Origin of the sequence: Agathobaculum sp. Marseille-P7918 (assembly GCF_964248325.1) — a bacterium.
In the GTDB taxonomy this organism is placed as follows: domain Bacteria; phylum Bacillota; class Clostridia; order Oscillospirales; family Butyricicoccaceae; genus Agathobaculum.
The window spans coordinates 1-57,671 of the sequence record NZ_CAXTXI010000001.1; the positions used below are offsets into that span (position 1 = coordinate 1).

At 48.4% G+C, this 57,671-nt stretch carries 54 protein-coding genes, 3 pseudogenes and 1 riboswitch (1 of these 58 running past the window's edge); of the genes and pseudogenes, 13 read left to right on the top strand and 44 right to left on the bottom strand.

Annotation, left to right across the window (positions count from 1 at the left end):
- Window positions 1–196: 196 nt before the first annotated feature.
- Complete coding sequence (locus tag ACESSO_RS00005; RefSeq protein WP_373162890.1) at window positions 197–718, top strand: hypothetical protein; 522 nt, start codon at window positions 197–199, stop codon at window positions 716–718.
- Between the two features lie 123 nt (window positions 719–841).
- Window positions 842–1,054 (top strand): annotated as a pseudogene (locus ACESSO_RS00010) (MobA/MobL family protein); the annotation flags it as partial.
- A gap of 1,162 nt (window positions 1,055–2,216) precedes the next feature.
- Here the strand turns inward: ACESSO_RS00010 and ACESSO_RS00015 are convergent.
- The 15 genes and pseudogenes from ACESSO_RS00015 to ACESSO_RS00085 form a co-directional block, all read right to left on the bottom strand.
- Window positions 2,217–2,651, bottom strand: coding sequence for a transposase (locus tag ACESSO_RS00015; protein ID WP_373162892.1), 435 nt, complete (start codon window positions 2,649–2,651; stop codon window positions 2,217–2,219).
- 33 nt (window positions 2,652–2,684) lie between these two features.
- Window positions 2,685–2,858, bottom strand: a complete 174-nt coding sequence (locus tag ACESSO_RS00020; protein ID WP_373162893.1) for a hypothetical protein — start codon at window positions 2,856–2,858, stop codon at window positions 2,685–2,687.
- A gap of 135 nt (window positions 2,859–2,993) precedes the next feature.
- A pseudogene (locus ACESSO_RS00025) lies at window positions 2,994–3,383 on the bottom strand (ATP-binding protein).
- An 84-nt stretch (window positions 3,384–3,467) separates the two neighbouring features.
- Window positions 3,468–3,662 carry a hypothetical protein gene (locus ACESSO_RS00030; RefSeq protein WP_373162894.1) on the bottom strand — a complete coding sequence of 65 codons (195 nt, stop codon included), beginning with the start codon at window positions 3,660–3,662 and terminating at the stop codon, window positions 3,468–3,470.
- A gap of 83 nt (window positions 3,663–3,745) precedes the next feature.
- The gene (locus ACESSO_RS00035; RefSeq protein ID WP_373162896.1) at window positions 3,746–3,928 is read right to left on the bottom strand and encodes a hypothetical protein; all 183 of its coding nucleotides are present in this window, start codon (window positions 3,926–3,928) and stop codon (window positions 3,746–3,748) included.
- 13 nt (window positions 3,929–3,941) lie between these two features.
- Window positions 3,942–4,115: a PAAR-like protein gene (locus ACESSO_RS00040; RefSeq protein ID WP_373162898.1), complete on the bottom strand. Its 174-nt coding sequence runs from the start codon at window positions 4,113–4,115 to the stop codon at window positions 3,942–3,944.
- 67 nt (window positions 4,116–4,182) lie between these two features.
- A pseudogene (locus tag ACESSO_RS00045) lies at window positions 4,183–4,320 on the bottom strand (PAAR-like protein); the annotation flags it as partial.
- Window positions 4,321–4,338: 18 nt separating this feature from the next.
- Window positions 4,339–4,524 (bottom strand): hypothetical protein, encoded by a 186-nt coding sequence (locus tag ACESSO_RS00050; RefSeq protein WP_373162899.1) that lies wholly within the window; start codon window positions 4,522–4,524, stop codon window positions 4,339–4,341.
- 455 nt (window positions 4,525–4,979) lie between these two features.
- Window positions 4,980–6,605, bottom strand: a complete 1,626-nt coding sequence (gene groL / locus ACESSO_RS00055; protein WP_373162901.1) for a chaperonin GroEL — start codon at window positions 6,603–6,605, stop codon at window positions 4,980–4,982.
- Window positions 6,606–6,633: 28 nt separating this feature from the next.
- Window positions 6,634–6,918: a co-chaperone GroES gene (groES, locus tag ACESSO_RS00060; protein WP_110436870.1), complete on the bottom strand. Its 285-nt coding sequence runs from the start codon at window positions 6,916–6,918 to the stop codon at window positions 6,634–6,636.
- A gap of 186 nt (window positions 6,919–7,104) precedes the next feature.
- Complete coding sequence (locus tag ACESSO_RS00065; RefSeq protein WP_373162903.1) at window positions 7,105–8,229, bottom strand: class I SAM-dependent RNA methyltransferase; 1,125 nt, start codon at window positions 8,227–8,229, stop codon at window positions 7,105–7,107.
- A 110-nt stretch (window positions 8,230–8,339) separates the two neighbouring features.
- Window positions 8,340–9,902 carry an oligosaccharide flippase family protein gene (locus ACESSO_RS00070; protein ID WP_373162904.1) on the bottom strand — a complete coding sequence of 521 codons (1,563 nt, stop codon included), beginning with the start codon at window positions 9,900–9,902 and terminating at the stop codon, window positions 8,340–8,342.
- Window positions 9,903–9,995: 93 nt separating this feature from the next.
- Window positions 9,996–11,138 (bottom strand): tRNA guanosine(34) transglycosylase Tgt, encoded by a 1,143-nt coding sequence (gene tgt, locus ACESSO_RS00075; RefSeq protein ID WP_373162906.1) that lies wholly within the window; start codon window positions 11,136–11,138, stop codon window positions 9,996–9,998.
- Window positions 11,139–11,185: 47 nt separating this feature from the next.
- On the bottom strand, window positions 11,186–12,211 hold the full coding sequence (gene queA, locus ACESSO_RS00080; RefSeq protein WP_373163611.1) for a tRNA preQ1(34) S-adenosylmethionine ribosyltransferase-isomerase QueA: 1,026 nt from the start codon (window positions 12,209–12,211) through the stop codon (window positions 11,186–11,188).
- Window positions 12,212–12,273: 62 nt separating this feature from the next.
- Window positions 12,274–13,968 carry a SpoIID/LytB domain-containing protein gene (locus ACESSO_RS00085; RefSeq protein ID WP_373162908.1) on the bottom strand — a complete coding sequence of 565 codons (1,695 nt, stop codon included), beginning with the start codon at window positions 13,966–13,968 and terminating at the stop codon, window positions 12,274–12,276.
- Window positions 13,969–14,049: 81 nt separating this feature from the next.
- A riboswitch (Lysine riboswitch) is annotated at window positions 14,050–14,231 on the top strand.
- Between the two features lie 135 nt (window positions 14,232–14,366).
- Here ACESSO_RS00085 and asd point away from each other — a divergent pair.
- The 3 genes from asd to dapB are packed head-to-tail and all read left to right on the top strand — an operon-like array spanning window position 14,367 to window position 17,153.
- Window positions 14,367–15,449 (top strand): aspartate-semialdehyde dehydrogenase, encoded by a 1,083-nt coding sequence (gene asd, locus ACESSO_RS00090; RefSeq protein WP_373162909.1) that lies wholly within the window; start codon window positions 14,367–14,369, stop codon window positions 15,447–15,449.
- A 14-nt stretch (window positions 15,450–15,463) separates the two neighbouring features.
- A complete protein-coding gene (gene dapA, locus ACESSO_RS00095) occupies window positions 15,464–16,354 on the top strand; it encodes a 4-hydroxy-tetrahydrodipicolinate synthase (protein WP_373162910.1) in 891 nt (296 codons plus the stop codon).
- Between the two features lie 31 nt (window positions 16,355–16,385).
- Window positions 16,386–17,153, top strand: a complete 768-nt coding sequence (gene dapB, locus ACESSO_RS00100; RefSeq protein ID WP_373162912.1) for a 4-hydroxy-tetrahydrodipicolinate reductase — start codon at window positions 16,386–16,388, stop codon at window positions 17,151–17,153.
- Window positions 17,154–17,210: 57 nt separating this feature from the next.
- Here dapB and ACESSO_RS00105 read toward each other — a convergent pair whose 3' ends face one another.
- On the bottom strand, window positions 17,211–18,233 hold the full coding sequence (locus ACESSO_RS00105; protein ID WP_373162914.1) for a tyrosine recombinase XerC: 1,023 nt from the start codon (window positions 18,231–18,233) through the stop codon (window positions 17,211–17,213).
- A 135-nt stretch (window positions 18,234–18,368) separates the two neighbouring features.
- Between ACESSO_RS00105 and ACESSO_RS00110 the strand changes: the two genes are divergently transcribed.
- From ACESSO_RS00110 to ACESSO_RS00130, 5 genes are read left to right on the top strand one after another with little or no spacing between them, the layout of a single operon-like run.
- Window positions 18,369–18,893 carry an O-acetyl-ADP-ribose deacetylase gene (locus tag ACESSO_RS00110; RefSeq protein WP_373162916.1) on the top strand — a complete coding sequence of 175 codons (525 nt, stop codon included), beginning with the start codon at window positions 18,369–18,371 and terminating at the stop codon, window positions 18,891–18,893.
- On the top strand, window positions 18,886–19,902 hold the full coding sequence (locus ACESSO_RS00115) for a helix-turn-helix transcriptional regulator (protein WP_373162918.1): 1,017 nt from the start codon (window positions 18,886–18,888) through the stop codon (window positions 19,900–19,902). The genes ACESSO_RS00110 and ACESSO_RS00115 overlap by 8 nt, the downstream gene beginning before the upstream one ends.
- Window positions 19,903–19,955: 53 nt before the next feature.
- Window positions 19,956–20,189, top strand: coding sequence for a transposase (locus ACESSO_RS00120; RefSeq protein WP_373162920.1), 234 nt, complete (start codon window positions 19,956–19,958; stop codon window positions 20,187–20,189).
- Window positions 20,176–20,406, top strand: a complete 231-nt coding sequence (locus tag ACESSO_RS00125; RefSeq protein WP_373162922.1) for a helix-turn-helix domain-containing protein — start codon at window positions 20,176–20,178, stop codon at window positions 20,404–20,406. The genes ACESSO_RS00120 and ACESSO_RS00125 overlap by 14 nt, the downstream gene beginning before the upstream one ends.
- Window positions 20,379–21,251, top strand: coding sequence for an IS3 family transposase (locus tag ACESSO_RS00130; protein WP_373162923.1), 873 nt, complete (start codon window positions 20,379–20,381; stop codon window positions 21,249–21,251). Before ACESSO_RS00125 ends, ACESSO_RS00130 begins: the two co-directional genes overlap by 28 nt.
- Window positions 21,252–21,528: 277 nt before the next feature.
- Here ACESSO_RS00130 and ACESSO_RS00135 read toward each other — a convergent pair whose 3' ends face one another.
- From ACESSO_RS00135 to metF, 3 genes are read right to left on the bottom strand one after another with little or no spacing between them, the layout of a single operon-like run.
- Window positions 21,529–23,901 carry a homocysteine S-methyltransferase family protein gene (locus ACESSO_RS00135; RefSeq protein ID WP_373162924.1) on the bottom strand — a complete coding sequence of 791 codons (2,373 nt, stop codon included), beginning with the start codon at window positions 23,899–23,901 and terminating at the stop codon, window positions 21,529–21,531.
- A 2-nt stretch (window positions 23,902–23,903) separates the two neighbouring features.
- Window positions 23,904–24,551, bottom strand: coding sequence for a Vitamin B12 dependent methionine synthase activation subunit (locus ACESSO_RS00140; RefSeq protein ID WP_373162926.1), 648 nt, complete (start codon window positions 24,549–24,551; stop codon window positions 23,904–23,906).
- Complete coding sequence (gene metF / locus ACESSO_RS00145; RefSeq protein WP_373162927.1) at window positions 24,548–25,408, bottom strand: methylenetetrahydrofolate reductase [NAD(P)H]; 861 nt, start codon at window positions 25,406–25,408, stop codon at window positions 24,548–24,550. The genes ACESSO_RS00140 and metF overlap by 4 nt, the downstream gene beginning before the upstream one ends.
- 102 nt (window positions 25,409–25,510) lie before the next feature.
- Here metF and ACESSO_RS00150 point away from each other — a divergent pair, with 102 nt between their 5' ends.
- Both ACESSO_RS00150 and thiD read left to right on the top strand, forming a co-directional pair.
- Window positions 25,511–26,419 (top strand): radical SAM protein, encoded by a 909-nt coding sequence (locus tag ACESSO_RS00150; protein ID WP_373162928.1) that lies wholly within the window; start codon window positions 25,511–25,513, stop codon window positions 26,417–26,419.
- Complete coding sequence (gene thiD / locus ACESSO_RS00155; protein ID WP_373162929.1) at window positions 26,416–27,198, top strand: bifunctional hydroxymethylpyrimidine kinase/phosphomethylpyrimidine kinase; 783 nt, start codon at window positions 26,416–26,418, stop codon at window positions 27,196–27,198. The genes ACESSO_RS00150 and thiD overlap by 4 nt, the downstream gene beginning before the upstream one ends.
- Window positions 27,199–27,380: 182 nt before the next feature.
- On the opposite strand, the gene ACESSO_RS00160 is transcribed toward thiD, so the two are convergent.
- From ACESSO_RS00160 to proS, 14 genes are all read right to left on the bottom strand, one after another.
- On the bottom strand, window positions 27,381–29,654 hold the full coding sequence (locus ACESSO_RS00160) for an S-layer homology domain-containing protein (protein ID WP_373162930.1): 2,274 nt from the start codon (window positions 29,652–29,654) through the stop codon (window positions 27,381–27,383).
- A 16-nt stretch (window positions 29,655–29,670) separates the two neighbouring features.
- The gene (locus ACESSO_RS00165) at window positions 29,671–30,921 is read right to left on the bottom strand and encodes an ABC transporter permease (RefSeq protein WP_373162931.1); all 1,251 of its coding nucleotides are present in this window, start codon (window positions 30,919–30,921) and stop codon (window positions 29,671–29,673) included.
- Window positions 30,918–31,676 (bottom strand): ABC transporter ATP-binding protein, encoded by a 759-nt coding sequence (locus tag ACESSO_RS00170; RefSeq protein ID WP_373162932.1) that lies wholly within the window; start codon window positions 31,674–31,676, stop codon window positions 30,918–30,920. The genes ACESSO_RS00165 and ACESSO_RS00170 overlap by 4 nt, the downstream gene beginning before the upstream one ends.
- Window positions 31,677–31,686: 10 nt before the next feature.
- Window positions 31,687–33,621 carry an HlyD family efflux transporter periplasmic adaptor subunit gene (locus ACESSO_RS00175; RefSeq protein ID WP_373162933.1) on the bottom strand — a complete coding sequence of 645 codons (1,935 nt, stop codon included), beginning with the start codon at window positions 33,619–33,621 and terminating at the stop codon, window positions 31,687–31,689.
- A 92-nt stretch (window positions 33,622–33,713) separates the two neighbouring features.
- On the bottom strand, window positions 33,714–34,226 hold the full coding sequence (locus ACESSO_RS00180; RefSeq protein WP_373162935.1) for a hypothetical protein: 513 nt from the start codon (window positions 34,224–34,226) through the stop codon (window positions 33,714–33,716).
- Window positions 34,227–34,351: 125 nt separating this feature from the next.
- Window positions 34,352–35,263, bottom strand: a complete 912-nt coding sequence (locus tag ACESSO_RS00185; protein WP_373162936.1) for an SPFH domain-containing protein — start codon at window positions 35,261–35,263, stop codon at window positions 34,352–34,354.
- Window positions 35,264–35,289: 26 nt separating this feature from the next.
- A complete protein-coding gene (locus ACESSO_RS00190; protein WP_373162938.1) occupies window positions 35,290–35,733 on the bottom strand; it encodes an NfeD family protein in 444 nt (147 codons plus the stop codon).
- A gap of 378 nt (window positions 35,734–36,111) precedes the next feature.
- Window positions 36,112–36,855 carry a sugar isomerase domain-containing protein gene (locus ACESSO_RS00195; RefSeq protein WP_373162940.1) on the bottom strand — a complete coding sequence of 248 codons (744 nt, stop codon included), beginning with the start codon at window positions 36,853–36,855 and terminating at the stop codon, window positions 36,112–36,114.
- A 46-nt stretch (window positions 36,856–36,901) separates the two neighbouring features.
- Window positions 36,902–38,176, bottom strand: a complete 1,275-nt coding sequence (locus tag ACESSO_RS00200) for a PTS ascorbate transporter subunit IIC (protein WP_373162942.1) — start codon at window positions 38,174–38,176, stop codon at window positions 36,902–36,904.
- A 23-nt stretch (window positions 38,177–38,199) separates the two neighbouring features.
- On the bottom strand, window positions 38,200–38,487 hold the full coding sequence (locus ACESSO_RS00205) for a PTS sugar transporter subunit IIB (RefSeq protein WP_373162944.1): 288 nt from the start codon (window positions 38,485–38,487) through the stop codon (window positions 38,200–38,202).
- A 31-nt stretch (window positions 38,488–38,518) separates the two neighbouring features.
- Window positions 38,519–38,953 (bottom strand): PTS sugar transporter subunit IIA, encoded by a 435-nt coding sequence (locus tag ACESSO_RS00210; protein ID WP_373162946.1) that lies wholly within the window; start codon window positions 38,951–38,953, stop codon window positions 38,519–38,521.
- A gap of 22 nt (window positions 38,954–38,975) precedes the next feature.
- Window positions 38,976–40,889 (bottom strand): transcription antiterminator, encoded by a 1,914-nt coding sequence (locus tag ACESSO_RS00215; RefSeq protein WP_373162948.1) that lies wholly within the window; start codon window positions 40,887–40,889, stop codon window positions 38,976–38,978.
- A 336-nt stretch (window positions 40,890–41,225) separates the two neighbouring features.
- Complete coding sequence (locus ACESSO_RS00220; protein ID WP_373162950.1) at window positions 41,226–42,092, bottom strand: mechanosensitive ion channel family protein; 867 nt, start codon at window positions 42,090–42,092, stop codon at window positions 41,226–41,228.
- 47 nt (window positions 42,093–42,139) lie between these two features.
- On the bottom strand, window positions 42,140–43,579 hold the full coding sequence (gene proS / locus ACESSO_RS00225; protein WP_373162953.1) for a proline--tRNA ligase: 1,440 nt from the start codon (window positions 43,577–43,579) through the stop codon (window positions 42,140–42,142).
- 77 nt (window positions 43,580–43,656) lie between these two features.
- Here proS and ACESSO_RS00230 point away from each other — a divergent pair, with 77 nt between their 5' ends.
- Window positions 43,657–43,950 (top strand): carboxypeptidase-like regulatory domain-containing protein, encoded by a 294-nt coding sequence (locus ACESSO_RS00230; RefSeq protein ID WP_373162954.1) that lies wholly within the window; start codon window positions 43,657–43,659, stop codon window positions 43,948–43,950.
- A 3-nt stretch (window positions 43,951–43,953) separates the two neighbouring features.
- Here the strand turns inward: ACESSO_RS00230 and ACESSO_RS00235 are convergent, their stop codons facing one another.
- The 11 genes from ACESSO_RS00235 to argH form a co-directional block, all read right to left on the bottom strand.
- Window positions 43,954–45,771 carry an S-layer homology domain-containing protein gene (locus tag ACESSO_RS00235; RefSeq protein ID WP_373162956.1) on the bottom strand — a complete coding sequence of 606 codons (1,818 nt, stop codon included), beginning with the start codon at window positions 45,769–45,771 and terminating at the stop codon, window positions 43,954–43,956.
- Window positions 45,772–45,830: 59 nt separating this feature from the next.
- Window positions 45,831–47,585 (bottom strand): threonine--tRNA ligase, encoded by a 1,755-nt coding sequence (gene thrS, locus ACESSO_RS00240; protein ID WP_373162958.1) that lies wholly within the window; start codon window positions 47,583–47,585, stop codon window positions 45,831–45,833.
- Window positions 47,586–47,927: 342 nt separating this feature from the next.
- On the bottom strand, window positions 47,928–49,610 hold the full coding sequence (locus ACESSO_RS00245) for a serpin family protein (protein ID WP_373162959.1): 1,683 nt from the start codon (window positions 49,608–49,610) through the stop codon (window positions 47,928–47,930).
- 100 nt (window positions 49,611–49,710) lie between these two features.
- Entirely contained in the window at window positions 49,711–50,247 is a 537-nt protein-coding gene (locus ACESSO_RS00250) for a YcxB family protein (RefSeq protein ID WP_373162960.1), read from the bottom strand.
- Between the two features lie 144 nt (window positions 50,248–50,391).
- Window positions 50,392–51,747, bottom strand: a complete 1,356-nt coding sequence (locus ACESSO_RS00255) for an MATE family efflux transporter (protein ID WP_373163612.1) — start codon at window positions 51,745–51,747, stop codon at window positions 50,392–50,394.
- Between the two features lie 97 nt (window positions 51,748–51,844).
- The gene (gene argF, locus ACESSO_RS00260) at window positions 51,845–52,759 is read right to left on the bottom strand and encodes an ornithine carbamoyltransferase (RefSeq protein ID WP_373162961.1); all 915 of its coding nucleotides are present in this window, start codon (window positions 52,757–52,759) and stop codon (window positions 51,845–51,847) included.
- The gene (locus ACESSO_RS00265) at window positions 52,760–53,941 is read right to left on the bottom strand and encodes an aspartate aminotransferase family protein (protein ID WP_373162964.1); all 1,182 of its coding nucleotides are present in this window, start codon (window positions 53,939–53,941) and stop codon (window positions 52,760–52,762) included.
- Window positions 53,942–53,957: 16 nt separating this feature from the next.
- Window positions 53,958–54,830: an acetylglutamate kinase gene (gene argB / locus ACESSO_RS00270; protein ID WP_373162966.1), complete on the bottom strand. Its 873-nt coding sequence runs from the start codon at window positions 54,828–54,830 to the stop codon at window positions 53,958–53,960.
- A 30-nt stretch (window positions 54,831–54,860) separates the two neighbouring features.
- The gene (gene argJ / locus ACESSO_RS00275) at window positions 54,861–56,069 is read right to left on the bottom strand and encodes a bifunctional glutamate N-acetyltransferase/amino-acid acetyltransferase ArgJ (RefSeq protein WP_373162967.1); all 1,209 of its coding nucleotides are present in this window, start codon (window positions 56,067–56,069) and stop codon (window positions 54,861–54,863) included.
- Between the two features lie 39 nt (window positions 56,070–56,108).
- The gene (gene argC / locus ACESSO_RS00280) at window positions 56,109–57,029 is read right to left on the bottom strand and encodes an N-acetyl-gamma-glutamyl-phosphate reductase (protein ID WP_373162969.1); all 921 of its coding nucleotides are present in this window, start codon (window positions 57,027–57,029) and stop codon (window positions 56,109–56,111) included.
- A protein-coding gene (argH, locus tag ACESSO_RS00285; protein ID WP_373162971.1) for an argininosuccinate lyase crosses the window boundary here: on the bottom strand, window positions 57,019–57,671 show its 3' portion. Its footprint extends 742 nt past the window's final position; only the last 653 of its 1,395 coding nucleotides appear in the window; its start codon lies off the right edge, out of view — the gene reads right to left on this strand; the stop codon is at window positions 57,019–57,021. Before argH ends, argC begins: the two co-directional genes overlap by 11 nt.

Sequence of the window (57,671 nt, forward strand, 5' to 3'; positions counted from 1 at the left end):
AACTCAACTTTAACCGATAAGGCCCTATCCTTCATCCTTTTTTTATTCAACTGTCCAAGATGTATTGTACTCCTACATTCCCGTCCAACAAGTTTACAAAATCATCCTATACTTACCCAGCTGGATAGAGTATAATAAAAATAACAACAACAAATCGGTATTTGATATATATGCCTATTGCTTGGGGAAGAATAAAATGATCACACAGAAACCAACTCCAGAAATACTGGCTGAATGGAAAAACACATTTGAGCGGCACAAAGCTTTACTTCAACCTAACCGACAAAGTGGCACTGACCTTTTGGAATACTTGCAAAGCAACTATTCTTTAACAGAGATAACGGATAAAAAGGTGCTGACGGTTATTTCTGAAAATGTTTCCCGGAATAAGATTTATGCAGAAAAACTGCCTGCCGGCCAATTACCAATACCGAAAGCTTTTTACCTTGAGAATATTGGAAACGGACATAAGTTTTATCTTTCCGAAAATAAGGATCACCCGGATTTATGGGGCGGTGAGGTTACAAAAATTTTTGTCGGTTTGGATTTGTGCAGTGGTTTTTATTTGGTGGAGGGAAGCACAATGCTTTGGGATGAGCTTCGTGCATTTCAAGGTGTCGATGAAAAGGATTTAGAAAACTATGTTATTGTTGCAGATTATATCCGTGCCTTGAAACGCTTTGGAAAACTGGATAATGCAATCTCACATGCGGAATAGTAGCGGTTACATTCCTATTTATAGGGTTGACAGTCCCACCACAAAAACTGAACATCTGCCGCCCACCAGCGACACCACCGAGCAGGAAATCAGAAACGGTCTCCTGCTTTTCTTTTACCCAAAATCAACCACTGGAAGGAGGAAGCCGCTACGCCCTGTCCCCACCATAATATAAAAATCGTCCAGCGCAGCAACCGCCAGTCAGCCGTAGCCGCCGCAACTTACCAGAGCGGTGAACGGCTGTTTTCCGAGTACGACCAAAAGCAGCAATACTATTCCGAGAAACGAGGAATCGTCCACACAGAAATCATGCTGCCGCCCCACGCCCCGCCGAAGTGAACTGCTACCCGTCAAGAGGACAGAAAAAATATAAAGTTTTGCCGGTCAGCAATCGTGAACTGCCCCAGATTGTTCGGACATCACCCAAAGCCCCCCTGAGGCGACAGCCTTCAGATGCTTCATGTTCATACACTTCTTGTTGCCCGACTGAATACCGGCTACGTAGTGCAGTCAGGCGTATACCAGATGAGAGCAGCGTTTCCGTTCAGGAAACTGTCCGCTACACGAATGCGACGGCGCTCTCGATTCAGCCACTCAATGACATTGTTGCTACGGATGCAAATCCCGTGTTCGATGGACAATCACAATCGGTTAGCGCTTTCTACATTCTCAAACTCACTGCCTCAATTACGGCGCAGATACATTCCATCCACATAGACTTACGAGTAACACCCGCCCTACACAAAGGGCGGTTCGCCAATCTTCAATGTGGACATACCCCTCTTTGTTCAGTTCGCTAATGAACGTGCCCCTGCTGCCCCACATACCCTTTGCAATGTCCTCCACACGCCAGACAGACATCCCGACTAAACACATTTCAACAAAGCCTCTTTCGTGCTACCTTTCCAGCGACGATGGTGCTCAATGCTGGCAGTTGAAAAAAGATTCCTCAAGTTTGGGCACCTTGATGATAACATCTCCGCAAGTAATGATGACATTTCAGTTATAATGACCATATTAGTGCTACTCATTGCTCTCATACTGGGCAGACTGAATCAGTTTCCCCGCTTCCACTTCCAGCAACTCGTTGAAGGTTCTTCTACGCTGCCTTGTACACGTTTCTTAATCTCGCTCTTGATTACCGCCTAATTCAGTTTTACAATTTTATCGGACATGGTTTGCTGCCTCTTTTCGAATGTTTAGTGTCGCAACTTCATTCTACCTGAGAACTGCAAACCTTGTCTCGCTTCATCTTTTTGCAATAGCTCTTTCGTAACTGTCAAATCTCCGGACGAATGAACAGTGCTGCAATCCACTCCCTTTTAGGACACCGGACCGCGGCGCTGCTTATTATGAAATCCTGCATACATTCAGTGCAAGGGCAAATGTCATTTTCTCAGCCCAGAAACTGTCCTGCTGCATTGACTTAAGTGCTGCCCTAAGCACCCAGAGCAGCTAACGATACAGGAATCCCGCTCGTTTTCCTTCGTGGTTACAATCAGACTGTAAAGCACAGCGATGGACTGCGCTCCCACCAGAGAATTGGCAAACAGCCAATTTCTTCACCCCATTCAAACGGTTTGATGCTGCGTTCAACACGATTATTGCTGTTCTCCAATCTGCCATCATCCAGATAGTGCACCAGATACGTCCACTGCTCCAGCAGATAATGCAGCGCCTTGCCCAGCGCAGATTTTAGGTCGGTTTTATTGTTCAGATCATCTTCCCATACAAATAAAGCCTCCAGAACAGGTTTTTCTTGCTCCAGAAGCTTGATATATCGTTCCTCTATGTACATGTGCCAAGCGTGCCAACCAACGCGTTCAGACAATACTGATTGTCCAGCTCGCTGCGCATTCATGTCCGCCATGGTTTCCTCCAGTGAGCGGCCTTGCCGCAGGCGGCTGCGGATCGTGGTCTGTGCTACCACCATATACAGCGCCTCCGCCCAGAGCTGCCTCAGCCATCAGATCGCCGCCAGAGCCCCTGCAGCCGCCATGCATAGCGCCGTCACCCATCCGTCAACCACCGGCAACACATATACAGCCAGCAGGACATCAACAGCGGTCAGCGCCAGCGCCGTCAAGATGCACGGTATGGTCAGACGGCCGCTCAGCGTATTTTCTAGGTGTTGTTTCATCTTATATCCCCTCCGCAGTAGTGCGATCCCTATTCATCCTGTAGCAGATCTGCATATTCCTGCAGTTCCTCGCGCACCACGACGATCTCATTTTTTCAGCTCACCCACGGCTGCACACACCGTCATATTTTCAATCTACTGAAGCAGATACACCACTTCTACATTGGCGTTGCGGTCATGCGCGTCTTTTACCTCGCTCCGCTTGCCAAACAGCGCATCACATTCATCGAAAAACAGGATACAGTTGGAGTTTTTCGGTTCGCGGAAAATCGCCTGTAAATTTTTCTCGGTTTCACCGATATACTTACTGACCACTTGCGAAATGTTGATCTTTCACATCTCCATGTTGAGCTGCCATGCGATCACATGTGCGCACATGGTTTTACCTGTGCCGGGCGCACCTGCAAACAAAATGGAAAGGCCGCTGCCATAGCTGATTTTACTTTCAAAGCCCCACTGGTAGTATACGCGGTAGCGGTCTGCATCAGTCGCTTTTGCACTGCGGGTAGCACAACATCCTCCCATGTGTAGGCTGGCGGCACGCGGTGTGCCAATCCCCCTAGTTTATGCACCACTGCTAATAGCAGGCGGCGTGCCGCGCTTCACTATCTAGAGTGATTTTCCTGTCAAGGCCGGACAGCCAGCCGCCTGACGACAAGCCAATCGAATCTGCTGCGGCGAAAAATGAAATTTCGCCGCCATTTCTTCTTCCGTCACCCCATCACTTAGGGCCACATCCTGTAAGCCAACACTGAACACTTCCAGCCGTTCGCTCTCAGTCAGTTCTTCCAGTTCAATTTCCACAGTCAGCCAATGCAGCCGCGCTGCAAGCGCAGTCCCGGCTCTTTCCGGGACATATCATCCTGCAAATAAGCGAGCAGCTTTTCTTATTTGCGATCCAGCACCGCAGCATACGTCAGAATAACGCAATTCTGCTCAAACGCATCCAAACCGCACCGTTCAAACAGCTGCAGATCCAGCCATACTAACAGATCCTGCATCAGCGCCCACTGGCTGTCATACCCTGTACCGGTTGTCAAGTCCACCGGCCGTATCTCTTCTGCCCGCATTGCGTCCCTCCTTTTATGGTGTCTGCACGGTCACCGCCGGCGTCATAGTCACCTGTATCACGCCGCCATACATGCACATCAATTTGCTGGTATTGTTCAAAAGCGGCTTGCCGCCAACCAATACGGTCGGCGCCCCCGGCGCCCAAGGCGCTACGGTGGCCGGAACGCACGCACTCGGCGTTAGCACGCCTAACGCCGCAGCTGTTCGCCGCAGCTACCGCTGGATTGGCAGGGTTGCAACACATGCCGAAGGTGGGGCATTTATTATCCATGATCGTTGCAGCAAGCATCCCGCCCATCATCACTGTTTGCTGTGAGGAAACCGGCAGCGCCATAGGCACTGTTCCGAACGAGCAGGTGCAAACTGCTGTATTAACCACCGGATTTGCCATCAGATTCCCTTCCTTTCATCAAAAGTGCAGTTCAACACTACTTTCGCCTGTCTGGCATTCTGCATACTGCACTTTATGCTGATAAAACACGGCCAATCGGACCGCACTGCGCAGCAGCACATGAATCTGCCCTTGTGCATTCGTCCGGTATCGCTGTGCGGGCAGCAAGCCGCGTCCCCGTGCATGGGAAACTGTCAACGGCACCGCCAGCGCTCCTTCACCCTGTTCTATTGCTTGCAGCTGAACAGCTCGGACTTTTTGTCATCGACAAGGAATGATTGTGAGCTACATTCCCTACTGCAACGCCCGAAGTGTGCAACGTAACCTGAGTGTGCTGACACTGATGGAGAAGCACAAGTTGTGCTCACTGCATAAAAAGCGGCTGGCAGCACATTGGCTGCCAGCCGAGAAAACTTTACATTTTTCCTCTGTCCTCTTGACGGGTAGCAGTTCACATGTCCTACATCAGGAGGTATTTTATCATTGTCCGTTTTTACTGGTTCAGTTTACTTTTCCATGCTGTACTTTTTTTATTTGGCGTAAGTTTGGCGTAAGTTCCAAATATATCCATTTTTTTCGAAATAATTTTGCGGCTTAAACAGCCTTTTCAATCGTTTTTAGATTGTTTTGGAACAAAATCGCATCTTTTTAGCCAAAACTTAGTACATGCCGCCCATATCCGGAGCCGCCGGAGCAGGTGCAACAGGCTCCTTCTTATCAGCAACCAAGCTTTCCGTGGTCAGAACCATGGAAGCTACCGAAGCCGCGTTCTGCAACGCAGAGCGGTTAACCTTGGTCGGGTCAACGATACCGTTGGAAATCATGTCACCGTAAGTCTCCGTAGCTGCATCAAAACCGTAGCCAACTTTACCGCAGTTCTTAACCTTATCTACAACAATGGCACCCTCGATACCAGCGTTAAAGGCAATCTGGGCCATCGGTGCTTCCAAACCGCGTGCAACAATCTGCATACCGGTCTTTTCATCGCCTTCTGCCGTCTCAGCCAGTGCTTCAACCGCTGCAATTGCGTTGACGTATGCAACACCGCCGCCGGCAACGATGCCTTCTTCCACTGCTGCACGAGTCGCGTTCAGCGCATCCTCAATACGCAGCTTCTTTTCCTTCATTTCAGTCTCAGTCGCTGCGCCAACCTTGATAACTGCAACGCCGCCAGCCAGCTTTGCCAGACGCTCCTGCAACTTCTCGCGGTCAAAATCCGAAGTAGTACGCTCAATTGCGCCGCGGATTTCCGTTACGCGGTTTGCAATGGCCTGCTTGTCACCAGCACCATCCACAATTGTGGTGGTTTCCTTGGTAACCTTGATCTGACGTGCGGAGCCAAGCATATCCATGGTTGCATCCTTCAGTTCGATGCCGACTTCCTCAGAAATAACCGTACCGCCGGTCAGGATAGCGATATCTCGCAGCATATCCTTGCGGCGATCGCCGAAGCCCGGTGCCTTGACTGCAACACAGGTGAAAGTGCCGCGCAGACGGTTGACAATCAAAGTGGACAGTGCCTCACCCTCAATATCCTCAGCGATAATGAGCAGCTTCTTGCCAGACTTAACAACCTGCTCCAAAATCGGCAGCAGTTCCTGAATGTTGGAAAGCTTCTTATCGGTGATCAGCACGAGTGCATCATCCAAGTTTGCTTCCATCTTCTCGGTATCGGTGCACATATAGGGAGTAACATAGCCACGATCAAACTGCATGCCTTCCACAACTTCGGAATAGGTCTCTGCAGTCTTAGACTCCTCAACCGTAATTACACCATCGGTAGAGACCTTCTCCATTGCCTCTGCAATCAGCTTGCCAATCTCATCATCACCGGAAGAAATCGCACCAACACGGGCGATATCATTAGTGCCGTCCACGGTCTTAGAATTCTTAGCGATTGCTTCCACCGCCGCATTAACCGCCTTGGAGATACCACGGCGCATCACCATCGGATTTGCACCAGCTGCAACATTCTTCAATCCCTCACGCACAAATGCCTGCGCCAGAACGGTTGCCGTCGTGGTGCCGTCACCAGCCACATCATTGGTCTTAGTTGCAACTTCCTTGACCAGCTGTGCACCCATGTTCTCGTACGGGTCTTCCAACTCGATCTCCTTGGCGATAGTCACACCGTCGTTCGTAATCAGCGGCGCGCCATACTTCTTATCGAGTACAACATTACGGCCCTTCGGACCAATCGTAACCTTTACCGTATCAGCGAGCTGATCGATGCCGCGCTGCAGTGCCTTGCGCGCATCCTCGCCGTAAATAAGCTGTTTTGCCATGATATATTACCTCCTGAAATACCGGTTCTTACTCAACAATTGCAAGAATATCGCTCTGGCGAACAATAATATATTTTTCGCCGTCCAGTTTTACCTCAGTGCCGGTGTACTTGCCGGTGATGACCTTCTGTCCCTTCTGAACTTCCATCTTAATTTCCTTACCATCTACCACGCCACCCGGGCCGACCTCAATAATCTCAGCAACCTGCGGCTTTTCCTGCGCCGATGCAGTAAGAATAATTCCGCTAGCAGTAGTTTCCTCTGCCTCTACCATCTTGATCACAACACGATCGCAAAGGGGTTTGAGTTTCATAACGGATGCCTCCTATGAAAAATAATATTAACAAAGCCACTGTTTAGCACTCATATAACAAGAGTGCTAACTCGACTATTATATTACATCAACTTTTGCCAATTGGCAAGAGGTTATTTGGAAAATCCGTCAAAAAATTTATGAATTTTTTATGAATTGACTGGATATATTTTTTCAGTTAGCAATTCAGTGTTTCGAGTGCTTAAAATACATATGCAGCTCGCATTTGATCATGCCATTATAGAGTTTTCTGCGTTTATCCGCCTTTCTGCCAAAACAACGTTCAAATAGCGGATCTGAGCTGAGAATATACTGCTTCATTGGAGATTTTTCAACCGCAAGACCAAACTTTTGGTACAATGCCTCTGCTTCCTGTAGGTCAAGCAGGCGTTCACCATAAGGCGGATTTGCGATTAACACTCCATTCCGAGTGTAATCCCTTGCAACGGCATCTGCCTGCTCAAAAAATACCGTATTGGCCACGCCCGCCTTGCGTGCATTCTCAATCGACAGTTGCACACAGGCAGAATCAACATCACTGCCGACAATGTCAAAACGCGCACTGCCATCAGCCATGCCGATAGCATCTTCCCTCGCTTGACGCCAGACGGATGCATCAAAGCAAGTCCATTTTTCCGCATCAAATGCACGCATCAGGCCCGGCGCACGCCGCTGCGCAATCATAGCAGCCTCAATTGCAATCGTACCCGACCCACAGAACGGATCGAGAAACGGTTCTCTTCCTCGCCAACGAGCTACTTTAACCAGTGCCGCTGCCAGCGTTTCCCGCAGCGGTGCCGCGTTGCTGTTGGCACGATAGCCGCGCTTATGCAGACCCGCGCCCGAAGTATCCAAGTATAGTTCCGCCGTATCACGCATAATCGCAAACTGGATCTGATATTTAGCGCCGCTTTCCTCAAACCAGCTTTGATGATAGCATTCTCCCAATCGGGATACCACTGCTTTTTTTATAATCTTCTGGCAGTCCGGTACAGAGTGCAGTGCAGAATTCAAGCTATGTCCTTTAACCGGGAACGCGGCGTCTCTGGGAATAAACTGCTCCCACGGCAACGCGCGTACTCCCTCAAACAGTTGATCGAATGTTTTGGCGGGAAACATGCCCAGCCGAATCAATACACGCTCTGCGCAACGCAAATTGAGATTGGCCCATGCCAGTGTATTTTCGTCTCCCTCAAACACTACGCGACCGTTTTCAGCATGTACATCATTCAATTTACCACCAAAACGCAACTCATCCGCCACAATGCCTTCCAGTCCGAATAGCGTCGGGCAACACATGGTTAATTCCATGTCATGTACTCCCCCTTTTCTCCTACAAAAAGGCTCCTGCCGGAATCGCGGGCAGGAGCCGTCATATTATGTGTTTATCTTATCTGTTTCATGCACATTTGTCAAGCTGTTCACCACATATGAAGTCTAGGCAAATACGGTCTTTCGATTCGTTTGGATAAATAATATAGTAACCGAATTCCCATTAGGCGCAGCACAATGATATATAGAATTCCCACACTGACAACCGTACACACCAGCACTGTGATATCGGAATAACAAATCTGTGAAAACATCCGATAGAAAACACGCGTCCAAAAAAACAACGCTGTTCCACAAAACAACGGAACGCCAAATCGTCGAATTGGTCGCAGTGAAAAACCAACTTTCCGATAAAGAATAATAAAATTCAGCAGAAAAGCTGCGACTCCTGTAAGCAACATAGCAATGAGATAGCCATATATACCCATCCACGGAAAAGCACACCAATGATACATCAAAATCACCTGACACAGCTCCGCTCCCACCGAGATTACTACATTCCAATGTTGCAGGCCAAGTGCATTGAGCAAACTACCGGATGCCATTTGATAATAGCAGACCATTGCTGTGGCGCCCAAAAGCGACACATAGGGCATACTTAGCGATTGTCCAAAAAACAGCACACTGAGTTTGGGTGCAAGCGGAATCAAAACCGCAGTTGCCGGCATTGCAATCAGACCAACCGTTGTTATCGCTCTGCCAACCAACGCCCGTACCCGTTTGCAATTTCCTGTAGCTTGTGCGCCAGTCACAGCCGGCAGCAACGCCGTGCAAACCGAGCTGACCAAGGCAATGGGGAGCAGCAACAGCGGCATTGCCATGCCGGACAGAACTCCCAGCGCGGATAATGCCTGCTCATAGCTCAGCCCAGCAACCATCAGCCGCTTGGGCAACAGAATAGAGCCGGCCGAGCTAATCGCATTACCCAGCAAAGCCGATGCGGAAACAGGAAGTGCAATAAAGAAAAACTGCCGTACCGTTTCTCTTTCCATCGATACTTGTTTAACATCCGGCATTTTCCAATTCCGAAACAGAAAGCTCAAAAAAGCAGCACTGAATATCTCACTGATTACCATACCGGCAAATATTAGCATGGCGATGGTACCATAATCCTTACCCTGATACTGATAAAGCAAAAACCAAACCGTGGCAATACGAATCAACTGTTCGCAAACCTCGGAAGTTGCTGCGTATTGCATCCGCTCCAAACCAATGAACAGTGATTTAAAGATATTCTCTATACCAGTCAACGCAAGGCAAAGCAGCATAAACGGAAACGCACGTGCGCAGCGTCCATCGCCCAGGATATCAGATGCAATCCACTTTCCTCCCAGCAGTAAACATGCTCCACAGAACAAGCAGGCGGAAAAGAAAACCAGAAATGCCAGCCGCAGAATCATGCCAATCTTACCCCGTTCCCCTCGCGCTTCACTTGCTGCGCTTAGCCGAGAGCATGCCATGGTAATGCCGGACAGGCATCCAGCGTTACACACCAAATAGACGGAATGCACCAACCGATAGACACCAAGGCCTTCCGCACCTGCATAATGGCTGAGCAGGACACGATACAGAAACCCGAGCGCCTGCAGCACAATATTTCCGCAAGCCAAAACACCTGCAGCATATAGAATGGTCTTTTTCTGAATTCTCACGGCAAAACCCCATTTCAAAACAAAGTATGCTGTGAAAAGCAGAAATATGAATTAAAAAGCCGGATTCACACAAGGAATCCGGCCTATATATTATTAAATCCGTTTGCTCATTTTCTCACTATACTCTGCACGGAAAGCGGCGAACGTACCATTGTCCAGCGCATCTCGAATCTCCTGCATCAAATGATTATAGAACCAAAGGTTATGCATCACCAGCAAGCGCTGCGCCAACATTTCTCCACTCTTGAGCAAGTGCCTCAGATATGCACGCGAGAACCTACGACAGGTCGGACACTGGCAGCCCTCCTCAATAGGACGGTCATCTGTTTGATATTTGGCATTCATAATATTAAGAATGCCGTTATGCGTAAACAAATGCCCGTGCCGCGCATTTCTCGTCGGCATCACGCAGTCAAAGAAGTCTACTCCTCTGGCAACGCCTTCAATGATATTGGAAGGTGTACCTACTCCCATCAGATAACGCGGTTTGTTTGCCGGCGCATGCGGCAATACCACATCCAGAATGTGATACATCACTTCAGTACTCTCGCCAACTGCCAGACCGCCAATGGCATAACCAGGCAAATCTAACTCAGCAATCTGCTGCATATGCTCGATTCTCAAATCATCATAGGTACCGCCCTGATTGATACCAAACAGTATTTGATGCGGATTAACTGTATCCGGCAAACTGTTCAATCGCTCCAATTCGGTTTTGCAGCGCCGGAGCCATCGCGTTGTGCGGTCAATCGAATTCTTAACATACTCCCGCGGTGCTGGATTTTCAATACATTCATCAAAAGCCATCGCAATATCCGAACCGAGGTTGGATTGAATGCGCATGCTCTCTTCTGGCCCCATGAAGATCTTGCGGCCATCAACATGGGAATGGAAGGTCACACCTTCCTCCTTGATTTTTCGAAGCGTCGCAAGTGAAAACACCTGAAATCCACCGGAATCAGTCAACATCGGCCCATCCCAACGCATAAAGCGATGCAAGCCGCCCATTTGTTTCACAATCTGATCTCCCGGGCGCACGTGCAGATGATACGTGTTGGAAAGTTCAATCTGACAACCCAGTTCTTTCAAATCAAACGCGTCTACGGCACCCTTAATAGCGCCGGCGGTTCCAACATTTTGAAACACCGGCGTTTGCACAATGCCATGCGCCGTACAAAACACGCCTCTTCTAGCATTTCCTTCGGTTTTCAACAACTCAAATGTTCCGATTTGCATAATTCCCTCTTCATATACGGCACAATGCCGCGTATATTTGTTTTATCTCAAAAAATCAGCATAGAATCTCCAAAAGAGAAAAAGCGATACTCTTCCTCGATTGCCTGACGATAAGCCTCCATAATCATTTCACGAGTGGCAAAAGCCGAAATCAGCATCATCAAGGTGCTTTCCGGCAGATGGAAGTTGGTAACCAGATGATCCACCGCTTTGAAATGGTATCCCGGATAGATAAAAATATCCGTCCAGCCCGATTGCGGCCGCACATTTCCTTTTTCGTCAGCAATCGTTTCCAAGGTACGGCAGGCTGTTGTTCCAACCGCCCAGATTTTTCCTCCATTTTCTCGGGTGCTGTTAATCTGTTCGGCGGTCTGCTCGTCCATGATATAGTATTCCGAATGCATCACATGATCCGTGATTTCCTCTTCTTTGACCGGTCGAAACGTACCAAGGCCGACGTGCAGTGTCACGAACGCCAGCTTCACGCCCTTTTCTCGCAAACTCTCAAGCAGTTCAGGTGTAAAATGCAGCCCTGCAGTCGGAGCCGCAGCAGAACCGGGTGTCTTAGAGTATACCGTCTGATATCGCTCCGGATCATCCAATTTCTCCTTGATATAGGGCGGCAACGGCATAGTGCCGAGCTTATCGAGAATTTCCAGAAAAATACCGTCATAATGGAAACGAATCAGTCTATTGCCGTCTGGCTGCACGGATTCGACCGTAGCGGTCAATATTCCATCACCGAAAACCAACTCTACGCCCTCGCGTGTTTTTCGTCCCGGACGAGTCAGACATTCCCACAGACCGTCTCCCTTATCAGTCAGCAGTAAAACCTCAATCGGTGTTGTCTTACCGACCGCATGTCCCATCAAGCGTGCCGGGATAACACGGGAATTGTTAAACACCATGCAATCCCCTGGTTGAACATACTCCAGCAAATCTCGAAAGTGACGGTGTGACACCGAACCATCAGCCCTGTCAAGAACCAACAATCGCGACGCATCCCGCTGCTCCAACGGGTGCTGTGCAATCAAACGCTCCGGCAAATCAAAATAAAAATCGCTTTTTTTCATTGCAAAAGCATGGGCGCTCACGCGGAGCGCCCATGCCATACGCCTCCTTTACGGTAGGTTTGTCAACCGGCAATCGAAATACCGGTATAATAAAATTTCAGAATTTCTTCGTAGGTAAAGCCTTGCTTCGCCATCGCATATGCGCCCCACTGACTCATGCCAACGCTATGCCCCCAGCCCGAACCGGTAAAGGTATAGCTGACAGGCGGAACCGTAGGTTCCGGGGTCGGATCCGGGACAGCCTGACCCTCCGGGTCCTCTGATCCAGACGAATCCGAATCAATCACAACGGTCTGCGTGTCCGTATCATAATCTACGCCAAAACCTAGTGCACTACCTACATCACGCAATTTATAATAATTGTTGCCATTGACCAGATAGCCTGTCAGAGACACCGTTTTCCCATCCAGCACAATCGTCGCACTTGACGGCATGCAGCTTGTAATCTGCGAAGACACTGAATCGGTCATCTCTCCGCCTACTGTCTGATATGCTTTGCCGCTGGTCAGAACGATGCGGCTGTTTTCAGAATCCCATGTTATATTAAACTGACTGTTCGTGCCGTTTAATATGTAAGCAATATCACGCAGCTTATAATAATTGTTGTTCTCAATGTTATAGCCTTGCGGTGCTACTGATTTTCCATCCAACGTCACCTTATGTGTAGACGGGCTGATTTTCAGGCTTGTGCTCTGCGGCAATGCAGCGGAAGCTGACTGAGTCGTATTCGGCTTGATGGTATAGCGAATACTATTCAATCCGAAAACCGTGCGCACGCTGTCACGCTGAATGGTCACCTTTTTGCCATCCGTATCAGTTACTGTAACCTCATTCACATTGTCAGTATCTGTGCGTTTCGTCACCACAACATTTGCAACCGTACCAATCGTATAGCCTGCATTCAGCAGCTTTTGACGCACCTCGTCAGCGGTCAAGGTTACACTCCAGGAGCTGTCATAGGTTTCATAGGGATCGACTTTGCCTTGCAAATAGGGGTAGTCACCTCCCCAAACATTGACCGCATCCTCTGTCGCGCCACCATCCGAAGAGAAGAAATAACCGATAACCAGTTCACCGTCATACGACAAATATTCACCGCGTGTTGCTTCTACCGCAGCATCCGATTCGGCTGTAGCAAGGTTTGTGCCAAGATACATCTGACAATTCGTGGTGTTGCACAAATCATATCCAGCACTCGTATGCTTATGCGTGCCAAGTGCAAAGGAACGTGCACATACCGCCTGTGCCTTCTGCGCTTCTGCCGGCCAATCTGCACTGATTTCGTATGGCAAAACGCCCTTCACATAATCTTCCAGACCGACATAATTTATAACTGTAAGGTTATTGCCGGAAGCGCGGCGATAAACAAAGTCGCCATTCCATTTATAACCCTTAAACCAGGTCAATGCACTGTTCGGTCGGATTGCCAGATGGTCCGCCCCCTGCTGCGATGTATACAGCACTTTTCCGGTTGCAGTATCACTCACCTGAAAAGCATCATTCACCAGCTGTATTGTCAGCTGAGAAGAGGAAATCGACGTACTGCCGGAAAATGCAGTTCCCTGCATTTGTCCGATGGTATAACCAGTCGGCTCTCCGGATACATTTTCCAGTTTTGGGTCTGCAAAGCTGCTTGCACCGCTGATTGTCAAACCAACACGCAGTATCACATTAGTATCAACTGCAGAAGCCGGGACGACGCATAGGCCTCCAAGTGATATGATGATACAAAGCAGCAAGGAAACAATCCTTTTCATTATTTCAACTCCTTCTAAATTTTTGTGCGTTCTATTGACAAATAAATTGCCTTACCTTACAATAAGAACGAAAAGTATATTTTCGCAGATAGAGGCGCGGTTTTCATCAGTATCGTCTGGGAGGGTCCGTAAACCCGTTAAGCAGCCGAGAAAGGGTCTTCCGCCGAAGCCGGTTCTTGTTGCGGCAAGGCTGTGCTGGACGTTCCGGAGAATATCCCTGCGTCTGTCATCAGCAGAAATGCCGGTGGAGAGCTATTCTGTTTAGAAAGCTGTGGCCTGTCCACTCTTTCTATTATAGTATAGATCATACCGGTTTTTCAACCGGTATTTTTCTTTGTTTCCCCCAGTGTGGAAAAAAATCAATTTGTTAGTAAATCTTTTGGAAGGATTTGATGAAAATGAATCACTACAAGGTAGGCATTGTCGGTGCAACAGGCATGGTTGGACAGCGTTTTTCGCTTCTTTTGGAAAACCATCCTTGGTTTGAGGTAGTGGCACTCGCCGCTTCCGCACGCAACCGCGGTAAAACCTATGCCGAAGCCTGCGAAGGCCGTTGGAAGATGGCTGTTCCGATGCCGAAAAAGTACAGAGATATGGTTATGTACGACGCAACAGCCGATGCTGAGGAGATCGCGTCTAAAGTTGACTTCATTTTCTGTGCAGTAGATATGAAAAAGGACGAAATCCGTGCTTTAGAAGAAAAATATGCAAAGCTGGAATGCCCCGTTTGCTCCAACAATTCCGCAAATCGCATGACCCCCGATGTACCTATGATTATTCCCGAGATCAATGCCGATCACGCAAAAATCATCCCGGCACAGCGCAAGCGCCTTGGCACCAAACGCGGATTTATCGCCGTCAAATCCAACTGCTCTATTCAGAGCTATGTGCCGGCACTGTCTGCACTGCTGGACTTTGAACCAACTGAGGTTGCCGTTTGTACCTATCAGGCGATTTCTGGCGCCGGTAAGACCTTCGATACTTGGCCGGAAATGGTCGACAACGTCATTCCCTACATTGGTGGAGAAGAGGAAAAGAGCGAAAAAGAGCCGATGAAGGTTTGGGGCCACATTGAAGGCGACCATATCGAACCGGCTGTCTCCCCTGTCATTACCTCCCAGTGCCTGCGCGTTGCCTGCTCTGACGGCCATATGGCAGCAGCATTTGTGAAATTTAAGAATAAACCGTCTAAGGAAGAGATGATTGCACGTTGGCGCAGCTATAAGGGCCGCGCGCAGGAATTAGATCTTCCCTCAGCTCCCGAGCATTTCCTGACGTATTTTGAAGAAGATAACCGCCCGCAGACCAAGCTCGACCGCGATTTGGAAGGCGGTATGGGCATTTCGATCGGCCGTCTGCGCGAAGATGTTCTGTACGATTATAAGTTTGTCAGTCTGTCGCACAATACTCTGCGCGGCGCGGCCGGCGGTGCCGTCCTGATGGCGGAGTTACTGTGTGCCGAAGGCTATATGGACCGCTAAAGGAGGTAGCTTTTATGAAGAATCCTATTTTTACCGGCGCCGGTATTGCCATTATTACACCGTTCAAATCCACCGGTGAGGTAAACTATGAAGAGTTTGGCCGCATTATTGACTACCAAATTGCACACGGCACAGATGCAATTATTGTTTGCGGCACGACCGGAGAATCCTCTACCCTGCATGACAAAGAGCACCGTGAAGTTGTTGCATGGTGCTGTGAATATGTCAACCATCGTATTCCCGTAATTGCTGGTGTTGGTTCAAACGATACCAACTATGCAATTCAGCTGACAAAATTCGCCAAGGAATGCGGTGCAGACGGCGGCCTTTCGGTAACCCCATATTATAATAAAACCACTCAGCGCGGTCTGATTGCACACTATACCGCTATTGCAGATAGCTGTGATTTACCGATTATCCTGTATAATGTTCCCAGCCGTACCGGGGTGTGCTTTACCGCAGATACGCTGTATGAGTTATCCAAACACCCGAACATCAATGGTCTGAAGGCTGCGTCCGGCAACTTCAGTCTGATTGCCGCCGCTATGGCAAAGTGTGGTGACAACCTCAATGTATGGTCCGGCAACGACGATCAGATCGTACCGCTCATGGCTCTTGGCGGAAAGGGCGTTATCTCCGTACTCTCCAATGTTGCACCGCAGGAAACGCACGACTTGACGCAACTCTGCCTACAGAACCGTTATCCGGAGGCAGCAAAGATGCAGTTTGCCTATCATAATCTGATCGACGCACTGTTCTGTGAAGTGAATCCGATTCCGGTTAAGAAGGCAATGGAAATTCTCGGTTGGGATGTCGGCGCGCTGCGACTGCCGCTCGTTGAACCAACCGAAGAGCATATCGCGCTGATTCGTCAGGAACTGGCTGCTGCAGGCTGCAAAATCTGATCCTGTTTTCCCTAAAAGGAGTTTTAAAAAGATGTTAAAAATTGCACTTTCCGGCTGCAATGGCCGGATGGGCCGCGTCATTAGCGATATTGTAGCAAATAAAAAAGATATGGAAATCGTTGCCGGCTTTGATATCAACACGGAGAAGCATGCTGAGTTTCCGGTTTATGCCGATCCATTCGAGTTCCCGGGCAAATGCGATGTCATCATTGATTTTTCCAATGCTTCAAGCACAGAACATTTATTGGCCTATTGTGAGCAGCACAATACACCGATCGTTATCTGCACAACCGGACACTCATCGGAGCAACTTCAGAATATCCGAACAGCGTCTGCAAAGTTTCCGGTATTCCGTTCAGGTAATATGTCCATTGGTATCAACCTAATGATGGAACTGCTCCGCAAATCTGCATCAGTACTCGGCGAAAATTACGATGTGGAAATTATCGAGAAGCATCATAATCAAAAGCTGGATGCACCATCCGGCACAGCACTGATGCTGGCTGACGCAGTAGCGGAGGCGCTCCCTTACGATGCAGATTATGTCTACGATCGCCATGAGCGCCGCGCAAAGCGCCCGGCACATGAAATCGGTATTTCCGCTATCCGGGGCGGCACAATCGTTGGTGAGCACAGCGTTCTGTTCTGCGGACGTGACGAAATTATCGAAATCAAGCACACTGCACTCTCCCGCGAAGTGTTTGCGGTTGGCGCGGTGGATGCCGCTGCCTTTATGGCTAGCTGTAAACAACCTGGCATCTATGATATGAGCGATGTCATTGCATCTCATAGCAACTGACAAAACAAAGAAAAGGCTGCACTGCTAAAAGCAGTGCAGCCTTTTTTCATCTATTGCCTATTGTTCGCTGTCCTGTGGTTTTACCGTTGCCAATGGATTCTTGGCAGCTGCTTCCCGCAGACTGCTGTCTTCAATATGTGTGTAAATCATAGTAGTATTAACACTGGTATGCCCCAAAATATTTTGCAGCGTGCGAATATCTACGCCATTCTGATACATCAGCGTCGCAGCTGTATGCCGCAATTTATGCGCAGAATATTTCTGCGTGTCCAGTCCAGCCTCCTCCAAATGCTTTTTAACCAGCCATTTCACCGTCTGCACGTTGATGCGATTTCGATTTCTGCTAATAAACAAAGCATTTTTATCACGCTCATGCGGCGTAATCCGCTTCGGTAAATAACGTTCCAGCGCTAGCTTACAGGCATCATTGAGATAAACCGTGCGTTCTTTATTGCCCTTGCCCAGAACCCGCACTGTGTCTCCTTGAAAATCCGTTAAATTCAGTCCAACCAACTCAGAAACCCGTAAACCACAATTTAAAAATAGCGTGAGAATACAAAAATCGCGTTCTGCATACTCCCCTTGCACAGATTCCAATAGTCGGATACTGTCATCCGTGGTTAAATAAACCGGAAGCGTTTTGCGAATCGTCGGAGACTCCAAATTACTGACCGGATTATGCTCAAGTACATGCCGTTTATCTGTCAGATAACGAAAAAACGCACGAATCGCAGACACCTTACGTGCTCGGGATGTTCCACTCAGCCCATACTCAGTAAACGCACTGTTCTGCTGTGTAGGCCGTTCACCGGACATATACTCCAAATAATCGTAAGCGTCCGATAGCGTTACCTGCTCTAAAAAAGCAATATCGATATCTTCAATTAGAATTTGGTCGAGCGGCATGTCGTTCGGAACAAGTCCCTTATTGTGCTTCAGAACGCGAAAGAATAACCGCAAATCCAGATAATACTCATGTGCTGTTTTGGCTGACTTTCCTTGTATTGTCGAAATATAGGTCAAAAAATCCTTAAGTACACGCGGCGCATCCGCGGCATATTGCGACATTGGTTTTTCCATCGCGGTGCCTCCTTGGCCTTTTTACTCTTATGTATATTAATTATAGCCTATTGATTGCAAACCGTCAAACTTGCATTTTTCCTATGCAAGACGTATAATAAGTCCAATAAATCACCCTGAAAGAAGGTTTGCAAAATGGAACGGCTGCAAATTATCCAAGGCGATATCACGAAATGCCAAACCGATGCTATTGTAAACGCTGCAAACACGTCCTTGCTCGGTGGCGGCGGCGTAGATGGCGCAATTCATCGGGCCGCTGGACCGGAACTTCTGGCCGAATGCCGTAAGCTCGGTGGTTGTCCTACAGGCGAAGCAAAAGCCACAAAAGCATACCGTCTTCCCTGTCGTTATGTCATTCACACACCGGGCCCAATTTGGCATGGCGGTGCGGTAGACGAAGATCGGCTGTTGGCATCCTGCTACCGCAATTCTCTTGTGCAGGCCTCTACACTGGGCTGCAAAACCGTTGCATTCCCATCGATCAGCACCGGCGTTTATCATTTTCCATTGCATCGAGCAGCACACATCGCCATCGCTACCATACGCGAGTATCTGCAAACACATAACGAAATCGCCTGCGTAACCATGGTTTGTTTTGATACCACTACTTTGGCTGCATATCGACAGGCTCTTGAGGAAACGGAGCAACAGCATGGCTAAAAATCCGCATCAAAAGTTGAAACTTCTCTATTTATATCAAATCTTGCTGCAAAAAACCGATGAGAACCATAAACTCAGCATGGAAGATATTCTGCGTGCACTGGCGCGTTGCGGCATCGAAGCTGAACGTAAAAGTATCTATTCGGATATCGCAGCTCTGCAGGATTTTGGTCTGGATGTCATACTGCAGCGCGGTCCCGGAGGTGGGTACTATGTTGCCTCGCGTGATTTCGAACTGCCAGAACTGAAGTTGTTGGTAGATGCTATCCAGTGCTCCCGCTTTATCACGGAAAAAAAATCCGATGAGTTGATTCACAAAATTGAATCTCTTGCCAGTGAGCCGCAAGCACGTGTTTTGCAGCGCCAGGTCTATATTGCCGACCGCATCAAGACCATGAACGAGAGTATTTATTACAATATTGACACACTTCATGCTGCCATATCAGCCGGCGTGCAGATTACCTTTCAGTATTTTGAATGGGTGCTCAATTTCAGCGCGCAGGAGAGAATCCAGAAGCGCTATCGCCACGGGGGGACACGATATCAGGTCAGTCCTTGGGCATTGACCTGGGATGACGAAAACTATTACATGATTGCCTATGAACCGGTATCAGATTCTATCCGCCATTACCGTGTAGACAAAATGGAGCACATCGCATTGACCGATCAACCACGCAAAGGTCATCGCCTTTTCCACGACCACTTCAATCCAGCAGATTATTCCCGAAAAATTTTTGGTATGTTCTCGGGTGAAGAAAAAATCGTTCGTCTGCGATGTGAAAACCGCTTTATCGGCGTGCTGCGTGACCGATTTGGCGCAGAGCTCATGGTGCAGCCCTTGGAGGATGGATATTTCGCAGTCAATGTCACGGTTGCGGTCAGTCCACAATTTTTCTCATGGGTATTCGGTTTGGGCGGCGGCGTGCAAATCATGGAACCGCAAGATGTGCGTCAGCAGTTCCAGCAACAGCTAAAACAGCTTCTTAATGATATGCTCCCTTTTAAGTAGACAGTGAAAAACAGGACACCTTGCTGTAGAATACAGCTAAGGAGATGTTGAACATGAAGAACGGTGCAGCTTATTCTCATGAGCAGAAGATAGCAATCATTCAGGAACACACAGAGCATCATAGGACACTGAAGGAAATCTGCGAGGAGTATGGCATCAGCAAATCCTACCTGTGCTATTTGCTCAAGCAGTATCGGGAAAACGGCAAGAAAGGAATCGCTGCCACCAAATACTACTCGAAAGAATTCAAACTCAGTCTGGTAAAGCGACACTATGACCATTGCTGAACTGGTGAAAGAAACTGGGATCCAGTATCGAATGATCAAGGAATGGCTAAGTCGGTATGCAAAAGAAGGGTATGCAGGACTCACTACACGCAAGCGTGGAAGGCCAAAGACTGTGGAACCTAAAACGGATGCAGACCGCATCCATCAGTTGAAAATGGAAAACGAGGTTCTGCGTTCTTTTCTGAACGAATGCGAGAGGCGGGATGCAAAGAGATAAGATTCAGAGTGATCTATCGTTTTCGAGACAGATACCCAGTACAGGCCCTATGTGAATTATTGGGCGTATCCCGGAGTGGGTACTACAAGTGGCTGTCCCGCCAAGGACAACCGGACAGAGATGAACCGATTGCCAAGCTGATCATGCAGTGTCAGGAAAAAACACATAAAACTTATGGCTATCGTCGGGTAAAGCTCTGGCTTTTGCGGGAAACCGGCCTTGTTATCAACTATAAAGCTGTATTGCGCATTACCAGAAAATATGGTTTGCAGGCTATGCCTAAGAGGAAGCGTTTCAGACATTATGATTTGAACACGTATCATCATTATGAAAATCTACTTCACCGGGATTTTCACGCATCCAGGCCAAACGAGAAGTGGGTGACGGACATTTCCTATATTCCGACAGGAGAGGGATTCTTATACCTGTCTGTCATCAAGGATTTGTATGATAAATTCATTGTGGGGTATCGCTATGCAACTCAAATGCCGGCAAAGTTGGTTCTTGATACGATCCGGGATGCAGCCCGCAATTCGCATTACAGTGGAAGTCTAATCTTGCACAGTGATAACGGTTTTCAATATTCATCTATACCCTACTATAACGTGACAAAGGCTTATGGGATTACTCCTTCTATGTCTGCAATTGGCTGTCCGTACGACAATGCCTGCGCAGAAAGCTTTTTCAGCTTACTGAGGAATGAGTGCATTTACCGAGCCAAACCCCAGACCATTCAAGCTGCAGCCGAACTGGTAGACGAGTACATCTATTTTTATAACCATGATCGTATACAGCTTGCTACAAAAATGACCCCTATGGAGATGCGTTTAAGCGCAGCAGCATAGCTGGTGTCCTAAATTTCTGTCTACTTGACAGGGAGCAGCACATGATTAAGTCCGTTTTATAGTACTTTTCCTTTGGTATACTATGAACATCAAAGGAAAGGAGAACCGCAAATGAACTGCTCGATGGAATATGTAAATGGACATATTGAGGTATATGATGAAAACGGCGAGTTTCTGTTTTCCGCCGATAATAAGCAGGAAGCGCTCAGTGAACTTGCCGCTGCCGCATGAAACAAATATACAGCAGGGCTGTGGGATTTCCCACAGCCCTGCTCTCTTATGCTTTAAATACCCGATCGGCGAAGTGAACGGTTGCCATTGCATCGCGTGCATAACAATCTGCGCCAATGGAATCTGCATATTCCTGCGTCATCACGGCGCCGCCAACTACAATTTTTGTATCCGGCTTTTCTGCACGAAGCAACCGAATGGTCTGCTCCATGCTGACAACAGTAGTCGTCATCAATGCGCTCAACCCTACCAGTTGAATGTTCTCCTGTTTTGCTGTATGTACGATCAACGCCGGATCGACATCTTTTCCGAGGTCAATCACTTGATAACCGTAGTTTTCCAGCAGCACCTTCACAATATTCTTGCCGATATCATGGATATCTCCCTTTACCGTTGCAAGAATAATCTTTCCGCGAGTCTGCTGCGGCGCACCACGCATCGCGTCTTTGACTACCTCAAATGCGGCTTTGGCAGCCTCTGCACTCATCAATAACTGAGGGAGAAAAATCGTTCCTTTTTCGAAGCCCTTGCCAACACGATCCAGCGCCGGTATCAGTTCGGTATTAACAATTTCCAACGGTTCGGTTTGCCCGAGCGCCTCGCGAGTCGCCTGCGCAGCGCGTTCGCTCAGTCCGCGCTCAATGCTTTCGCCCAGCGTCATATCTACGCCGGATGATATACTTTGCGGCATTGCCGCAGGCTGATTGCCATAAGCTGCAATATACTCGCTGCATTGTGCATCCTGATTGGTCAGCGCAAGAAATGCACGATAGGAACGCATCATGGCTTCTGCGTTGGGATTGATAATTGCGCATGACAACCCGTTTTGCAACGCCATGGTAAAGAAATTGGCATTGATAATCTCTCTCTGTGGTAACCCGAAAGAAATATTGGATACACCTAAAATGGTATGCCCGCCCAACTCATCTCGTATCCGTCGTAAAGTTTCCAGCGTGACAAGCGCCGACCTGCTGTCTGACGAAATCGTCATTGCAAGCCCATCAATTACAATATCATCACGCGAAATGCCGTATGCTGCCGCTGTTTCATAAATTTTTCGGGCGATTTGCACGCGACCTTCCGCTGTGTCAGGAATCCCGTTCTCATCCAGCGCCAGCCCTACAACCACGCCGCCGTATTTTTGTACCAGCGGAAATACGGCTCGCATGCTCTCCATTTTTCCGCTGACTGAATTAATCATTGGTTTGCCGTTATACAACCGCATCCCACGCTCCATTGCTTCTGTATTGGAGGTATCGATTTGCAACGGGAGTGCCAACACACTTTGCAGGCGAGACACAACAGACTCCATCATCTTCGGCTCGTCAATCTCAGGAAGACCGACATTTACGTCCAGAATATGTGCACCGCTATCCTCCTGTGTGAGACCTTCAGCCAAAATATATTCAATGTTATTATCGCGCAGGGCTGCTTTGAATTTGCTCTTGCCCGTCGGATTAATCCGTTCTCCGATGATCACCGGTTTTTTCCCGATCTCTACTGCCTGTGAAAAGGATGAAACAACCGAACGATGCTTCTGAACAACCGGCATCATGGGTTTGTTTTTACAGTTCTCAATCATGCTGCGAATATGATCCGGCGTCGTACCGCAGCAGCCGCCTAACACATGTACACCCATATCCGCAATTTCTGCCATAAGCTGTGCAAATGTATCCGCGTCAATATCAAAAACGGTTTTCCCGTTCTCACTGCGCGGCAAGCCGGCGTTCGGATTGACAATAATCGGAAGCGAACTGACCTGCACTAAACGCTGCACGATCGGCTTCATCTGTTCCGGTCCCAATCCACAGTTGACGCCTAGCGCATCCACACGCAGCCCCTCCAGCATCGCTACCACCGAGTCCACTGTGCCGCCGGTCAGCATCTTCCCTTTTTCATCAAAGATCATCGTAGCGAACACTGGAAGGTCGCAGTTCTCCTTGGCTGCTAAAACAGCGGCTTTCGCCTCATAGCTGTCGCTCATGGTCTCAATCAGAACCAGATCCGCCCCAGCTGCCGCACCAATACGAACCACTTCACCGAACAGTTCAACCGCACGCTCAAATGGCAGATCTCCCATCGGCTGAAGGAGGCGGCCGGTCGGTCCAATATCCAGCGCAATGAAAGCGTCACTCCGACCAGACAATGCCCGCGCTTTTTTTGCGTGCATAACAGCTGCTTCCACAATCTCCCGCAGATTATCCGGATATTTCAGCGCATTGGCGCCAAAGGTGTTGGTATTGATAATATCACTTCCGGCCTCCAAATAGCCGCAGTGCAACGCCACAATCTCCTCGGGATGCGTCAGATTCCATGTTTCCGGTAATTCTCCCGCTGCAAGACCATGTTCTTGCAAAATCGTGCCGGTACCGCCGTCGAAAAACAGCCATTCCCGGCCCAGCTTTTCCTTTATACTCATCTTTATCTCCTAAATGCACAATCGGTTTTTTCGCATTCCTCACAGCCTTTTCGATGACAGGGCTGCGGTGAATTGGACAGACCAATGACTGCCGTTACAGACTTAATCGGGACGAGCAAGCAGCTCTCGGTAACAGTTAAGCCTATTTTTCTAGGCGTATCCAGCAGACGACTGAAGTCCCTTTGATGCTCAATTTGAAAATCACCATATCCGGGACTGAATCGGGGACGACAGTACAATCCAACACGCTCCGCTTCCTGACGCAATGTATCGTTTACCTCGTCGCAATAGGACTCGATCATGGCCGCCGCAACCGCCTGATAAATTACCGCATCACTCATCCGAACTGCGCTGGCACGAGAAATCAAACGGTCCACACCAATTCCCAGCGTTGCCGCCATCAAATAAACACTGGTACAGCCTTTGAGCGTACGGGATAGGTTTTTGCTGCGAATAAATATATCCGCTAATTTAAGTGTTCCTTCCACCGGATGCATTAACGGAAAAGCCTGAAAAACCGATTTGGGCGCCACCACATTCTGCAATTCCTCTGCGCATCGATCAAGGCTCTGCTGCACAGCCTCATCCGGCTGCACATTATTGCGATATCCTAAGTATCGCAGTGCTTCACTGCGTTCAAATTCAATCATTTAAGTATCTCCGACAGGCTGGCCTGAATACCAGCGGCGACTTCCGGCTTGTTCATCGAGTAGACATGAATGTGATTGACACCATTTGCAATCAGATCGATAATCTGCTCGGTTGCGTAAATGACACCGGCCTGCTTCATCGCCTCCGGATTCTCACCGAAGCGATCAACGATCGCCTTAAAGCGCTCAGGCAGATAGGTTCCCGACATCGAAGTGATACGCTTAATCTGCTTGACATTGGTTACCGGCATGATTCCTGCAATGACCGGCACGGTAATCCCTTTTTCACGAATGCGATACAGGAAATTATACAGAATATTGTTGTCGAAGAACATTTGTGTAGTTAGAAATTCGCATCCAGCATCCACTTTCTCCTTCAAATGCAAAATATCTTCTGTTTTATTGGCTGCTTCCACATGTCCTTCGGGATAACATGCGCCGCCAACGCAAAAGTCTCCCTGCGATTTGATATCCCGCACCAACTCTGCAGCATAATGATAATCATTTTCCGGTGCTCCACCTGTCGGGATATCACCGCGCAGCGCCAACACATTTTCAATGCCCTGCTGCTTGAATTTTTCCAGCATGGCGGATACATGCTGCCGCGTAGAGGAGACACACGTTAAATGTGTAAGTACATTCACGCCGTATTGCGCATGAAGATCTGCCGCAATCTGCACCGTATGTTCACTGGTACCACCGCCGGCACCGTAAGTAACGCTCATAAAATCCGGATGCAGCGCTGCAATTTCCTGCGTTGCGCGTGCAACCGATTCATAGCTGCTGCTGGTCTTTGGCGGGAATACTTCAAACGATAGCGTGACTCTATCTTGCTTTAAAATATCTGAAATCTTCATAGCGCATATCTCCTGTATTGCTTTTTCAAATAGTATATCACAAATCCTACCTTTATTTCCATACTTAAATACGCTATAATAAATTTGATCGGAGGGATAAAATTGACGGGTCTGCTGAAAAACTGTAAGCTATGTCCTCGGGCATGCGGTGCGGATCGTACACGCACACGCGGCTTATGCGGTGCAAACGATCGAATCGAAGCTGCACGCGCCAGTTTGCACCTATGGGAAGAACCGCCAATTTCCGGAAAGCACGGTTCCGGCACTGTGTTTTTTTCACACTGCTCACTCGGATGTGTGTTCTGCCAAAACCGTCAGATCAGTCGGCGGGACGGTTTTGGAAAGCCACTCTCCTCCGAAGAGCTGGCACAAACCTTTCTGTCCCTAGAGAAGCAGGGCGCGCACAACATCAATCTCGTGACCGGTGCGCATTATGTTCCGCAAATCATCCAAGCGTTATCGCTTGCCCGCAGCAGCGGGCTACATCTCCCCGTCGTATATAATTCCAGCGGATATGAATGTTTGGAAACCCTGCGTTTACTGGAAGGGTATGTAGATATCTATTTGCCTGACTATAAATATTACAGCAGCTATTACGCTTCCCGCTATTCTCATACCGAAGATTATCGGGAGATTGCCGTTGCGGCCATCACTGAAATGATTCGTCAAACAGGCGCTCCACAGTTTGACGATAATGGGCTATTGACCCGAGGAACGATTATTCGGCATCTGATGCTGCCGGGTCTCGCCAGTGACACTGCACAGGTACTACGCGATATTGCCACCCGTTTTGGAGATATTGCATTGGTGAGTCTAATGCGTCAATATACTCCATTTGACATGCAGGATTGGCCAGAATTAAACCGAACTATTACGGACAATGAATACGTAGATGCTTGTGAATTGTTTCTTTCTCTGGGGCTGGGTGGTTTCTTCCAGCATTCAGAATCTATTAGTAAAAGTTTTATCCCCGCATTTGATGGGTTTGGATTGGAGGACTGTAAATCATGAAAACCGTTCTTTCGATTGCCGGAACCGATCCGACCGGCGGCGCAGGAATTCAAGCAGATCTGAAAACGATTGAAGCGCATGGTCTTTTCGGAATGAGCGTAATAACTGTTGTGATTGCCCAGAACACTACCGGAGTTTTTGGAATGCAGCCGATTTCCGCTTCTTTAGTTGAGAAGCAGATTGACTGTGTGTTTAACGATATACGTCCGGATGCAGTCAAGTTGGGCATGCTGTATGATACGGAAATCATTCACGCAACCGCAAAACGACTACAGGCACATCATGCGCAGAACATCGTTCTTGATCCGGTCATGATGTCCTCCAGTGGACATGATCTACTCCGACCAGATGCCGCCAAAGCTCTTATTGAGGAAATATTCCCACTTTGCACACTTATTACACCCAATTTAGCGGAAGCGGCAGCTCTTTCCGGCTCTTATATCTCAACAAAAGCGCAGATGGAACAGGCTGCGAAGCAAATTGCAGCAAAAACAGGCAGTGCGGTACTTGTCAAAGGTGGCCATTTATCAGATTGTGCAGATGACCTATTATTCACTGAAGAGCAAATGCATTGGCTCCCGGCTACCCGTATTAACAATCCAAACACCCATGGCACAGGCTGTACACTCTCATCTGCTATCGCATGCGGACTGGCGCAAGGTATCTCACTGACCGGCAGCGTTAAACGTGCAAAGCGTTATCTGACCGCTTGTATTCAATATGGTCTTGATTTGGGACACGGATCCGGGCCATTACAGCACAAAGTAAAATGGGAATAATATTCATATATCAATCAAAAACGCGCTATAAAAAAGTCCGGCTAACGCCGGACTTTTTCGCTATATCTTTTTATCCAAAAGTCTGTGACCGCACCGTTTGGAGCATGGATATCCGCACTCACAATATGCGCTAGTATGACGCCGCAGAACTATTTCGTTCTGCGGCGTCTTTTCAGCTGTCCTTAGGAGGCAAGAATCATGCGAATCTTACCGCCATCTTCAGCAGACTTGTTCGCATACAGTCGGAAGGAAGTATAGTTGGACCTTGCATTCTGCAAAGACACAAACTCATTCCGCGCAGAAATGTACACGCCAATATTGCTTGCCAGTGCATAATAACCATCTTTCGTTTTTACACCGGACGAACCATCAAATGCCGCAAGATCAACCGTATCTATCAATTCCAGCTTCTGCGTTGCAAACGTATGATTTACAATATTTTCGTTCGTGGAGTAACCCTTCGGAATGCCAACAGGAGCGCCACTCAATGCCCCAGGCAACGACAGAACTCGATAAGTTGCTTCAGCACTGCCAGAACCATCCCAATATTTCAGTCTGACAAAATTTGTTTCTGATTCACCATTTGCACGGTTTTCACCATAGGCAATACCATACATCCAACTCTCGCCCGTTACATCACCAAGAACAATATTGGTCACCGTTCCGGCGCTATCTGTAACTGTATAACGAATTTGACTGGAATCCACTGTTGCTGACAGGATATCTGAAGTCTTAATCGCGTTTAGCGGTGCCCCGGTCAATACTTCCTCATACACCCTAACTTTAGAAGAAACCGTATGATCTCCCAGCTTACCATCAGCAATCGACCATGCACCAGATACTTTGCCGCTGAGCGTTTTAACACTCAAGGATGCCTTGCCATCAGAGGATTGCCCAACCACAACTACACGACCAAGCATGCCGCTTATTTCATCAGCATTGACAGCAATATCTTGTAATGTGAGGCCATTAAACAGCGCAACAGTTGCCGTAGCATTATCTTTAACATTTGTAACAACGCCTTGCATATCCGCACTTACATCACGCTTCGGATAGGCCGCCACGACATTTCCTTCCGTATCAAACAGAAGCGTAATATAATCTTTGAGCTTAATGTTCGCAAAGGTCGCCGCTGCACGATCTGAAATCGAATAGTTTTTGCCGTACATGGTAACCGTCTGTGGATAGCTAAACGTAGGTGTTCCGCTTAAGTATTGGCCACTGATTTTCACATCTGAAACAAGCGCTTGCTTGTTCGCTGCATCCAGTGTAATCACATCGTATTTTTTCAATTTGGTACGATCCACTACAGTACCGTTTTTAACAATTTGATATCCATCCGGGATATTCACAGAAGTAGCAACGCCATAGACAAACGAGTTACCACCAGATGCGGATACACGGGGCAGAACCGCCATCAATTCCAGAGAACCATACTCGTTATAATAGCAGTTCAAAATATCCCCTGCTTGGATGGTAGACCACATTTCTGCAAATGTTCCCAGTTTTCTTCCTTCTCTGGACACATATACATTGATGTCTCGATTGGGTTGCAAAGTCTGAAGCTCTGTTTGAATACCATCGGCCGATACATCCGTTACCGTATACGTTTCCACCTTATTGTTATTGGGAATTATTCCTACAGCAGCCTTTTCGCCTTCTTTACTGATTACGATCGTGCCGCATACACCAATCATGCTCTTGTCTAAGGTTCCTGCGGTTTTTCTCGGCGTTTCACTCACCGCTCCGCCTTCATAGAAAACAGCCTCATTTGCCGCAAGTGAACTGTCTGTATCATTGGTTTCCAGCAATATACTGTCCTTGATCGTTGCAGAAGCAACGCGCTCCAGCAGCAAGCCACCGTCATTTCCTTTTACCTCTGCTCCCAAGGTGTTAAGCAGCATGATCGCTGCATCCGATCGCTTCACTGATGCTTTATCATCTGACAATGACACGCCTTTGGTCAGTCCAAGCGATTGCGCACGCGCAATATAATCGTCAGGCCAAAACGGTCCTACATCGGCTTCTTTGTAGCCAAGAATGCGCAGCAACATCGTGCACACTTCACCATAAGTTACAATTTTATCCGGTCCAAACGTACCATCCGCATATCCACGGATGATCGCCTGCTCCTTTAGATCCGGATGCCGAACCGCAGCATTGATATACTGTGCAGCCCAGTGTGTTTTTTTCACATCCGGAAAAATTGTATAACTGCCATAGGCGCTGACATCCGAAAAGCCCATTGCAGTTACTGCCAGCTTGCAGAACTGAGCACGTGTCAGCGAACTGTCCGGATCAAAACGATTATTCCCTACGCCCTGCATAATGCCAAGCGCATCAAGGACTGAAGCTGTCTGCGCCAGTTTACCGTCGGAAATATCAGTAAATGCAGCAGACACAGGAGAAAAAACAAATAAAACAACCAAAAGAATGCTTATAATTTTTCTTTTCAAGATCGCTCACCTCGCTTTATTGCGTACGCAGCGCGTCAACCGGCTGCAAATTGGAAGCCTTATTCGCAGGATAAAGTCCGAAAATGATACCTATCAACGCAGAAAACAAAAACGCACCGAGGATCAATCCAAACGACGGCAAAACCGTAAACTGCTCTATAGTCGGCATGTAACTGCTTGACATCTGCTGCATCAATAACAGATTGCCCAAAATAGCGGACAAAAAGCATCCCAGCACAATACCAATAATGCCGCCAAAGCACGATACAACCGCTGCTTCTACCAAAAATTGTCCAATAATATCGCGCTTTCGTGCGCCAATTGCCATACGAATACCAATTTCCCGTGTACGTTCCGTCACAGAAACCAGCATAATGTTCATGATACCAATGCCGCCTACCAGCAGAGAAATACCGGCAATACCGCCGCCAAGCAGCGCAAACATATTCGCCGAAGCCTCGGACTGTTCCTGCCATTGGCTGTTTGAATATGCGCTGAAATATCCTCCGTTGGACTCGCAACGGCTCTGCATAAAGCCGGGCAACAGCGTATCGGTCAATTCGGAGATATCATCCTTACTTGCCGCCTTGATAACATACTGCTTATCCGACATACCGCTCATGCTCATCATGCTGTTCTGCAATGTATAAGGAAAAACGATCAACTGGTCTTCCGTGTTCAGTTTTCCTTCATACTTTCCGGCATAGACGCCGACCACTTCAAAGCTTTTTCCGCCGATTCTCAGTTTCTGCCCCAGCGGGCTCATCGCACCGAAAAAATACTTTTGTAGCGTTTCACCAATGACGCAGACACGCGCCCTACTATCGCAATCGTCTTTGGAAAGATCGCGTCCAATGGAGATGCTGTGACTTGTAACTTCGCCATAATCCTGATTGCCGAAATACATATAGGTCATACCATTTTCATTGGTCAGTTTTTGACGACGATATTGGATACCATCGCTCTGCCAATCATAATATTGGCTTTGCGGCGACCATGCAGCAACTTTATCTGCAAGCTCTGTATCCAGATACTCCTCAAAATCCTGCCAGTCCCTGCTCTTGGCTCCAGAGCCATATACATCAATGCGGTTCACACCCATCGCCTCATATTGCAGACGCTGTAATTTGGTACCGCCTTGGATATAGGCAACAATCGCAATAACCGAAGCTACGCCGATAATGATACCGAGCATAGTCAAAATGGAGCGGACCTTGTTATTCATGATGGACTTAAATGCCATTCGAACGGTTTGAAGCCAATTCATACATCCAATCCTCCTTTCGAGGGAGCATCGGAAATGATATGGCCATCTTGAATTGTGACAATCCGCTTTGCCATTTGTGCCAGATGATTATCATGTGTAATTAGGATAATCGATGTTCCCTGCGCATTCAATGTGGAAAGCTGACGCATGATTTCCAGACCCGATGCAGAATCCAGATTACCTGTCGGCTCGTCAGCCATGATGATAGGGGGATTTGCCGCAACCGCACGTGCGATGGCAACGCGCTGTTGCTGACCGCCAGACATTTCTCCCGGCCGATGATCCATTCGCTTTTCCAGTCCAACCGAAATCAGTGCATCAGTAGCCAATTGTCTGCGTTCTTCTCTGCTCATACCGCGATAAATCAGGGGTAATTCAACGTTTTCCAAAGCAGTAAGTGCTGGAATCAAATTAAAACCCTGAAAGATGAAACCGATTTCCCGGTTTCGAATGCCGGAAAGCACGGATGGTTTCATATCGCTGACCGCTTGACCATTTAAATAATATGTACCATAGGTCGGAATATCCAAGCACCCCAAAATATTCATCAAGGTGGATTTTCCTGAGCCTGATTGTCCCAAGATACAGAGGAATTCTCCCCATTTCACCTCTAACGAAATATTATCCAAAGCGCGGACTTCATTTTCCCGACCTTCATTATAAATTTTACTCATTTGCCGGACATCGATTAACAGATCGGTTGCTCCCGCTCCCTGCTCTGCAACATCCGACCGAGGCGCTTTTTTCCAAAACATAGCGCCCTCCTTACCCAACGGCCATAACAGCGCCGCCGGACTCCATATTCATGTCGGCATACATATCCTGCGGTCCTGCAAGGAACACCGTAGTTCCCTCGTCAATGCCCCAAAGGATTTCCGTATTGGTGGAGTCCGCAATACCGACCTCTACCGGCACCAGTACAAAGCCTTCCGGTATACCCTCTGTTCCCTCCGGAATCGGCAAAGTTTCGCTGAAAGGAATTTCTTCACCATTTTCATCAGTAAGAGGTTTGGCAAAAACCGCGGTGCCGCTGTCTGTATTCACAATGGCACGCGACGGTACCATAAGACAATCCATGGACGATGCCGTTGTGATTTTATAGTCCACCATCATACCGCTGTAAATGGACTGTCCCTCAATAGGGTCAATTGCAATAACGGCACGGAAAGTCGGCATACTGCCCTGTCCACCGCCACTGCTATCCTGTGTCGGTTCCAGTGCGACAGAATCCACTGTACCGGTTAACGTTAACTGAGAACCATCATAATTATACATGCTCATGGTAGCCGATTGACCAGGCTGTACAGCACCTACATCCGTTGACAGAATATCGGCATTGACAACAATATCATTAAGATCTGCCACTACTACCAAAGCATCCGTGCCACTTATATCTTGATCCGCTACCGCATTGACACTGACCACAACACCATCAATGGGAGATTCAATTGTTGCATTTTCAATCAGCTTTTTCAACTCAGTAATCCGGTCCTGCTTGTCCTTGACCAGCTTCTGTGCTGTAGTAACACCGTTTTTCGCTGTAGTAACACCGTTTTGCGCATTCTTCACTTCATCCTGCGCCGAATCACTGGTCAGACGCATAATTGTGGCACCACTGCTATAACTGTAATAATCAATTCCGTTGACTGCACTGATCTCACCGCTGACTTGCGCAGTGACAGCTTCTTCACGACTATACTCCAGCGTACCGGATTCCGCAGGATATACCGTTCCCGCATTGCCGGCAGAAATCGTTGCCGTAGCCACCATGCCTTTGGTCAAGGTTCCCGGATTCTGCATAGAAACCACAACACGGAACATTTTAACGCCGTCTGTAGAAATTTTTTCAGATTTTTCTACAGAAGAAACCGTGCCGGAAATTTCACTCATCGCAGAAGGAATAGAGACAGTAGCAGACTGTCCACTTTGAATATCATTCATATATGCAGAGCTAAAGTACAGCGAAAGAGTCATCTTGCTGTCGTCCACCATATGACCGATAACTTCCCCTTCGCTGATCTGCTGACCAACACGATAAGTTGTCGTATTCCCTTCAGAATCCGACACGGGGATAATTTTACCGGTAAACGGCGCGGTAACATTTAATTTGCTCAGCTTCTTCTGCGCTGCGTTTAATGTATTTTGAGCCTGTGTCACCTCAGACTGCGCAGTGGTGACCGAACGTTGGGCCTCCGCCAATTCATTTTGTGCGGTTTCTAATTCCTGACGGGTTTCCGTCGGATTAACCACAACCAGTTTATCGCCCTTCTTGACCTCATCGCCCACTTCAACCAGAACGTCGGTTACCTTGCCTTTCAAATCTCGGCCAAGCTCCTCACGTTTTTTTGCTGCCGTGACGCCGCTGCCCTCAATATAAGTTTCCAACATGCCACGGGTAGCCTCAGCTGTTGTTTCCCCTTGCAATTCAGTACCTGTATTGCGGGTTTTCCATACCAGAAAGATACCGGCAGCAAGCAACAAAACAATCACCGCTATACCGATGCCGATCCGTACACCCTTGCTGAGACGACTTTTCTTTTTATTCATCTTGTCAGCATATTTATTGCGCTTTGGTACGGTTAAGTTTTCTCCTTCCGCCTTGTTCTCTGTTGCAGCGGCCGCTGCCTTACCACCTGGTTTGGCAACATGCGCACCACCTTTTGAAACCGACTGAGACTTCTGCTTATTTTCTTCGCTCATAACAGTGTTCCTTTCTTTTCTCTATCCTAAATTGTACATATGGAAATTTTGCACAGAGATCCTATCCAACATCAGCCCTTTTATGTAATCATTTATGATTCCATAAAGCATTTGAAAAAAGAATACACCTTTTCCGGCAATTCCTCCAATGCACCGTCATTGATGAAGATGCCATCATATGTATAATTCGTGACACCATCATCCGAGCGATTTCCCAGAGTACCACGGGCCTGTTCCAGCGCCGGTCTTTGCACCAAAACAGTCTTACAGTCCCCACTGACCGCTTCGCGGAAGCGTATAATTGCTTCCGGCTCCCGAATGTGAACAAATAGAATTTCTGCATCACTTTGCATGAAATTCTGATATTGCTCCATACAATACCGGAATGGCAGATCATTAAATTCTGTGCATACTTCCTTGAGCTGGGACAAAAATCGCCTTGCTTCCGGCGTTTTGGTCCCATCCCATCCTGCTGAACGTGCTACTTGAAGAATCGGAGTGATCGAGGATATGTTTTTCACCTTCCAAAAGGCAGCTGCCATTTCGCAAATCGTATCCTTTCCGACTCCGCCGCTGCCATTTATCACAAAAACATGCTGATGCATCACGCCGTTCCTCCAACGCACATTTTAACTAATATAGTTTATCATAAGATATAACACGTTGCAAGCAGTGGAATATAGAATCAAATGAAAAACAGCCCACCTGTATTCGGCGGGCTGCAATTGAATCACTTTTCTGTTTTGGGTTCTGTGATAACTTCTTTAAATGAAGTGGCCAGACCAGCAAGTGCTTGAATTTCGCTGGGAATAATAATTTTTGTTGATTTCCCATCTGCTGCGGCGCTGAATGCTTCCAGCGATTTTAACTTAATAACCTGTTCGGACGGTGCGGCGTCGTTCAGCATGGCAATGGAGTCTGCCAGTGCTTTTTGCACGGTCAACAATGCTTCCGCTTCGCCTTCTGCCTCCTTTATCTTTGCCAAACGATTGGCTTCCGCAGCAAGAACCGTTGCTTCCTTTTCGCCTTCCGCAACTAGAATCGCAGACTGCTTCTTACCTTCTGCAACCAGAATGGATTCACGACGCTCACGCTCTGCCTTCATCTGCTTTTCCATCGATTCCTGAATCGCAGCCGGCGGAATGATATTTTTCAGCTCCACGCGATTTACCTTGATACCCCATGCATCCGTCGCTTCATCCAAAATAGCACGCATTTTGGTATTGATGATATCGCGGCTGGTCAGCGTCTGGTCCAGCTCCAGATCGCCGATAATGTTTCGGAGGGTTGTGGCTGTCAGGTTCTCAATGGCAGCCATCGGGCTTTCGATACCGTACGTGAATAATTTGGGGTCAGTAATCTGAAAATATACGACCGTATCAATCTGCATCGTGACATTATCTTTCGTGATAACCGGCTGCGGTGGAAAGTCCACTACCTGCTCTTTCAAAGTTACCCTCCGGGCAACCCGTTCAAAAAGCGGTACTTTGATGTGCAGACCGGTATTCCATGTGCACTTATAGGTTCCCAAGCGTTCTACAATATATGCCTTTGCCTGCGGAACAATTACAATATTACTTGCTAAGAAAGCAATCAACAAAATCGCCAGAATAATCCAAAGTCCATAAATTAAATACGGCATACTATTCTCCTTTACTCTACAGAATCTTATCCTACCTTTTGCACCATAGCTTTTACACCACGGATTGCAACAACTTTTACTGCCACTCCTTCCGCAATGACAGAATCATCGATACTGCGCGCTGTCCAAATTGAGCCCAAGATTTTAACTGCACCAGTTTCGTGAACATTGTCAATCTGTTCTGTTACAATTGCTGTTTCACCGATGATACGATCTGCATTAGTAGGCTCATTTTTTGTTTTTAAAAATTTTCGACAAAACGGACGAACCAATGCAAGTAATGCCGCGGAAAACAAAACAAAAATAACCAGTTGAGAGGAGACTTCCAACGAGAGGCTGGCTGCAATCAATGCAGCAACGCCGCCAACAGCAAACCATATGGCAGATAAATCCAATGTAAAAGCTTCTACAGCAACGCATATGATGATGACAGCCATCCAAATATAAAGGCTGTTAATTCCAAACAGCATCTATTGATCCCTCCTTTGAAAACAGTATAGCATGAACCTGTGAAATTGTACAGTAAAACCATTATTGCCAGACAAACTCTACGCGATTCTTATCGAGAGTTCTCCCACCATGACACTACGCACCGTATCAGGCCAGCTATAATATTTGTAATCCACACATCTTCCTTTCTCATATTTGCTCCGTACAATATGGCCTTAGACACTTTACGCCATTACCGGAATGGTAAAAATCCCGTCGTATCAGACCAATAATATTGAACTATAAATCACAAAACGGTGAATCCCCAAATGGAAATTCACCGTCCTGCGTTATGCTGTTTTTATGGCATTATCAAAAAATTACTACAGAGTCTGGTTTTCAAAGTATCTGTCCCACCGTCAAAACTTATAGCGAATAACGTCTTGATATTCCTGATACAGCTTTTGATTCAATTCATCGCCGCCATCCAGATTTGCACTGTAAAATATCGGAGGCTTTTTCATTCCCGAATCCACCAGTTTTTGGGCTAGCTCCGCTACAATTGAGTTGAGCATTGTTGCACCAATTACAGTTGATGTGGGTGAAACCTTCTGATCTATGCCACTGATTTCCACGCAAGCATCCCCGACATCACCGTGATTATCCAGTATGATGTCTGCCAGTTCGAATAGTCGCTTACCGGAAGCGTGGCGAGATGAAACCGATTTGGAGTAGGCAAGATTTGTAACAGCAATTACATAAGCTCCCTTTTCCTTCGCTTCTGCAGCAATTTCTATCGCCACAGGATTGCGTCCGGATACAGAGTGTGCAATCAGTACATCACCCGGCCGAAAATCCGCCTTGTTTTGTGCAAGAGCTTTCCCATAGCCGTGGCAGCGTTCCATCTCACTGGTCAGGGTTATCGGGCTGGAATCCAGCATAAGCTCTCTCCCGAAAATAGGGTTGAAGAGCATGAGTCCACCAGCACGATAATACAGTTCCTCGCTTAAGATACCGGCATGGCTGGCACCAAAAGTATAAATGGTAGATTTGTGTTGAATGCAGTCGAAAAGCATATCAACGGCCTTATGCATATTTGCGGCTTCTTCCGTTTCAATGATTTTTAGAAGCTCGTAGATACGCTTTATGTATTTAGAACCCATCGTATAGCAACCTTTCGTTTACGCTCATATCGTGGATAAGACAGGCTTAGGCAATTAGGCGTGCAACCAGGCCTTCGATCATTCCCCACAGAGAGAAGTCCTGTCCGCCATATACCAGCATCCACTGTTGAATGGTATTGTTGAAGAAGTATGCACCGAAGCCTACCAGGAATACCATGATAATACCGGAAACCGCCGCACCAATAACACATCCACGTATACCACCAGTGGCATTACCTACAATGGCAGCACATCCGATTTCAAAGAAGCAGGTAGACACCAGAGGAATAACAACGGTTGGGAACATACCCGCAGTGAGCAGAATGGTAATGATGGACGAAACCATGGCAACCAGGAATCCGATGACCAGTGCATTGGGCGCATACGGGAAAATAACAGGAACATCGAGAGCTGGAATTGCATTGGGTACAAATTTGTCAGCAATGCCTTTGAATGCAGGGACAATCTCTGCAATCAACATACGCACGCCCTGAAGCATAATGGTGATACCAACACCGAAGTAAATAGCATGGGTGAAAATATATGTAAAGATACCGGTAGTACCATCCGCATATCCCCATACCTGTGCAGGATCATAACCATTAGCCACCAGAAGGCCATACATGACGATATATGTAACAGCAATGGCAAAGGAACCGGTGATAGAGATTTCTCTCAAAAATCCGAGAGATGCAGGAATCTTAAGATCTTCGGTAGAGTGATCCTTATTTCCAACTACCTTACCGAGGAGACCGGAAATAACGGACAAGCAGGTGGTGGGGTGGCCAATCGTGAACGAATCATCCCCGGTCACCGCTTTGACGAAGGGCCGCATGAGGTTGGGCGAAACCACCATGTATACAGCTGTGAATACAGCAGCCAGAATAATCAGCTTGCCACCAGTGAGCCCGGCATCCACACCAGCCGCAATAAATACATACGGGAACCAGTACAGCATGTGTCCGGTCAGGAATACTGATTTCCAACGTGTAAAACGAGCCACCAGCAGATTGATCGCAAATGCTACAATCATAACAATGCCGATTTCAGTACCGTACAGCGTGCCAATGTCCACTGTTTTGGATTCTACTGCTTGTGGCATGATGGTATTAAAAGCGGTAGAGATTCCGTCGATGGAACTGCCCGTGATAAGACCTGTGCCGGTAGAAAGGATAAAGAAACCAACTGCAGTCATCACGGTTCCTCGGATGATCTCAGAAAAAGATTTCTTTTGCAGGATTAGTCCAATGCATGCAATCAGGGCAATAAAGATAGCGCCTTGGCCAAAAATCTCATTGATAATAAAATTCAAGACTCCCATAATGTCCTTCCTTCCCCATTCAACTATTCAAGTGTCTGGAAATACGCGAGTGTCTTTTCTTCAACTTCTTTTTTATCCATGAAGTTGTTGAAAACAACAACGGGTACCTTGGCGCGTCCTTCAATTCGCTGCGCAAGCTCTTTAGAAATGAAGATAACATCGCAGTCATTGGCGCAGCAGGTTGCCACATCTCCGCAGAACGCTTCGATTTCAACATTGTTTTTCTTGGCGATGGCTTCCACGTTCATGCGCAGCATGAGAGAAGAGCCGCAGCCGTAGCCGCATACGGCTTGAATTTTAGGTTTTTTCATGTAGTTTACCTCCCTTTGTTCTACAGTTAGTCTATTCCTGAAATAAAGAATACAGTTCTTCTTTATTTTTACAGGCTGCAATTTTTTCAACACTGTCGCTGCCCATCAGTGTTTCGGCAATTCCTTGAAGTCGGTCAATGTGAGAAGTGTGATCGGTGCATGCCAAACACATAACCACTGAAACAGGCCCGTTTTCGCTGCCAAAATCAATAGGATTGACAAAAGTGGCAATAGAAATATCCGAATGGAGCACAGAGGCTCCCGGCGAGGCATGCGCCAGAGCAAAACCAGGCATTAAAACAATGTAGGGGCCAAATTTCTCGACGCTTTGAATCATTTGCTGAACATACTCCTCCGTGATAGAGTGGCATTTGACAAGAGGCGCCGCCGAAGTACGTATCGCTTCTTGCCAGTTGGAGGCTGTTTGTCCGATTAGGATGTTATCTAAAGATATGTTGGCTGACATAGGTTTCTCCTTCCGCATTGCGTTAATCATGTAATTCTAAAATATCTTGAATTGTAATGTGTGTCTCTTTCAATTGTCGCAGATTATGCTCTTTTCCCAAGATGTATGCGAGATTAATCAATTCGCTGTCTTCTTTGCGGTTTTTAATTCCCAACACTACCACTGCACATACCCGTTTTCTATCGAAGTTTCCGAAAATGACTGGTCTTTTCAAAAGAAGCAGCGCAGCACAGTTTCTTCGTATTCCATCATTTACCCCTGCGTGAACATAGGCAATTTCAGGAGTAAGAACCATATAAGTACCATAATTATTTACAGCGTTTATCATCTCATCAACATATCGCTGCTCAATGTCTCCGCGTTCTAATAAAGGCGCGGATGCAATTCTGATAGCCTCATTCCATGAATTACATCTATCAAGAATTTGTATGTTTTCGGGCAGAATATAGTTGCCGATGCAATGTCTATCCATTTGAGAGGAATAAGACTTGAGAAAAGTGGAACACATAAGAGAGTAGGAATCATGATACAATTTCTGCCGTATTCGTTCCAAGTCTTTTTCAGGCAGCAACGGGTCTACCACAATTACAGGAAGACGTTCGTGAGAATAGTCATTGGCCGATATGATTAAATCAATTTTGTTGGTTTGTAAATATTTTTCTACTGCATCCAAAGAACATGGCCCCCATACATTGCAGTCGGGAAATGCCTGCTCAAGTCGGAGTTTTAATACTGCGCTTGCAGCCAGTCCATAAGAACAGACAATCAATACATCTAAGGATACATTTGTTTTGATGCTTGTCTCATAAATAGAGGTCAAGTACATGGCGATATACGCGATCTCGCTTTCATCAAAGGCAATTCCATACTTGTCCTTTATTTTGCACATTTCTTCTGAGGTAAACTCAAACATCAGAGAAACCGATAATTTGATTTCGTTCAATAATTCATTGTGTATGTGAATTTGGTTACGGGTACGGTAAATTGCTGCTCTGAGGTGAACCGTGAGTCCATCAATCATCTCTCGAAGGGCATCTTGCTCAATGGGATGCACCTTGGCAAGCGATGAAATCAATTCCTGAGAAATCATTTGGGCTTCATCGGGAATGCTTGCGGCCGATGTAGACTGACTGGTTCTTTCAGACTGAATCAGGGAACAAATAAAATATTGTTCAGACTGAGGGACGAAATATTTAGCAATCACTTTTTTGAGTTCAGAGTCGTCTTTGTATACCCAGTCCGTTCTCAGCGAATGTCCGCTGTGAATACGACTTAAGGTATAAGAAAGAATAAGTTGAACGCGGTTATAGTCGATAAATTGTATTTTCTTCAATTCCTGAATCTCATTGATGATTTGAGAAGCGGTATGAAGATGGGGCTGAAGAGATGCATGTTCTGAAAAAATCTTATAGATTTCTTCTTTGCACAACTGCATGCCCAGCAGCTCCAAAAACTGAAACCGAATACACTTTTCCTCACCCCGGAGCTGCAGCCCCTTGCCCGGAACCTTTTCAATCGTAAGAGTATGCTTGCTCAGTCTTTGCTCCAATGACTCAAACTGATTGATAACAGTTTGTCTGCTGACAAGGCAGACATCTGCTAATTCCTGAAACGTTGTTGTCTCATTAAGAAGCAGCAGAGCAATAGATAGATTTTCCCGTTCTTTTTTACCATAGAATCTGGTGTCGGCAGTTTGCAGGAGTTTGCTCAGCGTCTGCCTTTCTCGAGAAGGGCAATCAAGGAAAATACCCTTGCCTGGCTTTCGTGTCAGAGAGAGATTGGCCTGCTTTAGAAAAATTCCGATGGCTGATAAATCATTTCTGCAAGTGCGGTCACTCATGGAAAATTTTGTGGCAATATCACTTATGGTGATATAATCGGTTTGCTTAATCAGGTGCTCTATGATCTCTTTTTGTCTTTTTGAAACAGTAATCATAGTGTATCTCCTTTTCTTAATTATCTACAAAAACCCCTCTATATTTCAATAAAAAAATGTTCAAGTGTTGCGGCAATTTTTATATTATCAGATTGCATCTTGCAGATAGTTCGAACGCAATAAACTGGTATATGGGCTTATTAGAATTTGTGGAGGCGTTTGAAACATTTTTATGCAGGAGATACACAACACAAAAATTGTCATGATAGCAACGCCATCATAACCCAAATGCGCACAAAAAAACCACCAGTCCTGTTTTATACAGAACTGGTGGTCAATAAAATTATTGTGTCTACAAACTATCGGCGATTCGTCACACAGGCGATCTGTATTATTTCATTGTTGCAGCACAACCATATGCGGGTACGCAATATCAATTCCATTTTGCTCGTATCGCTTTTTGATATTCTCTAACACCGCACACTTCAAACTGAAGGCTGTACTATTATCCTTTGCCCAAAGTGATGCACGCAGCGTAACAGCAGAATCGGCCAGCTCCAGCACAACTACTTGTACTTCCGGCGCACCTGCTGCCTTTTGTTCGGGCGTGCGCACATCCATAAAATCAGGCTGACGCAGAATTTCTTCTGCCAACAGCTTTTTTGCAAGGTCAACATTTGACTCATAGGTAATGCCAATCTGCATGAAAACGCAAACTTTACTATCGGCATAGTCAGCGTTTTCAATGATCGAGCTGTTCATTTTACTATTGGGAATAATCACACGCTTGTTTTCCCAAGTGCGGATGGCTGTATGGTGCAGCGTGATCTCTTCAATCACGCCCGAGATATCATTATCAATATACCGCACCACATCGCCCATACGGAAGGGCTTGAATGCCAGAATCATCATGCCGCTGACCACGCTGCCCAGCGCCTCTTGTGCAGCAAGACCGGCCACCACCGCAATTACCCCGCCGGCAGTCAGCAGTGTTCGCACCGCGCTTGACAAAAGCGGAATACTGTATACCACAACCATAACGCCCGCAAAATATACCGCCGCAACTGCAATATATCTTGCGAACCCAAGTACGGTCGCTGCACCGCTATTGCTTTTCCGATGACGGTCAACCAATCGACGCATCACACGGTTCACCAGCTTTGCCAGCAAAAACGTTATCACCAGCACTACTACCGCAAAGAGCACGGAGCCTACAAACGATCCTATTGGGGTTTGTAAAAAAGGTTGCAGCAAGTCAAGCATGCATTATCTCCTTCCGTATCGTCTGCATTCTGTTTTTCTGTATCCGCTTAATAGGCAATGCCCCATACAACCATCTTGTGCGCCGGCTTGCCGCATACCGGACAAACGTCAGAAATGTTCTCCTGCTCAAATGGCATACAACGGCTGGGCATTCCGGTCTCTTCCTTGACCTTTTCCTCACATGCCAAATCACCGCACCACATGGATTTCACAAACCCAATATGGTTTTTGACGATGTCCTTCATCTCATCCAGACTCTTCGCCGTGTAGGTATGCTCTTCACGATTCTTCATCGCCTTCTCAAACAGCGCCTTCTGGATCTCCTCGAGCAACGCAGGTACTGTAGATGCCAGATCCTCAAACTTGACAACCGTCTTTTCGCGGCTGTCGCGACGCACCAACACACACTGTCCCTGCTCGATGTCGCGCGGACCAACCTCAAGACGCAGCGGCACCCCCTTCATCTCATACTCTGCAAATTTCCATCCGGGGCTATTCTCAGACAGGTCAATCTTGGCACGCACACCGGCCGCCTTGACCATATCCAGCAGTTCCTGTGCCTTCTCAGTCACACCGGGCTTGTGAGCTGCAACCGGAATAACCACCAGCTGGGTCGGCGCAATACGCGGCGGCAGCACAAGGCCCTCATTATCACCGTGGGTCATAATGATCGCACCGATTAAACGAGTGGATACGCCCCACGATGTCTGTTCCATATACTGCAACGTGTTATTCTTGTCTGTGTACTGCATGCCAAACGCCTTGGCAAAACCATTGCCGAAGTAATGACTTGTTCCGGACTGCAGCGCCTTGCCATCATGCATCATTGCCTCAATGGTATAGGTCTTTTCTGCGCCTGCAAAGCGCTCCTTCTCAGTCTTTTCACCCTTGAGAACCGGAATCGCCAGATATTCTTCACAGAACTTGGCATAGATATTCAGCATACGTAGCGTCTCTTCCATCGCCTCCTCGGCGGTGGCGTGCACTGTGTGACCTTCCTGCCACCAGAACTCACGGCTGCGCAAGAACGGGCGGGTGGTCTTTTCCCAACGTACGACCGAGCACCACTGATTGTACAGCTTGGGCAGGTCACGCCACGAGCGCACGATTTTGGCGTAATGCTCACAAAACAGGGTCTCCGAAGTCGGCCGGACGCACAAACGCTCTTCGAGTTTTTCCGAACCACCGTAGGTCACCCATGCGCACTCCGGTGCAAAGCCTTCCACATGATCGGCTTCCTTTTGCAGCAGGCTTTCCGGAATGAAAATCGGCATAGCAACGTTTTCATGCCCGGTTTCTTTGAACATACCATCGAGCGTTTTCTGAATGTTCTCCCAAATCGCCTGTGCGTACGGACGCATGATGACACAGCCCTTGACCGAGGAATAATCAATCATCTCGGCCTTTTTAACAATATCGGTGTACCACTGCGCAAAATCCACATCCATAGATGTGATTTCACTGACCAGTTTTTTCTTATCTGCCATAATTGTATTTCTCACCTTTTCTATTCTATTTTCATAAAATGCCAGTAGAATTTTGTATTAGAAAGGGGTTTTCCCCAGTGAATTTTATCCAGTCTTTTTTTGTTAAACCTGTAGCCAACGAGGTAGTCGAAACCAAAGTCGCGCTGTCTGCCGACCAACGTCCCGCACTGCTGGGTACCGTATCCGGCACAGACGGCAAAGCCGCTGCTGGAGCGCTCGTTACGATTTATTGCGCGGATGCACCGGAAACACCAGTCGGCGCGCTATATACCGATGAGCAGGGACAGTTTGCCTTTGGGCCGCTTGAGCCGGGACGGCTGTATCATGTCAAGGTGTTCCGCCGCTCGGACAATTTTCGCGCACTTGAGTAGCGATTAGACCGCGCCGACGCCGACACCCAGCACATCGAGACGAGCCTGCTCTGCCGCACATTCTTCTTCCGTGTAGCCGGAATATCCCATGCCGGGTGTATGGACTAACGCACGCAGTTTACCATTTTCCACCGCATATTCATACCGGTACGTATCGCTCATACCCATCACATAAGTGTAAACCACCTGTACTTTTCCGTCTTTCGCCTTCGAAATCTCCGAGAAAGTAAGCCCGTGATCCGGCTCATCTGCCAACAGCATCTGACGTGTGCCGTCCTGCGCAATGCGAAGCACCTGCGTCCCTGTCAGGGTAAAGACACCTCCACCAGAAAAGCCGGGACGCTCGTCAACCGGAGATGTAAGCAACACATAGCTACCATCAGTTGGATCGATCTCACAGTCGTATACCGGCGTATTTGTCACCTGCGTCAACACACCGTCCATCACCCGATATAAACCGGCTGTCCCCCAGACCTCTGTCCCGTTATCATCCTTTAAAGCAGGCGCAAACACGCTGCACCAATAGGCAACATACTCCGCATTCTCCGACTCCATTCCTTCCGGAACCGGATAGGCATTGTCCACTGTAAAACTGCCGGCGGCTTTGCCGTCCCAGGTCCAAGCGGAAATCACTGTATGGTCTGTCGACACATTTTGTGTCACCACCAGACCATCCTGCATCACCTTGGCCAGTTTTTCGCCAGGGGCAAGCGGCAGTTTGCGAATACCGTCTTCCTCAAGGCAATAAAACGTACTGTCGTCATACTGGAATACACAGCCGTCCTCGCCTTGCAAACAGGAAAACAGCGCCAGATTTTTCGCATCTTTCGGCAGCTCCATCACGGCTTTCGTCATCGTACCACGCACCGCATACAGTGTGCTTTCCTGCTGCCCGGATTCGGTCACAATCAGATAATCCGTTTGACCCGCGTGTCCCAGCGCAGCGGTCTGGCTATCCGATGCACAACGCAGCAGCTCGGTCGTTTGCAGTGTATCGGGCTCCAACCAAAACAGTTGATAATCCTGTCCGGCTTCGTTCCGATAACCGTATACCCCATTCAGTTCCGGCGCATACAGACCGTAGATCTGATCGTCGCTGCACCGAGCCACCGGGACACCTGCAATCACACAGGACAGCGCCACATCCGAACCATACGGCGTACTTCCTATCCGCTCGTATTCACGCCGCAACACATCCCATGCAGCATTTTTCAGCTGCTCCGTGGTAAACACACCTTGGTCGATGAGCTTCTGCGCTACCGTAAAACCGTTGGTATCTCCGTACTTGGTATAATACTGCTCCAGCAGGCGCACAGACAGCGAAACAGCGTCCCCACGAACAAAACCGGCTTCGTCACACGCAGCTTCCTCTGTATCACCACCATACAACAAGAGCGCATAGGACGCATCATCCGAAGCGGCACGCGCAAGCAAGGTACAGTACTGCCTGCAAGTGATATTCTCCTCCGCTCCGTAAGTTGTGGCTGCGATACCCTTGGCCAGCCCGCTTTGATACAGCCAGCCAACATATTTGTCCGCCCACTGAGGCACATCGGTAAACGGATGCACCCACTCCCCTGCCAGCACCTTCTGTTCCGCCCCAAGCAGGCGCGTAAGCATTGCGGCGGCTTCAGCACGCGTCATGGGCTTTTCCAGTTCAAACCCCTTTTCCGTGCCGCGGAACAGCCCAAGATCACATAGCATTTGCGCCTGCGCCTCGGTGTCTCCCGGATAGCCGTTGTCAATCGTACCGACGTTCGCCGCCCCTGCGGCGAACGTCAACAGCATGCAAACAAAACAGAAAGAAACCAGTTTTTTCATACCAAGATCCCCTTTCGGTATGTGGTCGGCTTACGAACTACCCTGCCGAATGCGATTTCTTACTTCAGTTTTTCCTTGACTTCGTAACTCAGTTTCTCAATGAATTCGGACAACTCCATCGGCGTAGTCTCGCCAGTCTTGCGCTCACGCACAGAAATAATGCCTTTTTCCTCATCCTTGTCGCCAATGACGATCATATACGGCACCTTGTGCACCTGCGCCTCGCGGATCTTATAGCCGATTTTCTCATTACGGTCATCCATCGTGACACGGAAGCCAGCCGCGGTCAGCTGGTTGACAACCTCCTGTGAGCACGGGATGTTGCGATCGGTCATCGGCATGACTCGTACCTGCTCGGGTGCAAGCCAAGTCGGGAACGCACCGGCAAAATGCTCGGTGATCACACCGATGAAACGCTCAATCGAGCCTAGTACGACGCGATGAATCATGATCGGTCGATGCTTTTCACCATCTGCGCCGATGTACTCCAACTCAAACCGCTCAGGAAGCTGAGAATCCAGTTGGATCGTACCGCATTGCCATGTACGACCAAGCGAATCAGCCAGATGGAAGTCCAGTTTCGGGCCATAAAACGCGCCGTCGCCCTCATTGATCGTGAAGGGCTTACCCAGCTCGGTGATAGCCTCCTTCAGAATATCCTGATTATGCTCCCACTGCTCAACCGTGCCGATATGATCCTCAGGCATGGTGGACAGTTCAATCGTGTAGGACAGGCCAAAAACCGAGTATACTTCATCAAACAGCTTGACGACGTTCTTGATCTCATCCTTCATCTGATCCGGGGTCATGAAGATATGCGCGTCGTCCTGCGTGAAGCAGCGTACACGGAACAGACCGTGCAGCGCGCCGGACAACTCATGACGATGCACCAGACCCAATTCGCCTACACGCAGCGGCAGCTCACGATAGGAGTGCGGCTGAGACTTATAAACCAGCATACCACCCGGACAATTCATCGGCTTGATGGCAAAATCCTCGTCATCGATCACCGTGGTATACATATTCTGCTTGTAATGATCCCAGTGGCCGGAGCGCTCCCACAGCTTACGGCTGAGGATGACCGGAGTGGAAACCTCGACATAGCCGTAACGCTTATGCACGTCACGCCAGTAATCGATCAATGTGTTCTTGAGCGTCATGCCATTGGGCAGGAAAAACGGGAAACCTGGGCCTTCCTCGGTCAGCATAAACAAACCAAGTTCCTTACCGAGGCGGCGATGATCGCGCTTCTTAGCCTCTTCCAGCATGTTCAGGTATGCGTCCAGCTCATCCTTCTTCGGAAAAGCCGTGCCATAGATACGCTGCAGCATCTTATTCTTGCTGTCTCCGCGCCAGTATGCGCCGGTGACGTTCATCAGCTTGATGCCGTTGCCCTTGACGCGGCCAGTTGAATCCAGATGCGGACCGGCGCACAGGTCGGTAAACTCACCTTGCTTGTAGAATGAGATGGTTGCGTCCTCCGGCAAATCGTCAATGAGCTGCACCTTGTAAGGTTCTTCCTTGTCCTCCATCAGCTTGCGGGCTTCCGCACGCGGCAGCTCAAAGCGCTCAAGCGGCAGCTTTTCCTTGCAGATCTTCTTCATTTCAGCTTCGAGCGCGTCCAGATTCTCCTGCGTAAAAGAGAACGGCGCGTCAAAGTCATAATAGAAACCGTTTTCGATAGACGGACCGATTGCGAGCTTGACTTCCGGATACAGGCGCTTGACCGCCTGCGCGAGAATATGCGATACCGTGTGTCGATAGGTATCACGATATTCCGGATTTTCAAACGTATACTTGTTTTCTTCGGACATAATGATGTTCCTCCTTTTGTTTTTGCGGGGAGAACAAAAAAGCCCACCCCCGACATTAAATCAGGGGTGAGCTTATATTAAACCCACGGTTCCACCCTGCTTGCAAGCCCGTTTTGGGACTTGCCGCTCTGGAGTCCGTAACGTGGACGAAACGCCGCGACATACTGTACTTTTCCGCCGCGGAGCTCAGGAATCGGTGCCGCTTTTCCCGCACCTGCGAACGCTCTCAGCCACGTCGTCCGCTCTCTTGCAGGTGTTTTGGGATATCTGCGGGATTTCCTTCATCGCCTTTTACAATAATATATGCTTATACTATACCCCAAAACCATATTTGTCAACCATTTATTCCGCATTTTCATACCGTCCAACAAAGAACAGCTCACCATTGTTATTATCACGGATCACAAACCAGAACGGACTGTCGGCCGTAAATTCGCGTATCAATTTCGGACGATCCATCGGTGCAGCACCCCCGCTGTCCATAGCAGCGGTGACCGCAGCGGCCTCTGTTCCTTTTTCGTCCACCGCAATATAAGCCTTTTGCAGCACGGTATCAAGAAAATGCTGCTCACCAGGCAAACCGGACGGGTCAATCATTGCAGTCAGGTCAGCTTTTTCATGGTCATATGCAGTTTTAACGCCCATTGCCTTCAAAGCATCGTCGAGTGCAGCACCGTACTCCACTTTAAATTTTGGAACAGAAACATCCACATCTCCGGAAACAAATTCAGCGCTATCCAACAGGTGTTGTACGTCTATCGCATCATCCGCCCTGATCAGATACATACTCAGATCCGCATCAATAAAGCGTTCAAAGCCATCCCCATCCTCATTGTCAACCGCATAGTTGCGATAATCCATCTTGAGCGCTTCTACACCCGGCGTCGAGTAATAACCAAAGCCGCTCGTCTGGTGCATCATATCCACCGTGCCAGTCGTGCCGTCCGCATTCGTAAAATCGGCTTTTTCCGTACGGTTCTCAGGAAACTCACTCGCCCACGCGGCCTTGAAATACACTGCGTTGACCAGCGCAGTGACGAATTCACGGTTATCCTCGGTCAAGATGGTTGGGATTTTGCCATTGGTCTTTTCATTCGCCCATGCGCTCACGCGCTCGACCGAATCCTCATTCGTGACCTCTTCGACCGTCGCATGATAGTTTTCATCCATTGTTTTCACAAAGCTCGGAAGAAACGCACCCTTACCGTCAAACCAGCTCTGGTTCAGCCAAACTGAGTTTGAAATCTGCATAGTCATGATGCGCTCCAATCCAGAATAAAACGCATTCTGCTCTTGCGCGATCTGATTGAAAAGAGCCAAATCGTCAATCCGCAAAGCGTCCAGCAGTTCCGCTTGCGTTTCCCCCTTCGCGCCGTTTGCCAGCATCGCAAGGCATAGCCGCGCAGAATACGGAGAAAGGGTCCAGTTTCCTTTTTTCGGAGCTGCTGCACGTACCAACGCATCGGCAAAGTCCGGTTCATTCGCCTGCAAATCCGCAGGTAAGTCCGCCAGCTTGCTCAGATTGCCGCACCACTCCTTTGCATCCGCCACTGTCACCGGATCTTTCGGCCGGAAATTCACCGCATCGTTCGTGTCGATGATACCGTACATCCAGCATTTCATTACGCCGTCCTGCGCCCATTCGGAGATATTATCCATGCTCGGCGCACCCGTGCCACAGCCCCCCGGCAGCTCAGTATAGGTGTTGTCCATCCAACGTCCGAGAATGGTCGCCGCTTCCTCACGGTTGATGTTATTGGCACAGCAGGCACCTGTTCCATCTCCGTTGATCAGCCAGTTGTACCACGCCCACGCAACGCTTGGCTCCCGTGAGCAATCAGTAAACGGCAACTCCACATCAGCATACATACTGGTATCCACCCCGGTTGCCTGCGCTAGTTCGCTCAGGAAACCAATGCGTGACAACGCCGCCTGATCTCCCTCCGACGAATAGCTGGTTGCTCCGGCCGCCGCCGGCAACAGCAGACATAAACTGAGTACTGTCGCCAAAATCCGTCGTTTCATGATAATCCCTCCCTCGTTTTATTGTACCTGGTTAGACGTACCACTTTAGGATGTCGTTCCCTGTGAAACGCAAAAAGGCTCCCCCTAAGGGGAGCTTTTTTCAGCATTTGAGCGCTTCATCCTTGATATTGACCGTAATACGGTCATAGAATTCTTGTTTCTGTGTCTCGTCAGAAAACGCAGAAAACGGCACAATAATCGCAGAAAACTCATCCACAAAGATGTAGTAGTGTTTATCATCCGACGCAGTACGCTGCACAGCCTCATACTGGTACGTAGTATCTTCATTTTCTCCGGAAAGTTCAAACGAGTCCTCCCGAAGCGTCAATGTCTTCGGACCGCAAAGCTGTTTATTTCGCGCGTTTCGCAGAATACGCTCCGTGTTTTTGACTACCTTGCGTTTCATATACCACGGTGTACCAAAGAAACAGGCCGCCGCAAGAATCAGATAAACCAGCACACTCCACACACTCAAGCCTTTGACCCAGTACATCAATGCCGTGCCGCCTAAAACGACAATCACTGCTGTAGCAATACGCGTCATCAAAATGCTGCGCTGTATCACCGCGTTGTTTACATAATAATTCAAATTAAAATCAATATAATCCTGCTGAGTAATGTTGTATTGCAATTCCATGAATCGTTCTCCTTTTGGCAATTATGCCGCTTACGCAGACATTATACCGAAAAGATTCTGCAAAAGCAAGGCATTCTTATATGTTTTTTCATGCGTATACGTTTATCCATAAAACCAAATGCTGCCTTTCTGCATCTGGTCCCATTATGCCTCATCCTGTTTCAATTCCGGCATCACCGTGATACGCATTGTGACATAACACAACAAGCCACCGATTAGGTTGGAAATCGGCTCGGCAATAAATACTCCGTTGACACCTAATCCACCCACATGCGGCAGCCACAACGTCAGAGGAACAACGATCACAGCCTTGCGCAACAAAGAAAAGAAGATCGCTAAACGTGGTTTATTCAGCGATTTAAATACACATTGTCCGGAAAACTGAAATGCCATCATCACAAAACCGAAAAAGTAGATATGCAGCGCGGGGACCGCCAGCGTAAGCAGTTCAGTCTCATGATTGAATATTTTGATAAAAAACATCGGAAAGGCAGACACCAGCCCCCATATGAGCATTGTATATCCAAATGCAAGCTGTGTCATAAAGCGAATGGCCTCACGTACCCGAGCAAACGCATGAGCGCCATAATTATAGCTGATTACCGGAGAGGCACCGTCCGAGATTGCCATCACCGGTGTTTGTGCAATTTGGCGCACGGAATTGATAACCGTCATCACACTGATGTATATATCTCCGCCAAACTGACGCAGCGTCGCATTGCATACCACCTGTACCAGACAATCGGTAAACGACATCACAAAACTGGCTGTTCCCAAAAGCGTAATTTTGCGGATACATCCAAAATCTGGCCGAAACCCGTGAAAGCGCATGGTTAGCTCAGCCTTTTGTCCGGTTAAAAAGCGCAGTACCCATACAGCCGATAATAGTTGCGATAAAATCGTTGCTACGGCTGCACCGCGCACACCCATATGAAACGCAAAGATAAACACCGGATCCAGCACAATATTGGATACAGCGCCAAGCAACACTGTCAGCATACCAATACGCGCAAAACCCTGACTGTTAATATATGGATTTAGTCCAAGCGATGTCATCACAAAAACCGTACCCAGCAGATAAATGATCATATATGGTGCGGCATACGGATAGGTCGCATCGCTTGCACCAAACAGATATAAAATCGGCTTATGTAATGCAATTCCCAAAACGGTAATCACCAGCCCTGTTGCAATCAGCATGAAGTAGGCGTTCGTCATTACCTTACGTGCTCCTGCTTCATCCTTCTGTCCGCGTGCGATGGAGCACAGAGGCGCACCTCCCAATCCAAACAAGTTTGCAAATGCTGTCACCAGTGTAATGACCGGAAAGCTGATGCCCAGCGCGGCCAACGCGATCGTTCCCTCTCCCGGAATTTTTCCAATATAAACTCTATCTACAATGTTGTACAGTAGATTCAGCGCCTGTGCCACCAACATCGGCGCCGCCACAGCCAATGTACTTTTACGCACACTCCCCTTGGAAAAATCAATTTGTTGCACGCCCAATCTATTACCCCCATTGCAAACCATACCGACTTGACAGAAATAAGGGAGGAGCATTCTGCCCCTCCCTTGTCTGCTATTTCAGCAACCTACTTTACACTTCCTGATTGCCCATCAGCGAGACCATAACTGCTTTCTGCGCGTGCAGACGATTTTCCGCTTCTTCAAAAATCTCATCCGCATGTGCTTCAAACACCTTCGTGGTAATTTCCTGTTCACGATAGGCCGGCAGGCAATGCTGCACCATGCATCCAGGCTTTGCCGCAGCAAGCAGCTCATCATTGACCTGATAACCCTTAAACGCCTTCATTCGGACTTCCTTCTCCGCTTCCATGCCCATGGAGGCCCAGGTATCGGTGATGACAACATCTGCATTCTCTGCTGCCTTCATCGGATCATCGGTAATAAAGAAGTCCGGATTGCCCTCGGCAAATGCCATGACCTCTTCGTGCGGCCGATAGCCTTCCGGCGTTGCAATCGACACCTTCATGCCAGTCTTGAGTCCGCCTACAATCAACGAATTAGCCATATTGTTCCCATCGCCGATATAGCACATCTTGATTCCCTCGAGCACCGCGAACTTCTCGCGAATGGTCATCAGATCCGCCAGCACCTGACACGGATGGCAGAAATCGGTCAAGCCATTGATGACCGGAATCGAACCGTAGTTTGCCAGATCCTCAACTTCCTTTTGTGCATAGGTGCGAATCATAATGCCGTCCAGATATCGGCTGAGTACACGGGCAGTATCCTGTACCGGCTCGCCGCGGCCGATCTGCAAATCGCGATTGGATAGGAACAGCGCCTGTCCGCCCAACTGATACATGCCAGTCTCAAACGAGACGCGTGTCCGCGTAGATGACTTCTGGAAGATCATGCCAAGGCTCTTTCCCTCCAGATGGCGGTGAGAAATATTATGCTTTTTTTCATACTTCAGCTGATCAGCAAGATCGAGCAGACCAACGATCTCCTCAGTCGAACAATCCAGCAGTTTCAGTAAATGCTTCAATCAAAACACCTCTTTCATAATATTGAGCGCTTCGTCCATCTCTTCCTTTGAAATGGTCAGCGGTGGCAACAGACGTACGGCGTTTTTCCCAGCCGTGATCGCCAGCACACCTTTATCAATCAGTTTATTTGCGAAAGTCGCATGCTTTCCTTCGTCTACAATGATACCCAGCATTAGGCCCATGCCACGCACGCCGTGAATATTAGGCGAACTTAGCGACAAAATCCCGTTTTTCAGATATTCGCCCTTTTCGCGCACCTGAGCAAGAAATTGCCCATCCCCAACGGTATCAAGCACAGCATTTGCCGCAGCGCATACAATAGGCGTGCCGCCAAAAGTCGTTGCGTGCGTACCGGGTGTTAAAACATTCGAGCAGCTTTCTGCCGCCAACACCGCACCAATCGGCATACCACCACCGAGGCCTTTGGCCATGGTCACCACGTCCGGTCGGATGCCATACTGCTGAAAGCAGAACAGGCTGCCTGTGCGGCCGATGCCGGTCTGCACCTCGTCAATAATGAGCAGCAAATCCTTTTCACGACACAATTCTTCGACCTGTTTGACAAAATCCAGATCAAGCGGCAGAACACCGCCCTCGCCCTGAATCAACTCCATCATCACCGCGCAGGTCATGTCATCCACCTTTTTACGGACCGAATCAAAGTCGTTTGCTATCGCGTAATCAAACCCTTCGGTAAATGGGAAAAAATAGTTGTGAAACCGATCCTGACCAGTCGCCTTAAGCGTAGTTACGGTGCGTCCGTGAAACGAATTGATGAGCGTGACGATCTTATAACGCCCTTCTCCGTACTTGTCATACGAATACTTGCGCGCAAGCTTGATTGCACCCTCGTTCGCCTCTGCACCTGAGTTTGCAAAAAACACCTTCCCGTTTAGATGTGTCTTTTCCACCAGTTTTTTGGCTACCTGCACCATCGGCGCAGTAGTGAACAAATTCGACACATGCATCAGCTTGTGCGCTTGCTGGGTGATGGCGTCAATAATCTTCTGGTTGTTATACCCCATACAGTTGACACCGATACCCGATGCAAGGTCAATGTATTTCTTGCCTTCCACATCCCACACGGTCGCGCCCTCGCCATGGTCAAGTGCGATCGGGAAACGGCCATAGGTATTCATCACATATTGATTTTCCTCGGCCTTGAGTTCTTGATATGTCATTTATTTCGCTTCTTTCTTACTGGAACATCGTGCCAACGCCCACTTTTGACAGCAGTTCAATCAAAATCGAATGCTTGACACGACCATCCTGAATATTCGCCTGATCTACGCCCTTGCGAACCGCCTCCACGCAGCAATCCACCTTGGGGATCATACCGCCTTTGATAACGCCGTCGCGCATCAGACGCGGCACCTCAGAAACCTTAAGGTTGGTCAACAGCGTTGATTCGTCGTCCGGATCGAGCATAAGGCCACGCACATCGGTCAACAAAATGAGTTTCTTTGCGCCCAGCGCCACCGCAAGTTTACAGGCCGCAGTATCCGCATTGATGTTATAGTTTGTCTCGTCGTCAATGCCCTGCGCTACTGTCGAAACAACCGGGATATATCCTTGTTCAAGCACATCGATAACCGGTGCCGGATTCACATCTACGATATCTCCAACATAACCATAGTCCGTACCGGTGCGGTCGGTCAAACGCTTTGCTTGGAACATGCCGCCGTCCATGCCGCCCAGACCGATGCCGCGACCGCCTGCCTTCTCGAGCAGCGTCACAAGATCTTTGTTGACCTTGCCGCACAGCACCATCTGCACAATATCCATCGTTTCCCGGTCCGTATAGCGCAAACCGTTGACAAAACGGGATTCTTTTCCAATCTTTTTGAGCATTTCGGAAATTTCCGGCCCACCGCCGTGCACCACGACAACCTTTACGCCGACCAGATTGAGCAGTACCAGGTCATGGATGACTGCATCCTTCAGCTCCTCATTTATCATAGCATTGCCGCCGTATTTCACCACAACGGTCTGTCCGTAATATTTCTGAATATATGGCAGCGCTTCAACCAGAATTTTGGCTTTCAGCTCTGCATCAAGTTGTGTATCCATGTTGCCTCTTCCCTTTATCTTCTGAAATTATCAGGTGCGGTAGTCGCCGTTGATCTTAACGTAGTCATAGGTCAAATCGCAGCCCCATGCTGTCGCACAGTATTCTCCCTCATTGACATTAACTGCAATAACAACTTCCTTTTCGGACAGGATCTTCTTGGCAGCATCCTCGTCAAAATCGACTGCCTCGCCCTTTTCGCAAACCGTAATGCTGCCCGCAGCAGACGAAAACGCAACAGAAACATATTCCGGTCGGAACGGTGCCTTGGAATAGCCCATCGCACACAGCACCCGACCCCAGTTGGCGTCCGCGCCGAACATGGCCGCTTTGACCAGATTCGATCCGACAACCGCCTTGGCCAGACGCTCGGCCGTCTCTTCCGATCGCGAACCGCCCACCGTACAGGTAACCAGCTTAGTCGCACCCTCGCCATCCGCCGCAATCTGACGCGCCAGACGAGTATTGACTTCACCCAGCGCCTTGCAGAACACCTGATAGTCCTCGTCCTGCCAATCAATCAGTTCGTTACCCGCCTTACCGTTAGCCAGCACAACACACATATCGTTGGTCGAGGTATCTCCGTCGACTGTAACACGGTTATACGTCTTACGCACGTTTTCCTGCAAGGCTTCAGTCAACATTTCATGCGTTATCGCACAGTCGGTCGTGATAAACGATAACATGGTTCCCATGTTCGGATGAATCATGCCGCTGCCCTTGCAGATGCCACCGATGCGGCAAGTTTTTCCGCCGATAGTAAACTCGACCGCCGCAGTTTTAGTCCGAGTATCGGTCGTCATGATAGCGAGATTCGCCTTCTCCGATCCGTTCTCTTCCAACTTGATTTCCGGCAGATGCTCCTCAATACACTCAACCGGCAACCGCTGGCCGATGACGCCGGTGGAAGCGACGACAACGTCCTCCTCATCCACACCGAGCAGTTTAGCTGCCGCCTTCGCCATGCGGCGCGCATTCTCCATGCCGTCCGGCGCACAGGCGTTGGCGTTACCGGCATTCGCAATAATCGCACGCGCCACGCCGTTTTCCAGGTGCTCCATGGTGACATAAACCGGTGCCGCCTTGACGCGGTTCATCGTATAGGTCGCCGCAGCGGTGCATTCACATGCGCTGAAAATAACGGCAGTGTCATCATTTACTCGGCTGTCCTTGATGCCGCAGCGAATACTGCCTGCAGTAAAACCTTGTGCGGCGCACACGCCGCCCTCGATAATTTTCATCGTTTCATTTCTCCTTTACGCACAGCGCTGTCAGGATAATTACAGTGTCAGCCCGGTAGTTTCTTCGAGTCCGAGCATAATATTCATATTCTGCACCGCTGCGCCCGACGCTCCCTTGCCGAGATTGTCAAACAGCGCGGTGACGATGGTCTGTTCTTCATGCCCGCACACAATCAGCCGCAGGCTGTCATGACCGGCAAGCGTATTGGCATAAATCACCGGCTCATCACCGCCGAGCGGCGCGACCGTGACTAGCTTCTGTCCCTCGTAATGCTTTGAGAGTGCTTCGTGGACACATTTTGCATCTAGGCCGGGCAGCATGACAGTTGTGGCCATCCCCTTATAAAAATCGCCCACCACCGGCACAAACACCGGCGGCTGCATCAGTCCGCAGACGTATTCCATTTCTGGCAGATGCTTGTGATGCAGGTTTAAGCCGTAGATACGTTCAGAATCATGTTTCAGATCGCGTTCTGCGTCCTCATACTCAGCAATCATCTTCTTACCGCCGCCGGAATAGCCGGTCAGCGACGAACAGGTGAAGGCATAATCTGCCGGCACGACATCGTGCGCCACCAGCGGATACACCGAAGCGATAAATCCACTCGCATGGCAGCCGGGATTGGCAACCCGCTTGGAGTCTGTAATCGCCATACGATGTGCTTTGGATAACTCAGCAAAACCATAATCCCAGTCAGGATTAGTACGGTGTGCAGTCGAAGCATCAATGACGCGGGTGTTCTGATTCTCAATCAGAGAAACCGCTTCTTTCGCCGCAGCATCCGGCAGACACAGGAATACAATGTCCGCAGCGTTTAAAAACTTACGGCGCTCATCCGTGTCCTTGCGCTTATCTTCGTCAATCAGCAGCAGTTCAATATCATCCCGACCGGAAAGGCGGTCGTAAATCTGCAGGCCGGTTGTACCCTCTTTGCCGTCAATATATACCTTAGGCTTCATCGCCCTCTACCTCCGCGATGAAGTTTTCGATTTTATCAATCTGGCGCGTGACCTCCTGCGGCGCAGGACCGCCGATTACCTTTCTGCCGGCAACGCAAGTGCGCAGATCGAGCGCATCGTATATATCGTCTCCAAACTTATCCGAAATCGCGGCAAAGTCGCGCATCGTCATGGTTTCGAGCGTTTCATCCGCTTTGATACACTGATTAACCAAACGGCCGACCGTCTTATACGCGTCACGGAACGGCATACCCTTCTTGGTTAGATAATCTGCGCAGTCGGTAGCATTGATGAAGCCGCCGGACGCCGCCTTGCGCATATTATCCCGGCGCAGCGTCATAGTAGAGAACATGGGCGTAAACACTTCAAGGCACTGCTTGACCGTGTCGATTGCGCCAAACACTGCCTCCTTGTCCTCCTGCATATCCTTATTGTACGCAAGCGGCAGACCCTTAAGCACAGTCAGCATGGTCGTCAGCGCGCCATACACACGGCCGGTCTTGCCACGAATCAGTTCGCATACATCTGGATTTTTCTTCTGCGGCATGATGGACGATCCGGTGGAATAGGCGTCATCCAGCTCCACGAACTTGAACTCCCACGAGCACCATGAGATAATCTCCTCGGACAGACGCGACAGAT

What these genes read in the sequence shown, in the direction of transcription:
- queA (WP_373163611.1), bottom strand. Translation starts at nt 12,211, where the DNA reads ATGAAAAAAAGCGATTTTTATTTTGATTTGCCGGAGCGTTTGATTGCA.
- ACESSO_RS00035 (WP_373162896.1), bottom strand. Translation starts at nt 3,928, where the DNA reads ATGCGGGCAGAAGAGATACGGCCGGTGGACTTGACAACCGGTACAGGG.
- ACESSO_RS00185 (WP_373162936.1), bottom strand. Translation starts at nt 35,263, where the DNA reads ATGCCGTATTTAATTTATGGACTTTGGATTATTCTGGCGATTTTGTTG.
- ACESSO_RS00205 (WP_373162944.1), bottom strand. Translation starts at nt 38,487, where the DNA reads ATGAAAAAACCTAAAATTCAAGCCGTATGCGGCTACGGCTGCGGCTCT.
- ACESSO_RS00200 (WP_373162942.1), bottom strand. Translation starts at nt 38,176, where the DNA reads ATGGGAGTCTTGAATTTTATTATCAATGAGATTTTTGGCCAAGGCGCT.
- asd (WP_373162909.1), top strand. Translation starts at nt 14,367, where the DNA reads ATGAATCACTACAAGGTAGGCATTGTCGGTGCAACAGGCATGGTTGGA.
- ACESSO_RS00220 (WP_373162950.1), bottom strand. Translation starts at nt 42,092, where the DNA reads ATGCTTGACTTGCTGCAACCTTTTTTACAAACCCCAATAGGATCGTTT.
- ACESSO_RS00180 (WP_373162935.1), bottom strand. Translation starts at nt 34,226, where the DNA reads ATGCATCAGCATGTTTTTGTGATAAATGGCAGCGGCGGAGTCGGAAAG.
- proS (WP_373162953.1), bottom strand. Translation starts at nt 43,579, where the DNA reads ATGGCAGATAAGAAAAAACTGGTCAGTGAAATCACATCTATGGATGTG.
- ACESSO_RS00065 (WP_373162903.1), bottom strand. Translation starts at nt 8,229, where the DNA reads ATGGAATTAACCATGTGTTGCCCGACGCTATTCGGACTGGAAGGCATT.
- ACESSO_RS00250 (WP_373162960.1), bottom strand. Translation starts at nt 50,247, where the DNA reads ATGGAATTGCAATACAACATTACTCAGCAGGATTATATTGATTTTAAT.
- ACESSO_RS00020 (WP_373162893.1), bottom strand. Translation starts at nt 2,858, where the DNA reads ATGAAACAACACCTAGAAAATACGCTGAGCGGCCGTCTGACCATACCG.
- ACESSO_RS00215 (WP_373162948.1), bottom strand. Translation starts at nt 40,889, where the DNA reads ATGATTACTGTTTCAAAAAGACAAAAAGAGATCATAGAGCACCTGATT.
- metF (WP_373162927.1), bottom strand. Translation starts at nt 25,408, where the DNA reads ATGAAGATTTCAGATATTTTAAAGCAAGATAGAGTCACGCTATCGTTT.
- thrS (WP_373162958.1), bottom strand. Translation starts at nt 47,585, where the DNA reads ATGTCCGAAGAAAACAAGTATACGTTTGAAAATCCGGAATATCGTGAT.
- dapB (WP_373162912.1), top strand. Translation starts at nt 16,386, where the DNA reads ATGTTAAAAATTGCACTTTCCGGCTGCAATGGCCGGATGGGCCGCGTC.
- ACESSO_RS00130 (WP_373162923.1), top strand. Translation starts at nt 20,379, where the DNA reads ATGCGAGAGGCGGGATGCAAAGAGATAAGATTCAGAGTGATCTATCGT.
- ACESSO_RS00085 (WP_373162908.1), bottom strand. Translation starts at nt 13,968, where the DNA reads ATGAAAAGGATTGTTTCCTTGCTGCTTTGTATCATCATATCACTTGGA.
- argC (WP_373162969.1), bottom strand. Translation starts at nt 57,029, where the DNA reads ATGAAGCCTAAGGTATATATTGACGGCAAAGAGGGTACAACCGGCCTG.
- ACESSO_RS00195 (WP_373162940.1), bottom strand. Translation starts at nt 36,855, where the DNA reads ATGGGTTCTAAATACATAAAGCGTATCTACGAGCTTCTAAAAATCATT.
- ACESSO_RS00140 (WP_373162926.1), bottom strand. Translation starts at nt 24,551, where the DNA reads ATGATTGAATTTGAACGCAGTGAAGCACTGCGATACTTAGGATATCGC.
- ACESSO_RS00265 (WP_373162964.1), bottom strand. Translation starts at nt 53,941, where the DNA reads ATGACATATCAAGAACTCAAGGCCGAGGAAAATCAATATGTGATGAAT.
- ACESSO_RS00135 (WP_373162924.1), bottom strand. Translation starts at nt 23,901, where the DNA reads ATGAGTATAAAGGAAAAGCTGGGCCGGGAATGGCTGTTTTTCGACGGC.
- groL (WP_373162901.1), bottom strand. Translation starts at nt 6,605, where the DNA reads ATGGCAAAACAGCTTATTTACGGCGAGGATGCGCGCAAGGCACTGCAG.
- ACESSO_RS00190 (WP_373162938.1), bottom strand. Translation starts at nt 35,733, where the DNA reads ATGCTGTTTGGAATTAACAGCCTTTATATTTGGATGGCTGTCATCATC.
- groES (WP_110436870.1), bottom strand. Translation starts at nt 6,918, where the DNA reads ATGAAACTCAAACCCCTTTGCGATCGTGTTGTGATCAAGATGGTAGAG.
- dapA (WP_373162910.1), top strand. Translation starts at nt 15,464, where the DNA reads ATGAAGAATCCTATTTTTACCGGCGCCGGTATTGCCATTATTACACCG.
- ACESSO_RS00210 (WP_373162946.1), bottom strand. Translation starts at nt 38,953, where the DNA reads ATGTCAGCCAACATATCTTTAGATAACATCCTAATCGGACAAACAGCC.
- ACESSO_RS00235 (WP_373162956.1), bottom strand. Translation starts at nt 45,771, where the DNA reads ATGAAAAAACTGGTTTCTTTCTGTTTTGTTTGCATGCTGTTGACGTTC.
- tgt (WP_373162906.1), bottom strand. Translation starts at nt 11,138, where the DNA reads ATGCAAATCGGAACATTTGAGTTGTTGAAAACCGAAGGAAATGCTAGA.
- ACESSO_RS00175 (WP_373162933.1), bottom strand. Translation starts at nt 33,621, where the DNA reads ATGAGCGAAGAAAATAAGCAGAAGTCTCAGTCGGTTTCAAAAGGTGGT.
- ACESSO_RS00005 (WP_373162890.1), top strand. Translation starts at nt 197, where the DNA reads ATGATCACACAGAAACCAACTCCAGAAATACTGGCTGAATGGAAAAAC.
- ACESSO_RS00125 (WP_373162922.1), top strand. Translation starts at nt 20,176, where the DNA reads ATGACCATTGCTGAACTGGTGAAAGAAACTGGGATCCAGTATCGAATG.
- ACESSO_RS00015 (WP_373162892.1), bottom strand. Translation starts at nt 2,651, where the DNA reads ATGGTGGTAGCACAGACCACGATCCGCAGCCGCCTGCGGCAAGGCCGC.
- argB (WP_373162966.1), bottom strand. Translation starts at nt 54,830, where the DNA reads ATGGATACACAACTTGATGCAGAGCTGAAAGCCAAAATTCTGGTTGAA.
- thiD (WP_373162929.1), top strand. Translation starts at nt 26,416, where the DNA reads ATGAAAACCGTTCTTTCGATTGCCGGAACCGATCCGACCGGCGGCGCA.
- ACESSO_RS00115 (WP_373162918.1), top strand. Translation starts at nt 18,886, where the DNA reads ATGGCTAAAAATCCGCATCAAAAGTTGAAACTTCTCTATTTATATCAA.
- ACESSO_RS00165 (WP_373162931.1), bottom strand. Translation starts at nt 30,921, where the DNA reads ATGAATTGGCTTCAAACCGTTCGAATGGCATTTAAGTCCATCATGAAT.
- argJ (WP_373162967.1), bottom strand. Translation starts at nt 56,069, where the DNA reads ATGAAAATTATCGAGGGCGGCGTGTGCGCCGCACAAGGTTTTACTGCA.
- ACESSO_RS00170 (WP_373162932.1), bottom strand. Translation starts at nt 31,676, where the DNA reads ATGTTTTGGAAAAAAGCGCCTCGGTCGGATGTTGCAGAGCAGGGAGCG.
- ACESSO_RS00110 (WP_373162916.1), top strand. Translation starts at nt 18,369, where the DNA reads ATGGAACGGCTGCAAATTATCCAAGGCGATATCACGAAATGCCAAACC.
- ACESSO_RS00105 (WP_373162914.1), bottom strand. Translation starts at nt 18,233, where the DNA reads ATGGAAAAACCAATGTCGCAATATGCCGCGGATGCGCCGCGTGTACTT.
- ACESSO_RS00245 (WP_373162959.1), bottom strand. Translation starts at nt 49,610, where the DNA reads ATGAAACGACGGATTTTGGCGACAGTACTCAGTTTATGTCTGCTGTTG.
- ACESSO_RS00120 (WP_373162920.1), top strand. Translation starts at nt 19,956, where the DNA reads ATGAAGAACGGTGCAGCTTATTCTCATGAGCAGAAGATAGCAATCATT.